The 57671-nt window shown below is 66.4% G+C and carries 52 protein-coding genes (1 of these 52 cut by a window edge); 24 read left to right on the forward strand and 28 right to left on the reverse strand.

Annotated elements, in window-relative coordinates; genetic code table 11:
* Window positions 1-34 precede the first annotated feature (34 nt).
* Both BMW26_RS00850 and BMW26_RS00855 read right to left on the reverse strand, forming a co-directional pair.
* Window positions 35-718, reverse strand: coding sequence for a helix-turn-helix domain-containing protein (locus BMW26_RS00850; RefSeq protein WP_072590476.1), 684 nt, complete (start codon window positions 716-718; stop codon window positions 35-37).
* Window positions 715-2226, reverse strand: coding sequence for an APC family permease (locus BMW26_RS00855; protein ID WP_072590477.1), 1512 nt, complete (start codon window positions 2224-2226; stop codon window positions 715-717). The genes BMW26_RS00850 and BMW26_RS00855 overlap by 4 nt, the downstream gene beginning before the upstream one ends.
* Window positions 2227-2446: 220 nt before the next feature.
* Between BMW26_RS00855 and BMW26_RS00860 the strand changes: the two genes are divergently transcribed.
* From BMW26_RS00860 to BMW26_RS00875, 4 genes are read left to right on the forward strand one after another with little or no spacing between them, the layout of a single operon-like run.
* Entirely contained in the window at window positions 2447-3919 is a 1473-nt protein-coding gene (locus tag BMW26_RS00860; RefSeq protein WP_053098388.1) for an APC family permease, read from the forward strand.
* 59 nt (window positions 3920-3978) lie between these two features.
* On the forward strand, window positions 3979-5118 hold the full coding sequence (locus BMW26_RS00865) for a tyramine oxidase subunit B (protein WP_072590478.1): 1140 nt from the start codon (window positions 3979-3981) through the stop codon (window positions 5116-5118).
* Window positions 5115-6326 carry an N-methyl-L-tryptophan oxidase gene (gene solA, locus BMW26_RS00870; RefSeq protein WP_072590479.1) on the forward strand — a complete coding sequence of 404 codons (1212 nt, stop codon included), beginning with the start codon at window positions 5115-5117 and terminating at the stop codon, window positions 6324-6326. Before BMW26_RS00865 ends, solA begins: the two co-directional genes overlap by 4 nt.
* Before the next feature lie 32 nt (window positions 6327-6358).
* Window positions 6359-6754, forward strand: a complete 396-nt coding sequence (locus BMW26_RS00875) for a Rid family hydrolase (protein ID WP_198032360.1) — start codon at window positions 6359-6361, stop codon at window positions 6752-6754.
* 52 nt (window positions 6755-6806) lie between these two features.
* On the opposite strand, the gene BMW26_RS00880 is transcribed toward BMW26_RS00875, so the two are convergent.
* A complete protein-coding gene (locus tag BMW26_RS00880; protein WP_072590481.1) occupies window positions 6807-7760 on the reverse strand; it encodes a helix-turn-helix transcriptional regulator in 954 nt (317 codons plus the stop codon).
* 100 nt (window positions 7761-7860) lie between these two features.
* On the opposite strand from BMW26_RS00880, the gene BMW26_RS00885 reads away from it, so the two are divergent.
* Window positions 7861-8322: a VOC family protein gene (locus tag BMW26_RS00885; protein ID WP_072590482.1), complete on the forward strand. Its 462-nt coding sequence runs from the start codon at window positions 7861-7863 to the stop codon at window positions 8320-8322.
* Window positions 8323-8428: 106 nt separating this feature from the next.
* On the opposite strand, the gene BMW26_RS18015 is transcribed toward BMW26_RS00885, so the two are convergent.
* Entirely contained in the window at window positions 8429-9922 is a 1494-nt protein-coding gene (locus BMW26_RS18015) for a serine/threonine-protein kinase (RefSeq protein ID WP_072590483.1), read from the reverse strand.
* A 217-nt stretch (window positions 9923-10139) separates the two neighbouring features.
* Here BMW26_RS18015 and BMW26_RS00895 point away from each other — a divergent pair, with 217 nt between their 5' ends.
* The 3 genes from BMW26_RS00895 to BMW26_RS00905 all read left to right on the forward strand — a co-directional run bounded on the left by BMW26_RS00895 (window position 10140) and on the right by BMW26_RS00905 (window position 12487).
* Window positions 10140-10367, forward strand: coding sequence for a DUF2188 domain-containing protein (locus BMW26_RS00895; RefSeq protein ID WP_053098394.1), 228 nt, complete (start codon window positions 10140-10142; stop codon window positions 10365-10367).
* Window positions 10368-10373: 6 nt separating this feature from the next.
* Window positions 10374-11120: a 3-keto-5-aminohexanoate cleavage protein gene (locus BMW26_RS00900; RefSeq protein ID WP_232224516.1), complete on the forward strand. Its 747-nt coding sequence runs from the start codon at window positions 10374-10376 to the stop codon at window positions 11118-11120.
* Window positions 11121-11302: 182 nt separating this feature from the next.
* The gene (locus BMW26_RS00905) at window positions 11303-12487 is read left to right on the forward strand and encodes a MalY/PatB family protein (RefSeq protein ID WP_072590485.1); all 1185 of its coding nucleotides are present in this window, start codon (window positions 11303-11305) and stop codon (window positions 12485-12487) included.
* A gap of 145 nt (window positions 12488-12632) precedes the next feature.
* On the opposite strand, the gene BMW26_RS00910 is transcribed toward BMW26_RS00905, so the two are convergent.
* Window positions 12633-13799, reverse strand: a complete 1167-nt coding sequence (locus BMW26_RS00910; protein WP_072590486.1) for a MalY/PatB family protein — start codon at window positions 13797-13799, stop codon at window positions 12633-12635.
* 496 nt (window positions 13800-14295) lie between these two features.
* On the opposite strand from BMW26_RS00910, the gene gnd reads away from it, so the two are divergent.
* From gnd to BMW26_RS17520, 3 genes are all read left to right on the forward strand, one after another.
* A complete protein-coding gene (gnd, locus tag BMW26_RS00915; protein WP_072590487.1) occupies window positions 14296-15357 on the forward strand; it encodes a phosphogluconate dehydrogenase (NAD(+)-dependent, decarboxylating) in 1062 nt (353 codons plus the stop codon).
* A gap of 197 nt (window positions 15358-15554) precedes the next feature.
* Complete coding sequence (locus BMW26_RS00920) at window positions 15555-16025, forward strand: GNAT family N-acetyltransferase (protein WP_072590488.1); 471 nt, start codon at window positions 15555-15557, stop codon at window positions 16023-16025.
* 47 nt (window positions 16026-16072) lie between these two features.
* Window positions 16073-16237, forward strand: a complete 165-nt coding sequence (locus BMW26_RS17520) for a hypothetical protein (protein ID WP_157534255.1) — start codon at window positions 16073-16075, stop codon at window positions 16235-16237.
* Window positions 16238-16339: 102 nt separating this feature from the next.
* Here the strand turns inward: BMW26_RS17520 and BMW26_RS00925 are convergent, their stop codons facing one another.
* From BMW26_RS00925 to BMW26_RS00940, 3 genes are all read right to left on the reverse strand, one after another.
* Window positions 16340-17305 (reverse strand): G5 domain-containing protein, encoded by a 966-nt coding sequence (locus BMW26_RS00925; protein WP_082297942.1) that lies wholly within the window; start codon window positions 17303-17305, stop codon window positions 16340-16342.
* A gap of 184 nt (window positions 17306-17489) precedes the next feature.
* On the reverse strand, window positions 17490-17873 hold the full coding sequence (locus tag BMW26_RS00935) for a VOC family protein (protein WP_072590489.1): 384 nt from the start codon (window positions 17871-17873) through the stop codon (window positions 17490-17492).
* A gap of 109 nt (window positions 17874-17982) precedes the next feature.
* Complete coding sequence (locus tag BMW26_RS00940) at window positions 17983-18984, reverse strand: Lrp/AsnC family transcriptional regulator (protein WP_072590490.1); 1002 nt, start codon at window positions 18982-18984, stop codon at window positions 17983-17985.
* 116 nt (window positions 18985-19100) lie between these two features.
* Here BMW26_RS00940 and BMW26_RS00945 point away from each other — a divergent pair, with 116 nt between their 5' ends.
* From BMW26_RS00945 to BMW26_RS00965, 5 genes are all read left to right on the forward strand, one after another.
* A complete protein-coding gene (locus tag BMW26_RS00945; RefSeq protein WP_072590491.1) occupies window positions 19101-20597 on the forward strand; it encodes an MFS transporter in 1497 nt (498 codons plus the stop codon).
* Window positions 20594-21838 carry a M20 family metallopeptidase gene (locus BMW26_RS00950; RefSeq protein WP_072590492.1) on the forward strand — a complete coding sequence of 415 codons (1245 nt, stop codon included), beginning with the start codon at window positions 20594-20596 and terminating at the stop codon, window positions 21836-21838. Before BMW26_RS00945 ends, BMW26_RS00950 begins: the two co-directional genes overlap by 4 nt.
* Window positions 21835-23226 carry an L-serine ammonia-lyase gene (locus BMW26_RS00955; RefSeq protein ID WP_072590493.1) on the forward strand — a complete coding sequence of 464 codons (1392 nt, stop codon included), beginning with the start codon at window positions 21835-21837 and terminating at the stop codon, window positions 23224-23226. Before BMW26_RS00950 ends, BMW26_RS00955 begins: the two co-directional genes overlap by 4 nt.
* 399 nt (window positions 23227-23625) lie before the next feature.
* Window positions 23626-25266, forward strand: a complete 1641-nt coding sequence (locus BMW26_RS00960; RefSeq protein ID WP_083569247.1) for an SIR2 family NAD-dependent protein deacylase — start codon at window positions 23626-23628, stop codon at window positions 25264-25266.
* A gap of 132 nt (window positions 25267-25398) precedes the next feature.
* Complete coding sequence (locus BMW26_RS00965) at window positions 25399-25968, forward strand: dihydrofolate reductase family protein (protein ID WP_072590495.1); 570 nt, start codon at window positions 25399-25401, stop codon at window positions 25966-25968.
* Between the two features lie 462 nt (window positions 25969-26430).
* Here BMW26_RS00965 and BMW26_RS00970 read toward each other — a convergent pair whose 3' ends face one another.
* Window positions 26431-26952, reverse strand: a complete 522-nt coding sequence (locus tag BMW26_RS00970; protein ID WP_072590496.1) for a hypothetical protein — start codon at window positions 26950-26952, stop codon at window positions 26431-26433.
* 5 nt (window positions 26953-26957) lie between these two features.
* The gene (locus tag BMW26_RS17525; protein ID WP_157557376.1) at window positions 26958-28070 is read right to left on the reverse strand and encodes a hypothetical protein; all 1113 of its coding nucleotides are present in this window, start codon (window positions 28068-28070) and stop codon (window positions 26958-26960) included.
* A 231-nt stretch (window positions 28071-28301) separates the two neighbouring features.
* Between BMW26_RS17525 and BMW26_RS00980 the strand changes: the two genes are divergently transcribed.
* The 3 genes from BMW26_RS00980 (at window position 28302) to BMW26_RS00990 (ending at window position 29652) form a co-directional block, all read left to right on the forward strand.
* Window positions 28302-28871, forward strand: a complete 570-nt coding sequence (locus tag BMW26_RS00980) for a TetR/AcrR family transcriptional regulator (protein WP_232224517.1) — start codon at window positions 28302-28304, stop codon at window positions 28869-28871.
* A gap of 80 nt (window positions 28872-28951) precedes the next feature.
* On the forward strand, window positions 28952-29362 hold the full coding sequence (locus BMW26_RS00985; RefSeq protein ID WP_072590499.1) for a DUF1428 domain-containing protein: 411 nt from the start codon (window positions 28952-28954) through the stop codon (window positions 29360-29362).
* 95 nt (window positions 29363-29457) lie between these two features.
* Window positions 29458-29652, forward strand: coding sequence for a hypothetical protein (locus BMW26_RS00990; protein WP_072590500.1), 195 nt, complete (start codon window positions 29458-29460; stop codon window positions 29650-29652).
* 133 nt (window positions 29653-29785) lie between these two features.
* Here BMW26_RS00990 and BMW26_RS00995 read toward each other — a convergent pair whose 3' ends face one another.
* From BMW26_RS00995 to BMW26_RS01005, 3 genes are all read right to left on the reverse strand, one after another.
* On the reverse strand, window positions 29786-30097 hold the full coding sequence (locus BMW26_RS00995; RefSeq protein WP_072590501.1) for a hypothetical protein: 312 nt from the start codon (window positions 30095-30097) through the stop codon (window positions 29786-29788).
* Between the two features lie 90 nt (window positions 30098-30187).
* The gene (locus tag BMW26_RS01000) at window positions 30188-31186 is read right to left on the reverse strand and encodes a hypothetical protein (RefSeq protein ID WP_157557377.1); all 999 of its coding nucleotides are present in this window, start codon (window positions 31184-31186) and stop codon (window positions 30188-30190) included.
* 178 nt (window positions 31187-31364) lie between these two features.
* Entirely contained in the window at window positions 31365-32366 is a 1002-nt protein-coding gene (locus BMW26_RS01005) for an SDR family NAD(P)-dependent oxidoreductase (protein ID WP_072590503.1), read from the reverse strand.
* Window positions 32367-32851: 485 nt separating this feature from the next.
* Here BMW26_RS01005 and BMW26_RS01010 point away from each other — a divergent pair, with 485 nt between their 5' ends.
* Entirely contained in the window at window positions 32852-33517 is a 666-nt protein-coding gene (locus BMW26_RS01010) for a hypothetical protein (protein ID WP_198032361.1), read from the forward strand.
* Between the two features lie 117 nt (window positions 33518-33634).
* Here BMW26_RS01010 and BMW26_RS01015 read toward each other — a convergent pair whose 3' ends face one another.
* The 5 genes from BMW26_RS01015 to BMW26_RS01035 form a co-directional block, all read right to left on the reverse strand.
* Window positions 33635-36727 carry a type I restriction endonuclease subunit R gene (locus BMW26_RS01015; RefSeq protein ID WP_072590505.1) on the reverse strand — a complete coding sequence of 1031 codons (3093 nt, stop codon included), beginning with the start codon at window positions 36725-36727 and terminating at the stop codon, window positions 33635-33637.
* A gap of 30 nt (window positions 36728-36757) precedes the next feature.
* Window positions 36758-38020 carry a restriction endonuclease subunit S gene (locus BMW26_RS01020; RefSeq protein WP_072590506.1) on the reverse strand — a complete coding sequence of 421 codons (1263 nt, stop codon included), beginning with the start codon at window positions 38018-38020 and terminating at the stop codon, window positions 36758-36760.
* Between the two features lie 11 nt (window positions 38021-38031).
* Window positions 38032-39975 (reverse strand): type I restriction-modification system subunit M, encoded by a 1944-nt coding sequence (locus BMW26_RS01025; protein ID WP_083569248.1) that lies wholly within the window; start codon window positions 39973-39975, stop codon window positions 38032-38034.
* A gap of 124 nt (window positions 39976-40099) precedes the next feature.
* Window positions 40100-41887: a GmrSD restriction endonuclease domain-containing protein gene (locus BMW26_RS01030; protein WP_072590508.1), complete on the reverse strand. Its 1788-nt coding sequence runs from the start codon at window positions 41885-41887 to the stop codon at window positions 40100-40102.
* A gap of 728 nt (window positions 41888-42615) precedes the next feature.
* The gene (locus BMW26_RS01035) at window positions 42616-43140 is read right to left on the reverse strand and encodes a hypothetical protein (RefSeq protein ID WP_072590509.1); all 525 of its coding nucleotides are present in this window, start codon (window positions 43138-43140) and stop codon (window positions 42616-42618) included.
* A 33-nt stretch (window positions 43141-43173) separates the two neighbouring features.
* Between BMW26_RS01035 and BMW26_RS17530 the strand changes: the two genes are divergently transcribed.
* Entirely contained in the window at window positions 43174-43377 is a 204-nt protein-coding gene (locus BMW26_RS17530; protein ID WP_157557379.1) for a TIGR02391 family protein, read from the forward strand.
* Window positions 43378-43639: 262 nt separating this feature from the next.
* On the opposite strand, the gene BMW26_RS01045 is transcribed toward BMW26_RS17530, so the two are convergent.
* Entirely contained in the window at window positions 43640-44236 is a 597-nt protein-coding gene (locus tag BMW26_RS01045; RefSeq protein WP_072590511.1) for a hypothetical protein, read from the reverse strand.
* Window positions 44237-44263: 27 nt separating this feature from the next.
* Between BMW26_RS01045 and BMW26_RS17705 the strand changes: the two genes are divergently transcribed.
* Entirely contained in the window at window positions 44264-44527 is a 264-nt protein-coding gene (locus BMW26_RS17705; RefSeq protein ID WP_072590512.1) for an HAD hydrolase-like protein, read from the forward strand.
* Window positions 44528-44546: 19 nt separating this feature from the next.
* Here BMW26_RS17705 and BMW26_RS01055 read toward each other — a convergent pair whose 3' ends face one another.
* The 7 genes from BMW26_RS01055 to BMW26_RS01085 all read right to left on the reverse strand — a co-directional run bounded on the left by BMW26_RS01055 (window position 44547) and on the right by BMW26_RS01085 (window position 53622).
* Window positions 44547-45431, reverse strand: a complete 885-nt coding sequence (locus BMW26_RS01055; protein ID WP_072590513.1) for a metallophosphoesterase — start codon at window positions 45429-45431, stop codon at window positions 44547-44549.
* Window positions 45432-45471: 40 nt separating this feature from the next.
* Entirely contained in the window at window positions 45472-46509 is a 1038-nt protein-coding gene (locus BMW26_RS01060; RefSeq protein WP_072590514.1) for a LacI family DNA-binding transcriptional regulator, read from the reverse strand.
* A complete protein-coding gene (locus BMW26_RS01065) occupies window positions 46506-48299 on the reverse strand; it encodes an ABC transporter permease (protein ID WP_232224518.1) in 1794 nt (597 codons plus the stop codon). The genes BMW26_RS01060 and BMW26_RS01065 overlap by 4 nt, the downstream gene beginning before the upstream one ends.
* Window positions 48300-48381: 82 nt before the next feature.
* Window positions 48382-49398: an ABC transporter ATP-binding protein gene (locus BMW26_RS01070; RefSeq protein ID WP_072590515.1), complete on the reverse strand. Its 1017-nt coding sequence runs from the start codon at window positions 49396-49398 to the stop codon at window positions 48382-48384.
* A 47-nt stretch (window positions 49399-49445) separates the two neighbouring features.
* Entirely contained in the window at window positions 49446-50522 is a 1077-nt protein-coding gene (locus tag BMW26_RS01075; protein WP_053098430.1) for an extracellular solute-binding protein, read from the reverse strand.
* A 360-nt stretch (window positions 50523-50882) separates the two neighbouring features.
* Window positions 50883-52589, reverse strand: a complete 1707-nt coding sequence (locus BMW26_RS01080; protein ID WP_157557382.1) for a dipeptide ABC transporter ATP-binding protein — start codon at window positions 52587-52589, stop codon at window positions 50883-50885.
* Between the two features lie 124 nt (window positions 52590-52713).
* Complete coding sequence (locus tag BMW26_RS01085; RefSeq protein ID WP_072590516.1) at window positions 52714-53622, reverse strand: LysR family transcriptional regulator; 909 nt, start codon at window positions 53620-53622, stop codon at window positions 52714-52716.
* 132 nt (window positions 53623-53754) lie between these two features.
* Here BMW26_RS01085 and BMW26_RS01090 point away from each other — a divergent pair, with 132 nt between their 5' ends.
* Window positions 53755-55068 (forward strand): glucarate dehydratase family protein, encoded by a 1314-nt coding sequence (locus BMW26_RS01090; protein ID WP_083569424.1) that lies wholly within the window; start codon window positions 53755-53757, stop codon window positions 55066-55068.
* On the forward strand, window positions 55065-56045 hold the full coding sequence (locus BMW26_RS01095) for a 2-hydroxyacid dehydrogenase (protein WP_232224519.1): 981 nt from the start codon (window positions 55065-55067) through the stop codon (window positions 56043-56045). Before BMW26_RS01090 ends, BMW26_RS01095 begins: the two co-directional genes overlap by 4 nt.
* A 36-nt stretch (window positions 56046-56081) precedes the next feature.
* On the opposite strand, the gene BMW26_RS01100 is transcribed toward BMW26_RS01095, so the two are convergent.
* The gene (locus BMW26_RS01100; protein ID WP_072590517.1) at window positions 56082-56807 is read right to left on the reverse strand and encodes a sulfite exporter TauE/SafE family protein; all 726 of its coding nucleotides are present in this window, start codon (window positions 56805-56807) and stop codon (window positions 56082-56084) included.
* A gap of 7 nt (window positions 56808-56814) precedes the next feature.
* Window positions 56815-57671: the 3' portion of an ABC transporter permease gene (locus BMW26_RS01105; protein WP_053098433.1), read on the reverse strand. The gene runs 109 nt beyond the window's last position; only the last 857 of its 966 coding nucleotides appear in the window; its start codon lies beyond the right edge, outside the window; its stop codon occupies window positions 56815-56817.

Below are 57671 nucleotides of genomic sequence, written 5' to 3' on the forward strand. Positions count from 1 at the left end.
TGCCGTGGCCATCGGCCCGGACGGACTGCGGGGTCTACGTCAGGAGCGGCCCGAGCTCCCGTGCAGCCGCGATGAGGGAGAGCGCGATCGAGTCGGAGCTGTCGATCTGCCGGCGCGGGCCCGAGTAGGAGAGCGCTCCGGCGAGCGTGCCGGAGGCATCGGTGATCGGCGCGACCAGGCAGCCGCGCTGACCGTCGCGGGCGCGGATCACCCCCTGCGAGCGGAGTTCGGAGACCAGGTCACCGGCGGCGGTCTCCCCGCGCACGACCAGGGGCAGCAGGCCGAGGGCGTAGCGGGTGGGCTCCTGCTGCAGGCCCTGCCGATTCGAGAGGGGGAAGTCGGGGTCCTCATCGGCGACGACGACCCGGTCGTCACGATAGAGCACGAGGTGGATGCCGCCCCTCGCGCTCGCCCTGGTGCGCTCGAGCACGTCCCGTGCGGCGCGCGGGATGCGTTCGACGCCGATGCTGCCGGCCAGCAGCGCCACCTTCGTGCCCAGGGCGAATCCGGTGAGATCCGGCGTCCGGACGAGGTACTCGTCCTGCACCAGCAGGTTGAGCAGGCGATAGGTGGTCGCACGCGGCATCCCGAGCCGCTCGGCCAGCTGCCGCGCTGTGACGCCGGCACCCATCGCAGCGACGGCCTCCAGCATCGACAGTGCGCTGTGGATGGCGGCGGGCTGTCGGGCCGTGATCGATACCGCGTCGCCAGCCGTCATCCGTCGGCGTCCCCCGGTTCGCCCCGGTGTGCGCTGCCGCCGCCGGTGCGGGCCACGCCGCCGAGAACGTGGGCGGCGACCGGCTCGTCGTAGCGCCCGACCTCGCCGAGAGGCGAGCGCCGTCGCCACCGGATCAGTACCGCGGCGATCAGGGCGAAGCCGAGGGCGAACCAGACCCCGGGGTTTCCCGCGGCCGCCTCCGCGACGAGATAGACCGTCAGGCATGCCGCAAGCGCCGCCGCCGCGCTGACGGCGGCGATGATGGAACCGACGGTGACCTCCCCGATACGGCGCAAGAACAGGGGAGCGGCGATGCAGACCAGCACGTAGGCGACGATGTAGCCCGCTGCCGAGATCAGCAGGACGGCCTTCATCGCGTCCCACGGTGATACGCCGGCCGCGACGATCACGAGCGGTGCGAGGACGATCGGCGGGACCGCGACGACGACCGCGCCGATCGGGGTGCCGTGGCGCCCGTGCGTGCGGCCGAGTCGGGCGGGGAGGACACCGTCGCGGGCGAGCGCGAACACGATACGGGTGAGAGCGGTCGTCGAGGCGATCGCGCAGGCCAGACCCGAGGTGGCGATGCCGACGTCCGCCACGGCGGCCCATGCGGAGAGGCCGAAACGCGACGCGAGATCGTCGAGGAGCGCGACCGATGCCGTCCCCCCGATCGCGGCGGCTCCTGCGATCTGCGTGTAGGCGGCGATGAGGTAGAACACTCCGGCGACGCCGACGCTCCACACGATGGCGCGAGGGATGTTCTTCAGCGGCGAGCGGGCCTCGACGCCGAGCGTCGCGGAGCTCTCGAACCCCACGAACGCCGTGATCGCGAGAACGGCACCGCCGGCGACGCCGGCCACGGAGATGCCGTCGGCCGAGAAGATCGCCGCCGGTTGGAGCGGCCCGATGTGCACGAGGAGCACGATCATCAGAGACAGGATCAGCGCGACGGAGATGAGTTCGACGACGAGTGCGACCCGGGATGAGAGGCGGATGCCGCGCACGAGGACGATCGTGAGCACCGCTGCTTCGACGACGAGAGCGCCCAGGGCGATCGGCGTCGCGGCGAGCTGAGGCCACAGTCGGGTCACGAGCATGGTCGCATAATGGGCGCCGCCCAGAAGAGCGAAGATCGAGATGAAGGCATACCCGACGAGGATCGCTGCACCGGTCGCGAGTCCGCCCGCCGCGCCGAGTCCGCGCGCCGCGTAGGTGTACAGGGAGCCGCTGGCGGCGAACCGACGAGTGAACTGGTTGATCGTCCGAGCGACCAGGAACGTGATGATCATGGCGAGGGCCATCACGAGCACGGTGGCGCCGCCCGCCAGGTCCGCCACCAGCAGCACCGCCATCGCCGAGGCGGCGGCTGGGGCGACGGCCGCGACCGATTGCGCGAGGATGTCGGCGAAACCCACCGTGTGTCTGTCCAGTCCGTGCAACGGCGAGCGGGCGGCGAACGAGCGCACGGTCTGCGGGCGCTCGATCGCCTCTTCCAGTGCAGACATGGGGCCTCCGCCTGTCTCGTGATGGGAGGAGGCTACGAGCGGCCTGTTGCCGGAGCGCGTCTGCGATGTTTCACGCAGATGTCACCCGAATGAGACGGCCGGAGTTCGGGCGTCCCGTTCGCGGCGAACGCAGACGTCACTCCGGCGAGACGGGTGGGAAATCCCGCCGCGGCAGGGTGGGGGAACCGCTCCACTCCGCTTCTCTCAGAAGGGTTTGCACATGGTCCAGATTCAACCCAGCGCCACCGAGACCTCCCCGAAGAAGGTCCTGTCGGGATCGCTCGGTGCTACCGCGATCGTCTTCATGGTGGTCGCCGCCGCCTCGCCCCTGACTGTCATCGGCGGGTCCGCCCCACTCGGCATCCTGCTCGGCAACGGGGCGGGCTTCCCGGCGCTGTATGCGATCAGCGCCGTCGTTCTCGTGCTCTTCGCCGTCGGCGTCTCCGCGATGGCCAAGCACGTCCCCAACCCCGGGGCGTTCTTCACCTACGTCGGATACGGCCTCGGACGCTCGACCGGTCTCGCGTCCGCCTGGATCGCGATGCTCACGTATACGACGATCCAGGTGTCCGTGTACGGGTACATGGGCTACGTGCTGAGCTTCACTTTCGAGGGGTTCGGCATCACGCTCCCGTGGTGGCTGTACTCGATCGCCGTCGTCGCGCTCGTCGGGTTCCTCGGCTATCGCCACATCGATCTGTCCAGCAAAGTGCTCGGCGTCCTGCTCTGCGCCGAGGTCGGAATCGTCCTCCTTCTCGTAGCGGCGGTCGTGATCTCCGGCGGCCCTGAAGGTCTGAGCCTGGCTCCGTTCGAGCCGAAGAACGTCGCGAGCGGCTCCCCCGGCGTCGGCCTCATGATGGCGATCGCCGCCTTCATCGGGTTCGAGGCGACCGCCGTCTTCCGCAGCGAGGCGCGCGATCCCGACCGCACGATCCCCCGCGCCACCTATATGGCCGTGATCGGCGTCGGCGTGTTCTACACGCTCGCCTCATGGGGCCTCGTCATGGCGTGGGGTCCCTCGAACATCCTGGAGGAGGCCGCGGCCGACCCGGGAACGCTCATCCTCCGCACGATGTCGGCGTACCTCGGCGCCACCGGCGAGATCATCACGAACATCCTCCTCATCACCGCGATGTTCGCCTGCGTGCTGTCGTTCCACAACGTCGTCGCCCGTTACCAGTACTCCATGTCAGGCGCCGGCGTGCTGCCCGACCGGGTGGGCGCCGTGCACCCCCGGCACATGTCTCCGCACGTGTCCTCGCTCGTGCAGAGCATCACCGCGATCGTCCTCGTCGCGCTGTTCGCCGTTCTGCAGCTCGACCCGGTGCTGCAGGTGTTCACCTGGTTCGCCGGGGTCGCGACCGTGGCGATCGCCCTCCTGATGGCGGTCACCTCGATCGCGGTCATCGTCTACTTCGCGAGGACACGCAAGGACCGGAGGATCTGGAACACCGTGATCGCCCCCGTGCTCGGTTTCATCGGCCTGGTGCTCTCCGTGGTCATGATCGTCGTCTACTTCCCGATCATGGTCGGCGATGCGGATGCCACAGGCGCGCCCGTGTTCGGCGCGGTCAGCTGGAGTCTGCTCGGGCTGGTGATCGTCTTCCCCCTCATCGGGTACGCCCAGGCCGCGTGGATCAGAGCCCGCCGGCCCGCGGCATACGTCAAGCTCACCGACGCCATCGCCGGCTGAGGCGCACCATGAGCGCGACCGACACACTCTCCCCCACCCCCTCGACGAGAAGGACCGACATGCCCCTGCCCCACGTGGATTTCCTCTACCTCTCCGAAGCCGACATGATCGCGGCCGGAGTGACCGATATGCACCAGTGCGTCGACACCATGGAGGAGATGTTCGCACTGTTCGCCGCCGGCGACTACCGCATGACCGGTGAGAGCAACGACTCGCACGGCGCGATGATGACGTTCCCTGAGGCGTCGCCGTTCCCGAACATGCCGGTGCCCACTGAGGACCGACGGTTCATGGCGATGCCGGCGTACCTCGGCGGAGACTTCCAGACGACTGGCGTCAAGTGGTACGGATCCAACATCGCCAACCGCGAGAAGGGTCTGCCGCGGTCGATCCTCATGTTCACGCTCAACGACACCGACACCGGGGCGCCACTCGCGTTCATGTCGGCGAACCTGCTGTCGGCATACCGGACCGGCGCCGTGCCGGGGGTCGGTGCGCGGCACTTCGCCCGCAAGGACTCGCGCGTCGCGGGGATCGCCGGGCCCGGCGTCATGGCACGTACGGTGCTCCTGGCCTTCATGGATGCGTGCCCGCTGATCGACACGCTGAAGGTCAAGGGGCGAGGGGCGGAGAGCCTCGCGCGCTTCCAGGAGTGGGTGCGCGAGGAGTTCCCGACGATCACCACGATCGAAGTCGTCGACTCGATCGAAGACGTCGTCCGGGGCAGCGACCTGGTGAGCTTCTGCACCACGGGCACCGGTGCCGGCGGCTCGGAGAGCTACCCCACGATCCAGCGGGAGTGGATCACGCCGGGGGCGTTCTTCGCGATGCCGTCCCTGTGCAACACCGACGACTCGCTGCTGGACAGCGACATCACGAAGGTCGTCGATGCGTACGGGTTGTACGAGACCTGGTACGAGGAGTTCCCGAAGCCGTCGTTCGAGTACATTCCGATGGTCGGGCAGAGGTGGATGGATCTCGTGAAGGCCGGGGAGCTCTCACGTGACGAGCTCGTCGACATCGGCGATGTCGTCTCCGGAAAGCGGCCCGGTCGGCAGAGCGACGACGAGATCGTCATCATGTCGGTCGGCGGGATGCCGGTGGAGGACGTCGCGTGGGGGACGAAGGTGTATCGCAACGCCCTTGAGCGCGGCATCGGCCAGAAGCTGAACCTGTGGACCGAGCCGGCTCTCGCATGAGTGCGGCAGAGGTCATCCGGACCGTCGACGTCGCGGTGGTGGGTGCAGGCTCCATGGGATCGATGGCGCTGTGGCACCTCGCGAGATCGACGGGGATGTCCGTGCTGGGCATCGAGCAGTACGGACCGGCGCACGGCCACGCGGCATTCGCCGGCGAGTCGCGTCTGTTCCGTGCGGCGAACAAGGAGGGCGCGCTCTACACGGCCGCTGCTCTCGAGGCCAGGGCGCTGTGGACCGAGCTGGAGCGTGAGACCGGCCGCCAGCTGCTGCTGAAGACCGGCGTCCTCGCGATCGCGCCGGAGGGTCATCCCTTCCTCGAGTCCACGCAGCGGTCGATCGTGGAGGGCGATCTGCCGCACCGGTTCCTCGATGCCGCAGAGCTCCGCCGGGAGTATCCGCAGTTCACCGTCGAGGACGGCGACATCGGGATCATGGACCTGCTGGGCGGCGGCTTGCGCTCGGAGCTGGCGGTGGCGACCGCGCAGCGGGCCGCGATCAGGCGCGGGGCGGAGATCCTGTACAACACTCCGGTGCTCGGCATCGATGAGCACGAGAGCGGTGTCGTGATCTCGACATCCGAGGGGATCGTCCACGCGCAGAAGGTGATCGTGACGACCGGTGCGTGGACGACGAGGATCGTGCCGGAGGTGCGCGATCTGGTGAGCGCCATCGCCATACCGCTCACGTGGTTCATGCCGGAGGACATCAGCCAGTTCACCCCGGACCGCTTCCCATGCTGGATGCGGGACCTGGACGGCGACCATGCCTTCGGCGTCCCCACACTCGACGGCTACTCGGTCAAGATCGCCCCCACGACCCGCATCGACACGATCGAGGACCCCGACACAGATCCCCGCGATCTGTCGCGTGAGCAACTGCGGAGATGCACGGCGATCGCCACCCGGATGTTCCCCGGCATCCTTCCCGAGGTGGTCCGGTCGTCCATCCACCCGGAATCGGCGACGGCCGATCATGTCCCGATCCTCGACGTCTCCGAGTCGGGCCGGACCATCATCGGAGCCGGATTCTCCGGCAACGGCTTCAAGTTCTCGCCCGCCTACGGGCGAGTGTTGGCGCAACTCGCCGAGAGCGGGTCGAGCGCGCTGCAGCACCCCCTGTTCACGCTCGGTCACCACCGGCGTCGTGCTCAGGCGCGCGCCGACGATCTTGTCCTCGCAGACGACTATCCGGTCCTCCAGGGCCACTGACACGAAAGACGGAACCGTTGATAATCACCAGCGTGAAGAGCGGCAGCAAGTTCGAGACCCTCGCAAGCTATTCGCGGGCCGTCGCGATCGGCGACTGGATCTTCGTCTCGAACACCGCCGGCATCGATTACGAGACCAGGACCCTGCCGGACACGGCGGCAGAGCAGCTGCGTCTCGCGATCGCCACCGTCGCGCGGGCGCTCGCCGCCGTGGATTCATCGCTCTCCGATGTCGTCCGGATCCAGGTCTTCGTTCCGGATGCGTCCGATCAGAACGAGACGATCGAAGTGCTCGGCGAGGAGTTCCGCGGCATCGACCCGGCACTCACCATGACGCGCAGCCCGCTCGCGGGCGAGTACAAGGCCGAGATCGAGGTGACCGCGCACCGCGGGGCGGGGGCGGCGAGGCGCACGCAGATCGATCTGTGAGCACTCGGCGACTCGGAGTGCGGGGTCTCGGATACGGTCAGGCCTGACCCGGTCAGCGGGCCTCGCCCGCGCCGGACAGGCGTCGCGAGAGGGCGGTCGCGGCGTCCGCCAGCGCGGGCGGTCCGACGACGCGGAACGGCGCGTCGAAGCGGGCGATCGACGCGAGGATGCCGACCCACGACCACGATCCGAGGGTCACGCGGCACGAGGTCTCGTCGATCGGCTCGACGGTGCCGTCGCGGCCGATCCAGTGCGCCACCTCGCGGGCGGGCAGATCGAGCACGAGCTCTCCGATGCACGGCCAGTGGTCTGCGGCATCCGATCCCTTCGCCCGAGCTGCGAGGTAGGTCTGGGCGTCGGCGGCGGGCAGCTCGCGTGGCGTGAAAGCGGGGCCGGTCGGGATGCGCGGTGTCATCCGGTCGAGTCGGAAGGTGCGCCAGTCATCGGCCTCGAGGTCCCAGGCGAGCAGGTACCAGCGGCCCTCCCGGGCGACGACCGCGTGGGGCTCGGTGCGCCGCGCCGGGCGGTCATGGTTCTCTCCGTAATCGAAGCGCAGCACGTGGTGGTCTCGCACCGCACCGCTGACGGCTTCGAGCACCGCCGGATCCACGCGCGTCTCGTTCTCGACCCCGGCGAAGCGGATGCCGTCGACCCGGTGCCGCAGGCGCGACGGCATCACCTGGCGCACGGTGGCCAGCGCACGAGCCGCGCCCTCGTCGATGTCGATCCCCGTGGCCGGCACGCTCTGCAGCGCGACGGCGATCGCGACGGCCTGCTCGTCGTCGAAGAGCAGCGGCGGCAGCTCGGAACCGGCGGCGAGGCGGTATCCGCCGTCGGGGCCCTTGATCGCGCTGATGCGGTAGCCGAGCTCGCGCAGTCGGTCGACGTCTCGTCGCACCGTGCGGGGTGTGACGTCGAGGCGGTCGGCGAGCACCTGCCCCGGCCAATCGCGAGCCGTCTGCAGCAGGGACAGCAGGGCGAGCATGCGAGAGGAGCTGCCGGTCATGACTCCATTGTGCTCGGAGTAGAGGACCGAAACTGACCTCTTCTGCTGTGAGTGTTGGTCTCACCGGCATCCGCCGCCCACACAGATCCGAGGAGATCCCATGACCATCGCGACCACCACCCACCTGAACTTCCGCGGCACCGCGCACCAGGCGCTCGACTTCTACCAGTCCGTCTTCGGCGGCGAGGTCACGCGGGCGACCTATGCGGATTTCGGCATGCCGGCGGGAGTTCCCGGTGCCGACAAGATCGTGTTCGGTCAGGTCGAGAACGCCGACGGCTTCCGGCTGATGGCATACGACATCCCCGGCGCCGACGACGCTGACGCCACCGCGGGAACCACCTCGAGGCAGAACGGGACGACCGTCACCGACCGCACGTTCTTCCAGTCGCTGCGCGCCGATTCGCTCGACGAGCTCACCGGGTACTGGGACGCCCTCGCGGACGGCGCCTCGATCGTCGAGCCGCTGGCCGCATCGGCGTGGTCACCCGGATTCGGCATGCTGACCGACCGATTCGGCGTCACCTGGGTGCTCGACGTGCGCGCCGCCTACGCGGGCTGAGGCGGTCGCCGTTCATGACTCAGGAAGATTCGCGCTCGATCGGGCCGGAACCAGCGGTCTCGGCGCGATCGGCCGCGTTCTTCCGGAGTTGCGGACCGCGACGCGCCTAGCCCTTGTCCGGCTTGCCCTTGTCGCCCTTGCCGGAGTTCCCGTTGTTCCCGGAGTTCCCGGAGTTCCCGGAGTTCCCGGAGTTGCCGGAGTTGCCCGAGTTCCCGGAGTTCCCGTTGTTGCTCGGGTCCACGGGCTCTGTGACCACCTCGACGGGCGCTGCGGGGGTGTCGATGGGGGAGGTCTCCGCCGGGGTCGACGCCGTGCGGGCGACGACGCCTGAGGCGGTGCGTCCCAACTCGGATGCCGGTGGCGCGCTGAACGCCGCGATGCCGGTGACGATCGCACCGGCGGCAAGAAGCCCCGCGGCGCCGGCGATCACGCGGGCGCGGGTGCGTGTGCCGGGGCGGGTGCGGTCACGGGTCCGCAAGCGGGGTGCGGGATCCGTGACCTCGGTCGCAGGGATCACAGCGGTCGCTCCGGTCGGCGCGGAACCAGCGTCGAGGGCCGACGACTCCGCGTCGACGCTCGCGGATGAGGCGGCGGATGCGGGACGCGGCTGAATTCCCGCGCCCGCGTCTGGCGCGGCGGCGACGGCATCCGATTCCGCGCCCGCCACCCCCGGTGTCGCGTCGACCGCCGGCTCCGTGCCGGCCGATGCGACGATGGCCGCAGCCGCCGCGGCGACGGCGGTGCCGTTGCTGTTCGCGGCGTAGTCGCGCAGCAGAGCCCGGGCGGCGCGCGCCACCTCGACGGCGGTCGGGCGTTCCTCGGGCTCGAGCCGTGTCATGCGGGTGAGGAGGTCGCGCCACTCGTCGGGAACCGTGTCGGAGATGGTCGGCGGGTTGAGCAGGCGAGCGACCGCCGCCGCGCGCCCGGAAGCGAGGGAGGGGTAGCCGGGGTATCCGCTGAGCGCCTCGAGAGCGACGAGTCCGAGCGAGAAGATGTCGACCGGGGTTCCGGGGTCGGCGTCGCGCAGCTGCTCCGGCGCCATATACGTGAGTGTGCCGAGCACGATCCCCGGCGTCGTGAGGCGGGTGTCCTCGATGGAGCAGGCGATGCCGAAGTCCGCAAGTTTCGCCGCGACCGGGCGGCCTGAGCGGGCGTGCGCGAGCAGCACGTTCGACGGTTTGATGTCGCGATGCACGATGCCAGCCGCGTGCACGGCGGTGAGTCCCTCGGCGAGATCGCGGACGATGCGGGCCACGTCGCGCGGCGTCATCGGGCTTTCGGCCATGCGCGCGCCGAGGGTGGGCCCGTCGACGAACTCCATCACCAGGTACTGCGGACGACCGGGCACGAGCTGCGCGTCGTACAGCGTCACGAGCGACGGGTGGCTCAGCGAGGCGAGCAGCGCCTTCTCGGTATGCGCGCGCTCGATCGAGGCGACCGGACCGTCGCTCTCGTGGATCATCTTGATCGCGACGATGCGTCCGAGGTGGGTGTCCTCGGCGCGGTACACGGTCGCCATGCCGCCTCGTCCGACGCGGTCGTGCAGTACGTACCGTCCGTCGAGCAGTGCCGCCGTCGGCGACATCACTTCCAGCGTCATCACTTGCTCCTTGCAGATGCACCCGGGTCATGCATCGTTCGACATAACCACGGCTGACGGGAGTGCGTCATCGGGGTTGACGTATGGACGAAGAAGTGGATGCGGTCGATGATTCGCGTGCTCTCGCGCCGGGCGAGCGCGTGCGCGGAGGCTGTCAAGGCCCTCCTCGAGCGTCGGCGGCCTCGGGTAGAAAAGAGTCAGATCGAAAGGATGTGGCATGGCCGCAGGTGACATCGAGACGTTCCAGCGAGACGGGATCTGGTTCAACCGCATCGAGGGCGAATCCCGCACTCTGGGGTCCAGCTTCGAGACCGAGGCCGAGGCGGTTCGAGTTGGTCGGGGTGCCGCGACGGCACGTCAGGTCAAGCACACCGTGCGTGTTGAAGAGGGGCCTTCGGGCACGGGCAACCTCTACGACTGGCACCCGCGCGATCTCATGAACTGAGGGCCGGTGACCGGCAACGACAGACACGGGCGGATGCTGTTGCAGGCGTGCCTCAACGGTGCGCGACCCGCAGCGCAGCATCCTGCCCTCACCGCCGACACGACCCTCGCCGGCGCCGACGCCGCGCGTGCCGTCGCGGCGGGTGCCCGCGAGATCCACGTGCACCCGAAGGATGCCGCGGGCGACGACAGTCTGCGTGCCGCCGATGTCGACCGGTGGGTGAGAGCACTGCGCTCGGCGTGCCCTGGCGTGCAGGTCGGGGTGACGACCGGTGCATGGATCGAGCCCGATGTCGGGGAGCGCCTCGCGGCGATCCGCGAATGGAGCGTCGTGCCCGACTTCGCTTCGGTGAACTGGCACGAAGCCGGTGCTGACGAGGTCGCGGCGCTGCTCGTGAGCCGCGGTATCCGCGTGGAGGCGGGCATCTGGGATGCCACCGGACTCGACGCCTGGCAGCGCTCGCCCGTTCACGACGACACGCTGCGGGTGCTGGTCGAGCTGCCTGACGAGGCGGCGGATGTCGTGCGGCGGCACGCCGAGGGGCTGATCGCGCACGTGCGCCTCGACGACCCGGAGATTCCGATCCTGCTGCACGGCGAGCAGCGGTCCGCCTGGCCGGCGTTCACCCTGGCGGTCGAGCTGGGCCTCGATTCGCGCATCGGCCTCGAAGACACCCTGCAGCTGCCCGATGGACGGACGGCACCCGACAACGCGGCCCTGGTGCGAGCGGCTGTGGCTTTCATCAACGCCTGAGTCGGGGTCCGGGGTCGGCTCGCCCTGCAGCCTCATCGTCACCCGCCGTCATGCGACTCGCGACCGATCCGCCGCTTCCTTAGGGTGGAAGCTCCCGCTGAGAAGGAGTACGCGTGTCCGAGATCCAGACCCGCCGCGCCGGTGCCGTTCGATGTCGGCTCGTGGGCTGAGGGACGTCTGCCATGACCGACCACCGCGCGCCCGCTGACCCGCACCCGTTCGACTCCCGCACGAGGCTCGACCTCGACCGGCCCGAAAGCCGCAAGTGGAGCCTGCACCCCGGCCACATCGGCGCGTGGGTGGCGGAGATGGACTTCGGCGTCGCGCCGGTGATCGCCGACGCCATGCACCGGGCGATCGACGAGGAGAACCTCGGATACCTGTCGCCGCCGCTCGCCGCCCGACTCGGCGACGCGACGTCCGAGTGGATGCGCAGCGAATACGGCTGGGCCGTCGATCCGGAACGCGTGCATCCGGTCTCCGACGTGATGGCGGCCCTGAGAGTTGCGGTCGAGGAGTATGCCCCCGCCGGATCGCCCGTGATCGTGCCGACTCCCGCATATATGCCGTTCCTGACATACCTGCCGACCGTCGGGCATCCGGTGATCGAGATCCCCGGCGTCGACATCGACGGACGCTGGCACCACGACCTGCAGCGCATCGACGAGGCGTTCGCCGCCGGTGCCCGTACGCTCGTGCTCTGCAACCCGCACAACCCCACCGGCACGGTCGTGGACCGCTCCGAGCTCGAGGCGCTCGCGGAGATCGTCGAACGCCACGGCGGACGGGTGTTCGCGGACGAGATCCATGCGCCGCTGCGCTTCGACGGGAGACCGTTCATCCCCTATGCGTCGGTGTCCGAGGCGACCGCCGCCCACACGGTCACCGGCACCAGCGCGTCGAAGGCGTGGAACATCCCCGGCCTCAAGACCGCGCAACTGATCACCTCGAACGACGCCGACCAGGAGCTGTACCGCCGCTTCGGGTTCTCGGTGCAGCACGGTGCAGCGACGCTCGGTGTCGTGGCGTCGACGGCGGCATATTGGGAGGGCAAGCCGTGGCTCGACGGCGTGCTCGGGTATCTCTCGGAGTCGCGCCGCCTTGTCGGCGACCTCATCACGGAGCACCTGCCCGGCGCGGTGTATCGCGAGCCTGAGGCGACCTACATCGGATGGATCGACACGACGGCGCTCGAGATCCCCGGCCCGCCGGCCGCGTACTTCCGCGAGGAGGCCGGCGTCGTGCTGACCGAGGGCGCGCTGCTCGGACGGGGATACGAGAACTTCGTGCGGATCGTGTTCGCGACGCCTCGCCCGGTCCTGCGAGAGGCCTTCGCGGCGATGGGGGATGCCGTTCGCGCTCGGTGATGCGTCGTTCGTCGCACCGTGAGGGCAGGTGCGGGGTCAGTTCCGCATCTCCTGGCGGGTGCGTGGTCAAAAACGCACCGGAAACGCTGAGTTCCGATGCGTTATTGACCCCGCACGCGCCGGGGGCCGGCGGGCCGAAGGCGGCTCAACCTCGGTCGCGCAGCGCCGAAGCGATCCGTTCGACCGCTTCGACCAGCACCGGACGGGGCATCGCGAAGACGAAGCGCGTGTACCCGATCGCGGCCACACCGCATGCGGCGCCATCCGTCATCGCGACTCCGGCGTGCTCGCGGAACCACTCGCCGAGATCGCCCGTCAGCCCGGTCTCGCGGAAGTCGAGCAGGGCGATGTAGCTGCCCTCCGGCACGACCATCCGCACGCCGGGGAGCTTCTCGTCGACGAGCTGCGCCAGCGTCCGCCGGTTGCCGTCGAGGTAGTCGACCACGTCGTCGAGCCATTCGCGCCCGCCGGTGTAGGCGGCGATGTTCGCGATGACGCCGAGCGTCGATGTGCCGTGTCCGGCCCAGAATCCCAGGCTCTCCCAGAGCTCGGCGTCGGCGTCGTTCGAGAGGATGATCTGCGCGCACTTGAGGCCCGCGAGGTTCCACGCCTTCGAGGCGGAGGTCGCGGTGAGGGTGTGGGCTGCGGCGGCATCCGACACCGAGGCGTAGGGGATGTGACGGGCCGGAGAGTAGACGACGGGCGCGTGGATCTCATCGGCGAACACGCGTCCGCCGGCATCCGTCACGACCGACGCGATGGCGAGCAGCTCGTCGCGGGTCGCGACTGTGCCGAGCGGATTGTGCGGGTTGCAGAGCACCAGCATCTCGCCGCCGTCGCGGAAGGCCTGGGCGACGGCATCCAGGTCCATGACCCAGCGTCCGTCGACCTCGATGCTCGGTACCTCGATGACCCGACGGTCGCGCATCGGCGGCACCAGCAGGAACGGCATGTATGCAGGAGTCGGCACGATCACGGCCGAACCCGGACTGGTGAAGTGCTCGATCGCCAGCTCGAACGCGGCGATCACATCGGGCACGTGGTGCACGCGCTCGGCGGGGATCTCCCACCCGTACGAGTCGGAGTACCAGCGCGCCGTGGCCGCCGAGAGGTCCTTCGCGAGCTTCTCGGGCAGGTACCCGGTCACGCCGAGGTCGAGGGCATCCTTCACCGCGCTGGTGATAGCGGGGGCGAGGCCGAAGTCCATCTCGGCGACGAACGCGCCGATCGTGTCGGGGAAGGCCGTCCATTTGACGCTGCCCGCAGCGCGCAGGTCGTCTTGCGTGATCTGGTCGAACGCGGGGGAAGTCATGTCTCAATCCTTCCACCCGTCGGCGACACCGGGCTCGCGCGCGGCTCCGGATGCTGGGAGCGGGCACCGTCCCGTGTGCGCAACTGACCCCGCACGGAGTCGAGCCGCGTGCGGGGTCACTTCGGCATCCGAAATCGCCGTTTCGGGTGCGCAACTGACCCCGCACGGAGTCGAGCCACGTGCGGGGTCACTTCGGCATCCGAAATCGCCGTTTCGGGTGCGCAACTGGCCCCGCATGGAGTCGTGCCGCGTGCGGGGTCACTTCGGCATCCGAAATCGCCGTTTCGGGTGCGCAACTGGCCCCGCATGGAGTCGTGCCGCGTGCGGGGTCACTTCGGCATCCGAAATCGCTGTTTCGGGTGCGCAACTGGCCCCGCACGACCCCGCGCACCCCCCGCACGACCCCACGCCACCCCGCAACACCATTGAGCGTCATCAGTACCCGTGCCAGGATTGCCCCGACTCGGCCCACCGGGGCTGAGACGAAGGGATTCTCATGCAGCTGGCGATGATCGGACTCGGCCGGATGGGCGCCAACATCGTGCGCCGCCTCATGCGGGCGGGGCACGAATGCGTGGTCTATGACGTCAACACGGATGCCGTGCAGGCGCTGGTCGCCGAGGGAGCCACCGGCGCCGACAGCATGGCCGACCTGGTGTCGAAGCTCGAGGCGCCGCGGGCCGTGTGGATGATGGTGCCCGCATCGCTCACGGGCATGGTGGCCGATCAGGCGGCGGAGGTGCTCGATGAGGGCGACATCCTGATCGACGGCGGCAACTCGAACTACCGCGACGACGTCCGCCGGGCGAAGGCTTTCCGCGAGCGCGGCATCCACTATGTCGATGTCGGCACGAGCGGTGGGGTGTTCGGACTCGACCGCGGATACTGCCTGATGGTCGGCGGACCCGATGAGGCCGTGCAGCGCATCGAGCCGGTGCTGCGCACGATCGCTCCGGGTGTCGGCGAGATCGAGCGCACGCCGGGCCGCACCGGAGACCTCACCCCCGAGGAGCAGGGCTACCTGCACTGCGGACCGTCGGGTGCGGGGCACTTCGTGAAGATGGTGCACAACGGCATCGAATACGGCATCATGGCGTCGATCGCCGAGGGGCTGAACCTGCTGCACAACGCGGATGCCGGGGTGCGCGAGGCCGAGCACTCGGCGGAGATCGCTCCGCTGGAAGAGCCGGAGTTCTACCAGTTCCCGATCGACACGTCGAAGGTCGCCGAGCTGTGGCGCCGGGGGTCGGTGATCTCGTCGTGGCTGCTCGATCTGACCGCTGCCGCGCTCGCCGAGAATCCGCACCTCGACGGTCTGGCCGGCCGGGTCTCCGATTCGGGCGAGGGCCGCTGGACGGTCAAGGCCGCCGTCGATGTCGGCGTGCCCGTGCCGGTGCTCGCGGCGTCGCTGTTCGAGCGCTTCGCCTCACGCGATGAAGACAAGTTCGCCAACCAGGTGCTGTCGGCGATGCGTCTGCAGTTCGGCGGGCACCAGGAACTGCCGGCCGGAGACGTGCTCGAGGCTGGATCGCGCAAGGCGGATTCCGACAGTGCCTGATCGCGTTCTCGCGGATCATCGAGCGGGGCCGACGCAGGTTCACGTTCACAACTCCGGAAGAAGCGGGTGCGTCCGCCGACTCGGCCCCGGAATCCCGGGGAACCGATGCGTCGGCCCGCTCGCTCCTCCGGAGTTGTGAACCGGCGGAACCGCCGCATCCGCCAGAGACGAAGCCCTCGACCCCAGAAAGGCATCCGATGACCGCCGCCACACGTCGAGCCACCCCGCACGACGCCGCCCGTCTCGCCGAACTCCTGCACGCCTTCAACACGGAGTTCGACACCGAGACTCCGGGGGTCGAGGTGCTCGCCGAGCGGTTGCGCACGCTGCTGGGCGGAACCTCCACTTTCGCAGTGCTCGGCGGTGATCCTGCGGTCGGTCTCGCGCTCGTGACCCTGCGTCCGAATGTGTGGTCGGAGGGGCCGGTCGCGCTGCTCGATGAGATGTACGTCGAGCCCGCGCGCCGCGGTGGTGGTGTCGGCGGCGCGGTCCTCCGGCACATGGTCGAGATCTGCCGGGAACTCGGCGTCGCGGCGATCGAGATCAACGTCGATGAATCGGATGCCGCGGCGATGCGCTTCTACGAACGGCACGGATTCAATGGCGTCGACCCCGATTCCGGCGAGCGGGCGCTCTACTTCTATCGGTCGCTGGAAGTCGGGGACTAGCTGCCGGGACTAGAGGCGCCGCGCACCCCGGTGACTATCCTGACGCCATGGATCCTTTCCTCACCATCGTCCTCTTCTACGTCGCCGGGTTCCTGATCGGCATCCTGATCCTGTGGCTCGTGATCTACACGGCCGTGCGGTCGGCCTTGACGTCTCATCGTCAGGCGCTGGCGGAAGAGGGACGACCGGCGCAGCGCTACTCCGGGCGCTGAGGAATGGTCTCTGTCATGACCCTCTCGGGGTCGGACGCGGCAGGGCTCGACCGCGAGATCCTCGAGGCCTGGGCTGAGGCCTTCGGCCCGGTGGACTAGCGCTCAGTCGCAGGCGATGCCGTCTCCGTCGCGGTCGAGGTCGTAGATGTCCGAGCCGACGACCTGCACGGGGCCCTGCACATATCCGGGTCCGTCTCCGCTGCCGCCGGCGCAATCGACGTCGCTAGAGATCGGGACACACGCTCCCGTGTAGTTCGAGTCGCACCCTCCGCCACCCTGCTGCACGAGCGGCACGGGGGCGGGAGCGGGTGCCGGAGCCGCGACCGGTGCCGGCGCTTTGCTTCCGATCGCCGTGACCTCGTTCACCGGCTGCACGGAGATCGCCTCGCTGACAACCTCGCGCGACACCTCGACGCCGTCGATCAGAGTCAGGCGATAGGTGATCACCTTCACGCCGTTCACGCCCGCGGCGACGAGCGCCGTGGCGCCCTGGTCGAGCTGCGGGTCGTCGACCGTGGTCGCCGTGAACGGCACGGGCACCTCTTCGGTCGCGGTCTCGAACGTCGTCGGCGTGGGAGTGGGCGTCGGCGTCGGCGCCGACGTCGTCACCGCGGCGAAGGTCTGAGGTTCGGATGCCGTCGGGGCGGTGCCGCTGCTGGCACTCGCGATTCCGCCGCCGGTGACGAGCAGAGCGGCCAGGCCGAGGGCGATCACGCCCGACATCCGCGATCGGAGTCCCAGAGCCGGGAGGGGGCGCGCGATCATGACATAGAGAGCGATGCCGACGACGGCGGTGGCGACGAGCAGGATCGCGATCGGCGACAGGCGGGCGAGCACGCCGCCGACGACGAGTGCGGCGACGATGATCCCGGCAGTGCGCCAACCGGTCTTGCGCTTCGCGGGTGCGGGTGCGGGTGCGGATGCCGGCGCGGTGGCGGACGCGATCTGCGTCGTCGCGACAGCCGCCGGGGACGGAGCGGTCGAGGCGGTCCATCGATGGCCGTCCCACCAGCGCAGCTGATGCGGATTCTCCGGATCGGGATGCCAGGCGGCAGGCGGCTGTGACATGAGAGTTCCCCCCGACGATGAGGCGACGAATCGCCGGCGCCCCCAGAGCGCCTCGACCTGTATATCGGTTCAGATCGCCGGGCGGCAACAGCCGAATCTGAAACGTGACAATGGCCTGTCCGGGTAGGGCGCCGAGCAGCAACGGCACACAGGGGTTGGTCGCATCACAGCTCGAGAAGCCGTGTCACGCCGTCGGGCGCTCCCAGCCCACCCAGTCCGGCCGGTCCACGACGCAGAACCGGTTCCCCTCGGGGTCCTCCATGATCACGTAGTCGGCATCGTCCGGCAGGTTGTCCCAGTGCACCTCCCGAGCGCCGAGCTCGGTGAGGCGGTGCACCTCGGCATCCTGATCCTCGGCATAGATGTCGAGGTGGATGCGCGGAGGCAGCACCCGCTCGGAGTGGTGAGCGTCGAGGGCGATGCAGGGAGCGTCGGCATCGCGCGGCTTGAGCACGACCCAGTCATCGGCTGCCGGGTCTCGCTCGACATAGTCGAGGGCCGCCTGCCAGAAGCGGGACTGCGCCGGGAGGTCGTTCACGCGGATCACGATCGACACGATCTTCAACATGCGGGTCAGGTTAAGGCCCGCGGCGGCGCCCGCGGAGGGGATTGACCAGGGCCTGGTGCCCGTGGTGCCGACCTGGCTCGCGAGCCTCTGCAGACCAGGCCAGGTGCGCTCAGATGGTCAGCGGCACGACCTCGCCCGACGCCCTCCCGTCGGCATGCAGCAGGTGCCCGAGGTGCTTCGTCGTCCGCAGCACGACAGACCGGTCGGCGATGCTGACGCCGGGCAGGCGCTCCTCGATGATCGCCTCCATGCGTCCGACGTCCTGCAAGGTGCGCAGCCAGACGGCCATGATCACGTTGTACTCGCCGACCGTGTTCGCGACGAGGCGCACTTCTTCGATCCGCCCGAGCTGTGCGCCGATGCGCGACGCCATCGCCGCCGGCACCCGCAGGAAGTACCACGCGTAGATCGGCCAGGGCGTGTAGCGGCGGGCGACGTCGACGCGGATCGCCAGCCGACCGGATTCGCGCATCTCGGCGATAGCGTCGCGCACGCGCCGCGGAGCCATCCCCAGTCGCGAGGCGAGCTCGGTGATCCCGACGCGGCCGTCGTAGGCGAGCTCGGCGGCGATGGCGTTCCGCTGGTCGACCGACATGCGCACGGATGCCGCGGGCGCGCGTCGTTCCAGGCCTTCGATCTGCGTCACCTCCTGTGTCGTGAGCGCGCGGAGACGCCAACCCCGCGCGTCGCGGACCGTCTCCGACACGAGGTGGGTGCGCATGGAGCGGACGCCGGAGACCCCGCGGATGCGTTCCAGCGTCCACACGGCGAGCGCCTCGGCATCCGGCACCGCGAGCGTGACGAAGATGTCGCGCCCTCCCGCGGTGAGGTCGATCGTGAACGCCTCGGGGTCCTGTCCGAGGGTCTCGGCGACGGCGAGCGTCTCGCCTGGACTGCACTCGATCTCGATCAGCACGAGCGTCGACGGCGCCGCTGAGCCGTATGCCGTGACGTAGACGATCCCCTGGTCGACGAGCCGTGTCCACCGGCGCGAGAGGGTGACCGGGTCGGCGCCGACGATCGGGGCGAGGGCGCTCCAGCTCGCGCGTGGGCTGACCTGCACGGCGTGGATCAGTCGCTGATCGAGGTCGTCCAGTCCGATTTCCTGCATTCGCTACACCTCTGCATCCGATTTCAGGCACCTGACCGCGATCGTACAGCCCCGTTCCTAGAGTCGCTGCAACCCGATCCGCTCTTGCTCCACCCGATCCCTCTCAAGGAGTCCTCATGGCCGTCCCCGCACCGCCTGGCAAGACCATCTCCGGCCGCTCCGCTGTGCGCGGCGCCGTCGGCTTCCTCGTCATCATGGAGCTCGGCTCCGGCATGCTCCAGGGCTGGTACCCGGTTCTCCTCGCCGCGATCGGCGAGGAGTTCGGCGTGGGTGCCGCCCAGCTCAACTGGGTCAGCGCCGCCTACATGCTCGCGACCGTCGTCTGCGTGCCGATCCTCGCCAAACTCGGCGACCGGTTCGGGCATAAGAAGCTGCTGCTGATCTCGACCGCGCTCGTGGCGCTCGGTTCGATCGTCGTCGCGATCGCTCCGAGCTACGAGCTCTTCCTCGTCGGTCGGGCCCTGCAGGCGCCGCTCGCCGCCTTCCTGCCGCTCGAGTTCGCGATCGTGCGCGACCGTGACGAGAAGTCGGCCGGCCGGTCGATCGGCAAGCTCGTCGGTGCGCTGACGTTCGGAGCGGCCCTCGGTGCCCTCGGCTCCGGCCTCCTCTTCGGAGCGCTCGGCGATCTCCGGGCGGTTCTGTGGATGCCCGCCATCTTCCTTCTCATCTGCGTGCCGGTCGTGGCGTTCCTCGTGCCCGAGACCACGGTCCGCGCCGCTGGAAAGACCGACTGGCTCGGCGCCGCGCTGCTCGGCATCGGACTCCTCGCCGCGCTGGGCGGCATCTCGAACGCATCCGCGTGGGGCTGGACGAACCCGATCACCTGGGTCGCGATCCTCGGCGGTGTCGCTCTGCTCGTCGTCTGGGTGATGGTCGAGAAGCGCGTCGCGCATCCGCTCGTCGACATCGCGCTGCTCACGAAGGGCGGCATCGGACTGCCGATCATCATCGCGTTCCTCTTCGGCGCCCAGCTCTTCGGAGGACAGACCGCGTCGAGCGTCTACGTGCTCAGCGATCCGGATGCCGTCGGCTTCGGCCTCGGGTTCAGCGCCGCCATGGTCGGAGTCATCTCGCTGGCCGCAGCGCTCTCGGCCTTCCTCGCGTCGATCGTCGGAGACCGCGTCGCCGGCCGCATCGGCGCGAAGGGCGCGATCGTCCTCGGCGGTGCCCTGGTCGCAGCGAGCTACCTCGCCTTCATCACCGCACCGACCGTCGTCGCGGTGTTCGTCGGGTCGATGGTGATGGGCGGCCTCGGCAACGGCTTGCTCATCTCGGTGCTGCCGACCATCGTCGTGCGCCGCGCCCCCGCCGACTCGGTCGGCATCGCCTCCGCCCTCTACAACACCTCTCGCACCGCGGCCGGAGCCGTGGCGGGTGCCGTGTTCGCTCTGGTGATGGGCAGCTTCCTCATGACTGTCGGCACGGGTGACGCCGCCGTGACCACCACCTCGTTCGACGGATATGTCGCGGTGTGGAGCATCTGCGCGGGCATCGGGGTCGCGATCGCCGTTCTCGCCCTGTTCCTCCGGGTGCCCCGCCCGGTCGCCGAGGCCCCCACCCCTGTCCCCGCCGTCACCACGGCCGACCCCGTTCTCGAAGGAGAAACCGCATGACCCTCGCAGACCCGACCCTCCGCACCCTGCTCGACCTCGCCGACGCGAAGCAGCGCAGCGCGGATGCCGTGCGCGACTGGGAGCAGCGTCTCATCGAGATCAGCCACGAGATCCACGCCGATCCCGAGATCGCGTTCGAGGAGGTGCGCGCGGCGAACCTGGTCGCGGCGGCTCTGCGCGATGCCGGCTTCACCGCCACGGTCGGCGCGTTCGGTGTCGACACGGCCATCGACGCCAGTTTTGGTGACGGGGAGTTCGTGGTCGCGATCTGCGCCGAGTACGACGCTCTTCCCGGCATCGGCCACGCCTGCGGGCACAACGTCATCGCGGCCGCCGGTCTCGGTGCGGCGATCGCGCTCGCGGCCATCGCCGACGACGCCGGACTCACTGTCAAGCTCCTCGGCACGCCTGCCGAGGAGCACGGCGGCGGCAAGGTGCTCATGCTCGAGGGCGGGGCATGGGAAGACGCCACGGTGTCGCTCATGGTGCACGGCGCCCCCGGCATCGATGTGCGCTGCGAGAGCTTCGCGACCCAGGCCGTCGACCGATTCCAGATCACGTATACGGGGCGGCCAGCGCACGCCGCGGCCGCTCCCGACAAGGGAGTGAACGCGCTGGATGCCGCGACCGTGGCGCTCACGGCGATCGGACTCCTCCGTCAACAGCTGCCGGGCACCGTCCGCACGGCCGCCGTGATCACGCAGGGCGGCGAGGTGACGAACATCATCCCCGCGCGCACCGTGCTGCAGGCCGAGGTGCGCTCGTTCGATCTCGACGAGCTGCGTGACGCCAAACGGCGAGTGATGGCCTGTTTCGAAGCGGGAGCGCTCGCCGCGGGTTGCTCGTGGGAGCAGGTGCGCACCGAGCCGCGCTACGACCCGCTGGTGCAGGAGCCGCTGCTCGCCGACGCGTGGAACGACGCGTTGACCGAGCTCGGCCGCGAGCCCATCGCCTTCTCTGGAATGGCCGGCGGATCGACCGACATGGGCAACGTCTCGCAGGTCGTGCCGTCGATCCACCCCGGCATCGCGATCATCGGATCGACGTCGGCTCCGCACACCGAGGGATTCGCGGCGGATGCGGCGACGCCCGCCGCCGACCGCGCGGTCGTCGACGCGGCCATCGGCCTCGCGTGGGCCGCGGCCACGGCAGCGCTCACGCTGGAGTCCCGCTCCGATCTGCTCGGTCGACAGGCCGCGCGGCCGGTCGGTGCGACCACTCACCCGCAGGGCGAGGAGTGACGACGCTCACCTCTGAGACCGGCGCCCGCAGCAGCGTCTATGTCTCGGCGTTCGACCTGTTCTCGATCGGCATCGGCCCCTCCTCGTCGCACACGGTGGGGCCGATGCGTGCCGGGCGCGACTTCGCGCGGCGCGTGCTGGCGCAGCATCCGGAGGGTCCGAGTCGTGTGGAGGTGGTGCTGTACGGGTCACTCGCGGCGACCGGACTCGGGCACGGCACGCCGGATGCTGTCGTTGCCGGTCTCGCGGGTCTGGATCCTGAGACGTGTGATCCGGGATCCGTCCGTGGTGCGTGGTCGGGGCATCCGGCGGGGTCGCCACTGCTGTTCGGTGGCGTCGTGCCTGTGGCGTTCGACAGCTCCGATGTCGTGCTCGATCCGTTCACCCGGCAGCCCGGGCACCCGAACACACTGGTGATCCGAGCGTTCGGTCCTGGCGGGGCGTCGATGGCGGCGGAGACGTACCTCTCGGTGGGCGGCGGATTCATCCAGCGCGTCGGTGACGTTGTCGAGAGCCCGGTCGTGGCTGACGGGATGCCGTCGTTCCGGACTGCGGCGGAGTTGCTCGCACTGTGCGTCGATGGCCTGTCGATCGCCGACGTCGCGCGGGTCGGCGAGGTCGCGGTCCGCGGGGCGGATGCCGTCGACGCGGGTCTCGACGCGATCTGGACCGCCATGCGCGACTGCGTCGAGGCGGGGCTGGGTGCTTCCGGCGTACTGCCGGGTGGTCTCGGTGTGCCGCGGCGGGCGCGGTCGATGCGCGACAGCATCCTCCGGGCAGAGGCTGCGGGGCAGCCGGTCACGTCCGACTGGCTGCAGGCGTTCGCGCTCGCCGTCAATGAGGAGAACGCCGGGGGTGGGCGGGTCGTCACAGCGCCCACGAACGGTGCCGCCGGCATTCTGCCCGCCGTGCTCATGTACTACTCGCGGTTCGTGCCCGGCGCGGATGCTGCGGCTGTGCGGACCTTCTTGCTCACCGCAGCCGCGATCGGATCGCTGATCAAGGCGAACGCGTCGATCTCGGGCGCGGAGGGCGGATGCCAGGCCGAGGTCGGTTCCGCGTGCGCGATGGCGGCCGCCGGACTCTGCGCCGTTCTCGGCGGCACGCCGCAGCAGGTCGAGAACGCGGCCGAGATCGCGATGGAGCATCACCTCGGGCTCACCTGCGACCCGATCGCCGGGCTCGTGCAGATCCCCTGCATCGAGCGCAACGCGGTCGCCGCGTCGACCGCCGTCACGGCTGCCCGCCTCGCCCTGCACGGCGACGGCAGTCATGTGGTGTCGCTGGATGTCGTGATCGAGACGATGCGTCAGACCGGCGCCGACATGAGCGACAAGTACAAGGAGACCAGTCGGGGTGGGTTGGCGGTGAATGTCGTGGAGTGCTGAGGGTTAGGAGCGGAAGGATCTGCTCATGCCGGTTTCTGGAAACTGCCGAAGTCGCTGGCAAACGACGCGTCGATCGATGCGAACGTGAACTCAGGGGTGAGTGCGCATCGAGCGAGGCTCTGGTTCATCTTCCGCTGCCCAGCAGGCGTAAGCAGGTGCGGTCGATCTTGGTGCCAGCCCGAGTCCATGACCGCTACCGTGATGACGATGTCTACTGGGCGACGCGGCGGATGGGCCTCAACGAGCGCAGGTTGGTGAGGATCACGTCGGCTGTGGCGCGGAGCACAGCGGTTCACCGTCGGTCAAGTGCTTCAGTCATGAACATGTTGCAGTCAGGATGCAAGTGGTCAATCGTCTGGGGTACTTCCCTGTCAGGCGCATCAGCACTAGTTTGACCACGTGCCTCGCTACCTTAATTCTCTCCCAGGTCCGCTTCTCGATGACCTCGTCGAGGGCGACTGGCTGCCGATCATTGGTGCGGGATTCTCGCGGAACGCAGAGTATCAAAATGGCGAGGTTCCGGCAGACTGGTCGGAACTCGGGAAAAAACTCGGGCAGAAGGTAGATGGGGCTCCAGCGGACGCTCCTCCGATCGAGTCGATATCTGCGTATGAGCAAGCGTTTGGCCGTGTGGCGCTCATCGATGCCGTCGGGACTCTGATCCGCGCACATCACGCGCACCCAGGTGAGGCGCACCTTGCATTTGCTCGAGTTGGCTTCACGAACGTGCTTACGACCAATTTCGATTTCCTGCTCGAAAAGGCGTACGACCAAATCTTGAAGAGTTGCTTGCCGATCATCGACGAGACACAGCTATCCGCTCCTAACCGCACTTCTGGTCCGCGCGTGATCAAGTTCCACGGGGATCTGCACCACCCGTCGAGGATGGTTTTAACCGAAGATGACTATGATCGGTTCCTCTCAGAGCATCCGCTTCTCGCCACGAGTATTTCGGCGATGATGGTGGATCATACGGGAGTGTTGATCGGGTACAGCCTCGACGACCCCGACACCCGGCAGTTGCTCACACTGCTGAAACTTCGTCTCGGAAGCATGAAGCGGCCGTTGTGGACGATCCAGTTTGACGCGCAGCCGCACACAGTGGCGAGGTTTGAACGCAGAGGGGTGAAAGTCGTCAATCTGAAACTGGCACCAGGGCACACTCGTTCCGAGGCGTTCGCCCTACTCTTCGACGAACTTGCGGAGTATTGGAAGTCAAAGCTCTTTGAGATCAGTGTCAGCTCGGACGATCGAGTTGCTGCCGACCTGCGTCTGCCGGGCGACGATGCTCGTCGGCTCTGCTACTTTGCGATCCCGCCGCGACTAGTGGGGTGGTACCGCGACAACGTGTTTCCCGAGGCTGAGGCTTTTGGTCTGGTGCCAGTTGTGCAACGGGAGGTTTTTAGCGCCCCCGGTACTGCGCCTACCAAGGTCGACGCGCTTGTGGAGCGATCCCTGATAGTCATCGCTGAACTCGACGCCGATTATGAATCGTATGAAGCGTCCTTTGCTCTCGCTACCAAAGGCGCCCGGAACGTTCTTCTGGTTCGCGATGATCGTGAACTAAAAGGGAGGATGGAGCGCGCTCGGTCGCTGTCGGTTCGCCCATCCTTGAGTGAGGCGACGCTCCTCTATCGGCCTTCTCTTGACGGTGATCCGGCGGGGTTTGTAGATGAGATTAGACGATGGCTTACTGATGTCGTGCCTGCCGCTGAGAGCCACCGCGACGAACCGGCGCGTCTTCTGGCTTCTCGCCACTTCGGTCCCGCGCTCATTTCTGCGGTTTCCTTGCTTGAGGTTGCTCTCGGCCGCGCGTTCGTCGGCAAGGGGGAGGATCCCGCCCGCCCGAACTTGCGAAATTTGGTCAAGCATGCGCGCAGGGCTGGTCTGATTGAGTCCGACGAGGAGCTGCACCGCATTGAACAGGCAATCACCAAACGCAACGAGGCTGTCCACCGCGTGGCTATCGTGACATCTCAGCAGGCGCGCGCTGGAATCGAAGCGATCATGCCTGTAGTTCAGCGCGCGGATCGCTGGTGACGCTAGGCCGGAGAGAACCCACAGATAGCGGATATTAGGGGGCGCCCTCAGCGCCCTCACAGTGTGTCAGTACCCAGAGTTCCACTCTCACGTCCGGAACCGCCCACAGTCGCATCGAAGGAGATCGGCGAGATGAGACCACTGCGCTACGCGATCAACGTCACGCTCGACGGCTGCGCCCACCATGAGGCGGGCGTCGCTCCCGACGAGGAGCTGATGGGCTTCTGGACGGCTGAGATGCAGCGAGCGGATGCCGTGATCTACGGCAGAAAGACGTACGAAATGATGGAGTCCGCCTGGCGGCGTCCGGAGTCGGGGGTGTGGCCGGACTGGATGAACGAGTGGGAGATCCCGTTCGCCGAGGCGCTCGACCGTATGCCGAAGCACGTCGTCTCGAGCACGCTGGAGTCCGTCGACTGGAACGCCGAGATCCTGCAGGGTGACCTGGGTGTGGCCGTTAAGCAGCTCAAGCAGCAGCCGGGCGAGAGGCTGTCCGTCGGTGGGGTGACCCTTTCGCTGGCGCTCGCGGAGCTGGGGTTGATCGACGAGTACATCTTCGTCGTGCATCCGATCATCGCCGGGCACGGACCGAGGCTGCTCGAGGGATTGAGCGAGCGCTTGAGTCTCGAGCTCGTGGACCGACGGGAGTTCGGGTCAGGGGCGGTCGCGAACCGCTATCGCCCGGTGCCCCTCGATCGGTGAGCGAGCGAAGCGAGTCCGAACGTGGTGGCTCAGCCGGCATCCGGATGCTGCGTGCCTGGCGACGGCTCCACAGCGCAACGAACCCTGCGTAGGCGCTGAACGTCACGATGTAACCGAGCACGAGGATCCACGACCCGGGTGCGTGCGGGTACAACGAGCTCGGGTAGAGCAGAAGAGGCTGCTTGACGGCCTGAGCAAGCGCCTCGCGTTTGAGCTCGTGGATCGGCACGAGTTCGGGTCAGGAGTGGTGGAGCAGCGGTGCCGACCAGCGCGCCTTCCTTATTCTCCGGGGCAGGGAATACTGCGACGCGGATGCCGAAGCGCGACTGTGTCATTGAACTCACTTGTCCTGAGTTACCTAACCATCACCCGACTGTTCCACGATTAGGCCATCAAAAGCTTGGTTCGAAAGGGGCCCGCGCGAACCTTGGCCTGTTGTCGCGGGCGCACCCCGATGGCCGATCACTCGAAGTCCGACAGATTCTCTCTTGTGTTATCCGCCTCTTCATTGACGAAACCATCCCATAGGAGATTTGCCACAAATATCAGAGACAGAGCAACGTAAGCGAGCGCGGCTGGCCCCGCCGCTCCAAGTGTGACGGCGATCCAGTGCGTAAGTGGCTCCACATCCTCTGTATCCATCAATGCAAGGATGAACACCGCGACGGCAGCTCCCACAGAGACGTGGATGCTCATGAGGATAAGTGCGCCGGCTTCGTTGAGAGCGCGAATGCGAACCGCGTCGACCTTTCGGCCGCGCGTGAGGATCCGTTCTCGCCATGCCGCCACCTGGGCAAACCCAGCCAGCAACGCACCAACTAGCAGCGCTGCTGCCGCGAGCATCATCTCAGCCTCGTTGGCGATCGTCTGAGTGGCTATCAGTGCAGTGGCCACAACGGCCGGGATGCCAAACAACGCGACGCGCGCACCCCAATCGGGCTTCTCGGCACCGTTGGTCGATCGCCGCCGAAGTCCTGAGAGCACGCCTCCTAAGAGTGGGCGGGGGTTGAACCTGTCAAGCATCGTGCCACCTCATGCGGATCGATCTCCTGGATCTCGACGCCCTCTTGATCTGCGATTTTCGCAAGACGCGAGGACACTTCTGAGTAGTGGGTATACGGATCCGGCTTGATGTCAGAGACGGGGTACGTGAAGGCGTCCTTCAGAGTGTCCGCTGTGATGGTCGTGGTTGCCTCAGACGTACTCCGGACGCTGATCGCTGCTGTCTCATAGCGAGCTTGCTCGCCATCGTCGATGAGATCCTGATCCTGAAGTAGATCAGAGACCTCGGACACTGCCTGATGAGCAGTCGTCGTTTCTCCGGCGCGCCAACGCTGAGTCCATCGCCTACCGAGAGTACGGCCGACATCGATGATGTTTTGATCTCGCAACTTGATCTGCAGAACCCGATCGACGTACGCCTTGCCGCCGCGAGCATCCATGCGCTTGCTCTTGAACACCACAGATGCGGAATCAGCGCCGGCGAGGATCTCGTCCAGATACGTATCGTCGGACGCCTGTTTATGGTCAAACATCAGGCGGGTCCTCTTCGGCGCAGCAGCTGGTCGGTTCCCTTTAGCTTTCGATGCGTCCCGAGCTTGTTTGTCGCGTGCCTGAAGCTCGCTACGGTGTTTCGTGCTCTCTTCCCGGAGAATCTTCAGGAGCCGAAGCAGAGGGTCGCGTCGGTGGATGGTCTGCGTAACCACAAAAAAATGGGAGTCGCGCTCAGACGGAAAAAGGAAGGTCACGGCATGTTCAGCTTCGGGTGACCAATTCTCAAGGTTCTTTGCCTTCTTGTTGAGCTTCGTAGCTTTCGAGTGACTTCCCGTCTCACCAATCGAGATACCAACGTGCAGCAAGTGTGCGTTGACGTCCTCCACGGTGTTAACCGTCGCTGTTCGCACCGGCTTTCCCGTCTCGCTCCCATCCGGCCGAGTGGATGGCAGGAACCGAACGGTTCCATTACGTTGCAGGCGCCCAAGCAGGAGTGCGATCTCATGCCGCAGGGGCGAATCGTGTGCTGCGTTCAAGGGCTCGTTGCCCGACTTGCGATTTGGGTACGCCTCGACGATGAAGACCCTGAATCCGTATGTGCGTGCCATTCGGTCAATATATCGGCACAGGCGTCATGGTTCACAATACTGCGGTGGCGTGACGAGCGGCTCGACGCCCCTCTTGATGGTCTTACACCGACCAGGATTGGAGCGGGAGACCAACTCCCTTCGCTCCGACCAACTGGGAGCTCGCGATGGTTGGGTCGCTCCTCGCACGTCGGTTTCGAACGTAGTCGTGGTGCAAGGCAAGTCGCGTCGATCCCTGAGTAGCCTGTTCTAGTGCCCCGTCCCCGAAGTGAAGCCGCGCGCCAGTCCGTGCTCGAGGCAATGCGCACTGCCGTCGTGGCCGGTGAGTACGAGGCAGTGACAATCGAGGGACTCGCGGAGTCTGCGGCAGTCTCCAAACAGACGATCTACCGCTGGTGGCCGTCGAAGGCGGCGATCCTCGGCGAGGCGCTGCTCGAGGGAGAGGTGCCACTCGCGGATGCGACCGTCGCGATGAGCGACGATATCGGGGCCGACCTGCACGCCTGGTTCTCCGCGATGTCCGCCGGCATGGAGAGGCCCGAAGGCGTCGCACTCGCCAGAGCGCTCATCGCGGTGACGGCCACCGATCACGAACTCGGACTCGCGCTCAACGAGCGGCTCGCGGCGCCGATCCGCTCGTGGGTTGCCGAGTGGATCGCGCGCGGACAGTCGGCGGGCGAGATCCGCGCGGACGTGGATGCTGCCGCCATCGCCGACCAGCTCATCGCCATGGCGTCATATGCTGCGCTCATCGGTCAGCCGTTGAGCGTAGAGCGCGTCGAGGAGACGGTGACGCGGCTGCTGCGAGGCATTGCGCGGTAGGAATCGTCCAGCCAGGGTGGAGGGGAACGGCGGCGGATATCCGCGCGATCAACAGGTGAAGCCGAGGACTGGAGCCGAGCATGGTCATCGCTGACATCACCGTCGTTCCGGTGCCGACCGAACACAAAGCCGCCTATCTGGAGTTCTCGAAGCGGATGGCAGACGTGTACCGCCACCACGGTGCGATCAGCGTCGTCGACTACTGGCAGTCGAGTGATTCAGCGGATCAGGCCGACTTTCACGCCGACGGGGCGTCGTATGAAGCAAGCGAGCTCAAGAGCATCGCCGAGCTTGCGGGAGCGATCGCCGGAGAGTCCGTCGTGGTCTCGGTGATCACGTGGCCGTCGCGCGAGGCTCGCGACCGTGGGACGGCTGCCGCCACGCAGGACGCTCGTGTCCTCGAGACGCTCGACGAAGATCCCGTGTTCGACGGAGGTCGCGTGATCGGTGACAGCTTCGAGATCGCGATGAGCGTTCAGCCCGACGAGTAACCGGCGCCGGTTGCTTGGTGCAGTAGGCGAGCATCGCGTCGGTCGCTGCGCGCATCTGGGTCGACGCTGCATCCAGCCCTGTGACGTCTCCGGTGATGGCCTTCTCGCCCTCGGCGACGAACGCGTCGATGCTCGTCGTCCACGAGTCGCGGAGCGTGACGAACTCGTCGGGTCCGTCGACACCGCGGATGTTCTCGGCGACGACCTTGACCTCATCGAGCGCCGCCTGCGCGGCCTCGGGGGTTGGTGAGCTGACGCTCTCGATCACACCCGTCACCTGCACGGCCTGAGCAGCGACCTGACCGCAGGCCGCGAGGGTCGACGCCTGAGAGCATCCGGACAGCAGCAGGATGCCGACGGCCAGCGTCGCGAGCGCGGGGAGCTTCTTCATGCGAGTCACTGTAGGCGGGGGAGATGTGAGGTTCACGCCGAGCCCCAGGCGGGGCCGGCGAAGGTCACCGGCTTGCCCGCGGCTTCTGCGTAGACGATCTCGCGGAACGTCGGTTCGCCGAAGCGCCCGCCCTGGTTCAGGACGACCACTCGATCGGCGAGGTCGATCCTGCGCAGGTGCAGCTCGTCGAGCGCGGCCTTCTGCTCTGCGGTGATCGGGGTGTCGATCTCGGCAGGCATGAGGACGATGACGCCGGCGAGCGTCAAGGACTGGCTCAGGGCTCTCATATCTTCGGCGAACCGCATGGAGCCGCAGATGCAGACAATCTCGGGACGCTCGGGCACGCGCTCAGCCTCTCACCCGGTGTGCAACGGGGCGATGAACGGGGAGCGCCGCCAGGCTACTTTGTCAATTGCTTGTCTCGCGACGTGCACTTAATACAACCCCCGGGGGTGCTTCGAGTGTTGCAGGCAGGCGGGTCCCGTCGCCGAACGTGGGCGTCGGAAGCTCGCCCCTCGATCAACTACCGGACCCGACAGCTTCAACCATTCGCCCCAGTCTTCGTTGAGCATTCCTCGCTGGAATGCGGCAAGCTGCTGACGCTCCGCCGCGAAGTAATTGGCGAAGGCGTCCGCGACGGCCGGCCTCTTACCCTCAAGAACATCAGCGGCTCTGCTGACGTATTCGATCGTGTCCCAGAGTAGATCCTGAACATCGACGAAGGCGCCGTCGATTCTCGCTGCGAGTGTCGCCGGAATATCCTCCGGTCCGATGCTCATCATCGGGCGTTTGGTGCGCCGCACGACGAGCTCGACCCCTGCCGCGAGGGGCGGATTCGGCTTCGCGAAATCGATCCACGATTCGTCGGGGCCAGCGGGGTGATCCTGAACGTGATCGAAGACCATCGGAAACTGGGGGTCTGCGATAAGGAACAGCGACAAGGGGTCGCGGTGCTTGTCGAACCGATGAAGGTCGTTCAGCAGCACCGGTAGCCGAGCGCCAGTGACGAACGGTTGTATCGCGCGCAGTTTCGCGATCCGCTTGGCCCCGAGCGCAACAACGTGCTTGCGCCCCACGAGTGCGTCCCAGGCCTCCTCCGTCGATGCGATGGGGAAGGAAGTCTGAACATCCTCACCCTTCGTCCAGGTCAACGCAGGATCCGCGTGTGAGGCGAGGAACATCGCTCGATCCAGCGTTGCTCGCGCCTGGAAAAGGATGTTGCTCAGCTTGTACTCGAGCTCGACGGGCACGAGTTCGCCGCGGACGCGAACTACGTATATTGCTCGCGTTCGATCGGGGTCGAAGCGCGGCACCGCGAGCACCCGAATTCGCTTGCGGTGGTAATCGGCAGCCTCGTGAAGGTAGTCAAACGACTCCTGCATCAGGATGCCGATTCCTTTGAACAGTCGGCTTGGCTCAGCGGGTTTGCTCACGATGTCATCATGGCGGGGGATTCGTCGTTCGCCTAGGTCTGCCACCACCTCGACTGCAGACTCGCTCGCTACGTCAGCCGTCAGCATGCACGAGCCTGTGCGGCCTGTGCGCAGCGAGCGAGGCTGAGACAGTCGCACGTCGGTTCGCGCCTACCGGCTCGAGGTCAACCTCCACCGCTTACTGCACCGACCATCCACCGTCGGACGCCAGCACGGCACCGTTGATGTTCACGGCGTCGTCCGACAGCAGGAACGTGATCGACGCGGCGAGGTGCTCGGCGGTCGCGACCGTCGGGATCGCCTGCTGGAACGGGGCCAGGCGACCGGAGCCGTACTCCGACATGTTCGGGGGCATCGGAATGCCGGTGGCGACGCCGCCGGGAGCGACCGAGTTCACTCGGATGCCCTTCGGCCCGTACATGAACGCCGCGGACTTCGTGACGCCGATGATGCCGTGCTTGCTGGCCGTGTAGGCGTTGCCCGACGAGTTGCCACGCAGGCCCGCTTCGCTGGAGACGTTGAGGATCGAGCCGCGGCCGGCCTTCTCCATGATCGGCAGCACCGCGCGCATGAGCTTGAACGGGGCGGTGAGGTTGATGGCGATGACGCGGTCCCAGACGGCATCCGAGGTCTCGCCAGCGGGGGAGAAGTCGTCGTTGATGCCGGCGACGTTCGCGAGGGCGTCGATGCGGTCGCCCGCGGCGGCGATGACGGCGTCGATCGCGTCCTGCTTGGTGAGGTCTCCGGCGACGGTGGTGATGTCGGCATCCGGCAGCTCGGCCTTCAGAGCGTCGAGCTTGTCGGCGGCGATGTCGGAGGCGATGACGCGTCCTCCTTCACGGGCGATGCGGGATGCCGTGGCCTTACCGATTCCGGATGCTGCGCCCGTGACGATCACGGTCTTGCCCGCGAAACGTCCGGTGGTGGGCTTCTCCGTCCAGCCCTCGGACTCGTCGGCCTCGGGGATCTCGCCGCCGTTGGCTGCGCGCACTAGGTCATCGACGACCGACTGCGGGAGCGCACCCTGGCTCATCGCGACGAGCTGCTGCAGCGGGAGTCCGAGCACGGGGGTGAGGAGCTCGGGGTCGGCGCCCGTCTGCTCGAAGAGTGCGCGGATGAGTGGCCCGCCGGTCGGGTCGTTCATCCAGTCGCCGATGGTGGAGTGTGCTGTGAGGGCCATGGTCGAGCTCCTTGAGGCTTGGGTTTCGCAACGGTGCGTCTACTTACCAGACTAGCGCTGCAAGCATTGCTTCGCTCCATGCGAAGATGCGGGGGGTTCGCCCTCCGGGGATGCAGTCTTTTTCCCTATGACCAAGACATGCGTTTCCAGTGAGACCGCACAAGCCGCGATCTTGGCTATTTTGATAAAGCTGCGCCTCCCGCATCGTCGTGAAGCCGCGCTTCGGAGGCTCGGAGCGATACGCCTTGCGATAGCGCACACGGTAGCGGCTACCGTTCTCCGATTCGTGTGGGCGATGGCATGAATCGATGGTCGGCACCGAGGGCCCCGGCGCGCGCGGGAACGATCGGCGCGCTGATCGAGCGGCTCGGTGGTGAGCTGGGATGCTGGCATCTATGGACGCATATGCTCAGTACGCCCGATCCAGACGAAGCCGTCCTATGGGACTCAATAACAGGCGCTTGGCCGCCCTGCTTGGGGACTTCGTGTACGAGGCATCAAGCGCAGAAGATGAGTCGCGTCGGTACCTGGAGATGCTGTACGACGCGGGCACGCGAGTTCTCGCCGGCTCAGACCTCAAATCTCTGGAGGCTTTCACCAGCGAGCACAATAGAGACCAACGCAGAGCCGAGGGCATCAAGGAGAAGTACGTCGCGTGGGACCGTGTCGATGGTCTCTCCCAGAAAATTATCCACACCCTCTCGCAAACTGGCGTCCGCACAGAACCCGATTTCGCCGAGAACTCGGCCGCGCTGGATCGGATGTTCCTCACGACGAAAGCCCTACGCGTTTTCCGGAATCAGGTTGCCCACCGCACTCCGAGTGATGGAGGCGGGCAACTGCACTTCTACCGCGAGAACGACGGTTCTGTCACCCCGCGCGACATCTGGGGCTGGACCGAGGTAGCCGCTAGCTACTGGTCCAACTTGGCGTCGATCATGAACGCACTAACCATGGCGACGGGAGTTGCCACAGTCCCGGCGGCGGTGACCAGGGATTCCCGTCCGCTGCAGTGGCCGCCAGCCAGTATTTCTGTCCATGGCCTGAGGGTGATCGAACGAAGCGGCATTCCGGTGCCAGGTCAGAGACTCAGAGACGCCCAAGCGGAGTGGGCCGGACTGACGCGCCGGTGGAAGCGTCAACGTCGCTGACCCTCACCTGCGACTGCTGACGGTTCGATGACACGTCAACGAGTGAACCGAACCGTCAGCAGTCCCGTGAGATAACCACTGTGCTAGCTGCGTCTGTTCTTCATAGCGGTGTGGCGCTCATAACGACGATGCCCCAGCAGCTCTTTCCGCTTCGCCGCGGGTCTTCTCATATAGCCCCATCGACAACAGCACTTGCACAACCGCGGCAAAGTCGCTCTTCTGCAGGAGAGCCTTCATCGCCTTGCTGTGCCCCGCGGCCGATGCGTACATCACATCCTCCAGTTCGGCGGCGATCGTCGGCGATGTCTGGAAGTCGACAGGACCGTTCGCCATCGCCTCCGCCTGAATGCGTGGGTTGTCAACGACATGGCGCAGAATTGTTTCCGCCGCGCTGACGCCATTGATCTCATCCACGTCAGTCCCAGCAAAGAGGCCATTGATCTTGTCGATCACGTCCTGCAGAAGTCCGTACTTCGCCTCGCGCGGCTGAGCCGAGCCGGCCGCGGTGATGCCGCTCAGCTCGCCGGGCTTACCGGAGGTGAGACCGAGGTTCTTTGCGTCGAGCTTGCGCAGCCGGTAGTGAGTTAGCACGATATCGTCGGTGTTGACTGCGGCGGGGTCCGCGTCCTCGCGTTCGATCACCCGGCGGTACACCCGCAGGAAGATCGCCCACTTCTCGATGTCGGTGTCGCCGTAGTCCATGATCTGCGACAGGAAGTCGTAGGAGCGCACGAAGGCGAAAACCGTGCCCCGGAACTCTTCGAGGCGCGCCTTCTCAAGGTCGTCCACGGCATCGACGGCAAGGCGCCACCGATCCCAGAAGACGTCGCGTGAGGCTTTGACCTGCGAGTACAGCTTGTTGTGGCTGGTCTTGTTCAGCCACGCGTCCACCACGGCGTCAACGTCGTGCGGGTCGATGATGTGCGTGCTGCGGAGTTTGCCGAGCATGTCGTGGATGATGTTCGGGTCGGACGGTCGTGTCAGCTCAGCGTCTTCGTAGTAGTCCTGGAACGCCGCGAGGATGACATCAGGGTCATTGACGAAGTCGAGAGCGTAGGTGTTCTCCTTGCCGGGAATGACGCGGTTAAGCCGCGACAGTGTCTGCACTGCCGTGATCCCGGACAGCTTCTTATCGACGTACATCCCGACGAGTAACGGCTGATCGAATCCGGTCTGGAACTTGTTGGCAACGATCATCACCTGAAACTCGTCACCGGCGAACGCTTTCTCGAGTGACCGTCCCTTGAGCCCCGGGTTGAGCGTGGCTTCGGTGAACTCGTCGGCGCCGGATTCCAGATCGGTGACGCTGCCCGAGAATGCGACGAGCGCGCCGAGCTGACCGTCGAGCTCGTGCTCCTTCAGGTAAGTGTCGATGGCGAGCTTGTAGCGCACGGCTTCCTTGCGGGACCCGGTCACGACCATCGCCTTCGCCCGCCCGCCTAGTTCACTGCGCACGTTCGTGCGGAAGTGCTCGACGATGATCGCGACCTTCTGAGAGATGTTGGTTGGGTGTAGACGCACCCAGCGCATCACTTCGCTGCTCGCCTTGGAGGTGTCGACCTCGACATTCACACTCGTCGCGGTGTCTTTGTGGGCGAGGCTGAAAGCGAGGTCGTAGGGAAGGTAGTTCTTTAGGACGTCGAGGATGAAGCCCTCCTCGATCGCCTGCTTCATCGAGTAGAGATCGAAGGCTCGCTTGGTGCCGGTCTCGTCTTCGCGTCCGAAGAGCTCGACGGTCTTGCCCTTGGGTGTGGCGGTGAAGGCGAGGAACGAGATCGCCCCAATCCCGACCTTGCGGGCCATGATGTCTGCCAGGACGTCCTCCGCATCAGGGGCTGTCCCATCCTCCGGCTCGGCGCCCGCCGTGAGAACCTGCTTGAGTGAAGCGGCAGCTTCGCCGCTCTGGGAAGAGTGAGCTTCATCCGCGATAACGGCGTAGTGCCGCCCCGCCAGCCCGGTGTTCTCTTCGATGACTTTGAGGGCATGGGGGAACGTCTGCAACGTCACGCCGATGATCTGCTTGCCCGCGAGTAGCGCCTGCGCGAGCTGAGCAGACTTGGATGCATCGCCGCCACTCGTGATGGGCTGGAAGACCCCTGCGGTCGTTTCGAGCTGCTCCACCGCGCGGCGAAGCTGACCGTCGAGTACCTGCCGGTCGGAGACGACGATCACCCCGTCGAAAGCCTTGTCTCCGTTGGGCGAGTGGAGTTGGGCCATCCGATGTGCCGCCCAGGCGATGGAATCCGTCTTGCCCGAGCCGGCAGAGTGCTGGATCAGGTAGTTGTGCCCCGGGCCCTCCTCCAGGACCGTGTGTTCCAGCTTCGAGACTGCCCGCCACTGGTGGTAGCGCGGGAAGCGGAGAGATCTGTCGTAGGTTCTCTTGCCGTCGATCGGATCAGTCTTCTCTTCAAAGCGGTAGTGCAGGAAACGGCCGAGGAGATCAAGCCAGGTGTCGCGTTCAAGGATCTCCTGCCAGAAGTAGGCGGTCGGGCTAGTGCCGGGGATCGCTTCGTTGCCTGCACCGTTGTTCTTTCCCCTGTTGAACGGCAGGAACCGTGTGTTGGGGCCGTCGAGCTTGGTGGTCATGTGGACTTCTTCGTTGGTGACGACGAAGTGGACTAGGACGCCGCGCCCGAAGGTGAGCAGCGGTTCGGCCTCCGGCTTGCGATCGTTTGCGTACTGCTTGAGGCCGGCCGCGAGGTTTTGCGTGAGGTTCGTCTTGAGCTCGATGGTCGAGACCGGGATGCCGTTGACGAACAGCACCAGGTCAATGCGGTTCTGGTTCTTGGCGGAATAAGTGACCTGGCGCATTACGCGGATTCGGTTCGCGGCGAAGCGGGCGAGTGTCGTGGGGTTTAGTGAGATTGCAGGGCGGGCTTGGAAGAGCGAAAACTTTGCGTTGAGGACGCCGATCGGCGCCTTCAACGTATTGAGCGTTCCGCCGCCATTCATCGGGTCGTTGGTTTGCGCGGCAACGATGCGATCGAGGATCTGCTTGCGACCGAGGTCGTGCGCGGCCGGCGTGGCGCCAGGCTTGAGGAGCTTGTCCACCTGATCGGGCTGGGTCGCCTCCAGCCAGGCGAAGACATCGGCGGGGAAGAGTGCACGGTCGCGGTCGTAGCCGTCATCGTTCGGGGAGTACTCCCAGCCGTGCGCTCCGAGGTATTCGCAGATTTCGGTCTCAAACGCGTCTTCGTGCTGAATTCCCAAAGTGGTATCCCCCAGTCGGTGTCGTGCGAGTTACGCGGCGCCGCGTATGTCGATCTTGCCAGTCACCGCCGCTGAGATGAGCGCAGCGCGGCGCTCGCGGGAGAGGGCAATTGATTCGCGAGCGTCGGCGATGGCCGCGTCGAGTTCGGCGGTCTCGCGTTGGAGGTACTCGGCTATTTTCACCTGTTCAGTCAGCGGCGGAATAGGAATGGTCATGGACTTGAGGGCCGACATTGGCAGGTTGTTGGCCAGACCCTCCGCGCCGCTGATCGCGCCGAGAACTTGGGTGCGGTACGGGGCTGAGTTCAAGAACAGTTCAAGGAAGTCGGGCGCGAGTGAATCGGCGGGAGATAAGCGGAAGGTCTTGTCGGACAGGATGAGGTTGTAGGAAAGCGAACGCACGCGGGCGGCAGAACCTACGAGCTTTGGGCTGCCGCTTGCGCGATTCACGATGACATCGCCAAGGCGGACTCGGATTGAGTCGTCGAAGCCGAAGCTCGTACTAAGCCGCTTATGGTCTAGCTCGTTGAACGTACCGCCATTGACACAACCGGCGCGAAGCACGCCAATAGAGTGCGCGTCTGCCAGGCCGCCTTCCGCCTGCGGGCTCACCCCCTGGACGAACTCGCTTACGACTCTGCGCATGGCGGCGGGCTTCCAATGCGATGGAATGTCGCCCAATGCGGAACTTCCGCTGTCCTTCATGGAAGCGGAGGTGTCGAGGCCCTTGGTAACGGCGTAGCTAATTGTTGCGCCGCGCCGCTCGGTGAGCAGCCCGATGAGTACTTCCTGATCCGCGATGAACGCGTCGATCTCCGCCGCCTCCCGGTCGAGGTATGCGACGGTCCCTATCTGTTCTCTCTTCGGTGGCATGTCGACCTTGATCGAGCCGAGCTCCCGCCGTCCGATACGGGGCGTCCGAACGTTTGAGCCTTCGGTGGAACCAATACCTCGCACGAGTCGACTCATCTCGCCCACAAACCATGGAGTCTTGATGAGATGCACTAGGAAGTCAGGGGATACATCCGGTCGGGGGCGCATGACAAGGTAGTCCGGACTGACGAGCCCTGCGAACCGGGAAACACCGACGGCACCCTTGTAAGCACTCATCCGGTTCAGAATGACGTCGCCCGGGATGCACGTTTTGTATATCCGCAGGTCGTCTGCGCGGGGGGCGCTGTCGTCGATCTCGGCACGTGGAATTACGCCGCGGTACTGAGACACGGAGAGGAGGGGGAGGCTTTCCCACGCGTCGCCAGCCCGCGCATCGACCTCGTCGAACGTTGCCCACATGGGTAGCAGAGTCACGCCTTGACCGCCTCAAGGCGCGCGCGAATACGGCCCAGCACCGCTTCGAGGTCCGCGTCGATCTCCGCGAGAGACCGCGGCGGGACATACTCGTAGAAGTGGCGCGTGAAGGGGATTTCGCAGCCTTCCCTGGTCTTTGACTCGTCGATCCACGCGTCCGGCGCGAACGGCTTCACCTCACGCTCGAAGTAGGCGTGAATATCCTCCGCCCACGGCACATTTTCGGTGTCACGCAGGGTCGGATCTGGTTCGGGCCGCTTCTTCGAATCGAGCACAATCGGCGCGTTCTTGTCGCGTTGGGAAAGGCCGGCTAGAAGCGCCCTAAGCTGCGGCGCAGTGAGGCTGACGGCGCCCTGATTCAGAAGCGCGTTCAGTTTCGTGCGAAAGTCGCGGAGGTCGGTGCTCTGCGCGATCCCTGGGGCGGCGAGGTCAACAAACGCGCCCCACTCCACCTTCGACAACGTCTTCGCCTGCCGGGCAGCGGCGAACCGCGCGGGCGTAAGCGCCCAGTTCAGGCGGACAGGTCGTTCGACGGTGATCGTTCGGTAGAAGAAATCCTCCGCGTCGAACGTCTTCGACCGGGCATGGTCGGCACCGTCCTCGTAGAGCTCCACGATGGCGGCGATGTCATCGGACGCCAGCTCGTTGCGCTTGGATCCGAGCCCCTTGCGCATCTTCCGGAACATCTTCGATCCGTCGATGAGCTGAACTCTTCCCACTCGTTCCGCGCTCTTCTTCGTGGAAAGCACCCAGACATACGTAGCGATACCGGTGTTGTAGAACATGTCCGTCGGCAGAGCGATGATCGCTTCTAGGAGGTCGCGCTCAAGCACCCACTTGCGAATGTTCGACTCCCCGGAACCGGCGCCACCAGTGAAGAGCGGGCTTCCGTTGAGGACGATGGCCGCGCGACCACCGCCGTCCTGGGCGCTGCGCATCTTCGAGATGAGGTGCAAGAGGAAGAGCATTGAGCCATCGGAAACGCGGGGAAGGCCCGCGCCAAAACGGCCCGCAAAGCCGCGCTGGGAGTATTCTTCCGTGACAGCCTTCTGCTGCTTCTTCCAGTCCACCCCGAAGGGTGGGTTGGACAGGCCGTAGCTGAACGTCGCCCCCGCGTGCCCGTCGTTCAGGAGGGTGTCGCCAAAGAAGATGGCATCCACCGACTGGCCCTTCACGGTCATGTCGGCCTTACAGATGGCGTACGACTGCGGGTTGATCTCTTGCCCCGCGAGGGTGAGCGTGGCGCTGGGGTTCGCGCTGCGGATGTGATCCTCGGCCACCGACAGCATTCCGCCAGTTCCCGCGGTTGGGTCATAGACCGAGCGCACGACGTTCGCCTTCGCGAGTGTTTCGGACTCGGGTGCCAGGAGGATGTCGACCATCAGCTCGATCACATCCCGCGGGGTGAAGTGCTCACCAGCCGTCTCGTTCGAAGCCTCCGCGAACTTGCGGATCAGCTCCTCGAAGATGTGCCCCATCTCTTCGTTTGGGACAGCGGTAGGAGACAGGTCGACCTCAGCGAAGCGCTGCGTGACGAGGAAGAGGAGGTTGTGCTCGTCGAGTTCGGCGATGCGGTCGGCGATCTTGTACTTGTCGAAGATATCCTTCACGTTCTCCGAAAAGCCGGTCACGTAGTTCGAGAGGTTCGCGGCGAGGTTCTCCGAGTCGCCGAGGGCCGTCTTCAGATCGAACATCGACTCGTTCCAGAACGAGTATGTGTGCCCTGCCTTGTTCTTCAGCAGGGATGCGCGCACCGGGATGTCGTCGGCCTTCGCCTGCTCGACCGCAGCGAAAACGGCCTGCTTGGTCGGTGCGAGCACCGCGTCGAGGCGACGGAGCACCGTGAACGGCAAGATGATGTCGCCGTACTGGTGCGCTTTGAAGCTCCCGCGGAGAAGGTCAGCGATCGACCAGATGAAGGTCGCGTGGTTGTTGCTCACAGTGGTCTTGCTCTCCTCGATGGATCTGTGTTGAAGTCTAGATCGCGCCGTCCGTGGCCCAGGTAATTTCTGTTCCGGGTCAGGATGTGGGACGCCTCGGGAAGTCGGTGCCGAACGGACCTTCCTATAGTGAGGCGTAGTAGTCCCGGATATACCGTGCCATCAGTGTGCGCCGCTCGGCCAGGAACGTGGCGTAAGACGTCGCCGTCGTTGAAGTGAGGCTCGTCGGAACCGCGTTCATCGCGAAGTTCGCCTCAAGCTCTTCCAGCGAAGTGATCTCACCGAGCCGAAGCTCACCGGAGGTGAGCTGTGCGTCCACGAGCCCCATATACTCAGACGGAGCTCGATCCTTGATTGCGATATTGATCGGGGTCTCGGTCAGCGCGTAGTTCGCGATCTGGTTGTAGTCACCGCGGTCGTTGATGCCGCTCTTGATCAGATAGTTCTTCGGCACGACGTGATGAATGTCGCCAACCTCTTCGATCATGCTCGAGATCGTCACGTTCTTTGAGAGGAAGCCCTTCGCGCCGGTGTGGGCCTGAGCCGCCAGGAAGGTGAGGAAGTACGGGCTGCGCACGCTCGACGACTTCATGTCCATCGGCAGAGCCACGTCCCAGAAGTTTGACGCGAGCTGCGAGGCCTCGATATCCTCCAGAGCGCGACGCGCGCCGACGTCGTCGATCCTTTTGATATCCGCTTCGAACGCCGTCTCGAAGCTCCCCGTGTACCGTCCGGTGAGGATCGACATCACGAACCACTTACGGACTACGTACTTGATGTCTGCTTCGTTCGGTGCGCCTTCCGAACGCAGCTTCAGATACAGCGCGTAGGCGAAGTTCAACGCGTTCTTCGAGCTGATCAATCGGGGTGCGATGAACCCGGCAGAGCGAATGGTAAGCGTGAACTGTTGGAAGTTCCGCTGGTTGACGATCTCGAGGAGAACCCGCTCGAGGCGCTCGAACGATTCGATGGCGAGCTGTTCGTCGAAGGAGCGCGTCTCGAAGTCTCGGCCGGAGAGCACGCTCACCAGCGCCGCGACCTTGCCGCGGCCGAACTCTTTAATCCCAGCGACGCGGATAACGTCGGTGTAGCTCGGATCGTAAAGGTCGGACGAGTCATTCTTGAGCCAACTGATCGCTTTCAGGTACGGGGATGCCGCGAACTCCGAATCGTTCGTTGCGATGTCGTCGTACACATGGGGCGCAACCGATAGATGGCAGAAATAGTCGATGAGCTTGCGAAGGTTCGCACCGAACTGACCGTGGCTAGCGATCTTGCTCATAGCGAAATCGGCGCTGCTGAGGGGAACGCCCTTGGAGTTGATGCGGATGAAGATCTCCGTGACGGTCTCGATGTCGAGATCCTCGGCCAGCGTGATGATCCCGACCTGCGCCTGCTTGATGGAAGTAAGGCGCTCGAGTGACCGCTGTGCGGTTTCAGCATCCACCCCGGGGTTGGCGTCGAGGTAGGCCTTGGTCGCCGAGAAGTTCGGTGCGTTCACGAACTCCGCGACGTCGGAAATCCATGCCGGGTCTCGATCAACGACCGGAGTGTGCGTCGCGAACTTCTCCGTCGCCGGGTTGAATGCGATCTTGATGCGCTTCTTCCGATACGACTTATCAACAACCTGCTGCCCCACGAGCGCAGCTGTCATTGCTGTGATGCGCTGCTGTCCGTCGATCAGGATCTGTCTGAACGCTGACTTCGATCCGTCTTTCAATCCGACATCTGCGCTCTGCCACGTGATGAGATACCCGATGGGGAAGCCGTTGTAGAGCGAATCAAGTAGGTCGCGAACCTTCGTCGAGTCCCAGACGAACGGCCGCTGCATCTCAGGAATCGCGACCTGACCGGACTTTACCCATGTGAGGAGAGTATCGACGGGCTGCTGGTGGACAGAGTACTTGGCCATGCTCTACCTAGTCTTCACGAGTGAGTGCAGGGGGCGATGGTGAACTTCCGGTGTCATGCCTCGATCGTGGCAGATGCTCGCGATGATGGCCGCCAACGCCACGTGCGTTCGCCGCCCGGGATTGTCGACGGAAAGTCGCCGGGCCCGCCGCCGGAGAGTGCTTATCCGCGCCCTCGGCGCCGGCGCGCGGCGGCCCCGACGCCCTCCGCGCCGATACGGCGAGCCGCAACCATGCCATCGCCGCTCACCTTGCCGATGCCGTCGCGTGTCCGCCACCGCCGCTGCCCAGCATCGAGACTCCCATCGTCTGCTGCGTAGCGACTTGCGCCATGATCCCTGCGACATCTGCGAGCATCGCGAGCGTAGTGACCATTGACCCTGGCACTCTTGAGCAACGGACGGTTCTTCGTGAACTGCCCGAGCGGGGCGCGGAGAATCGCGCAATGAGTCCCAGTGGACGAGCTCGTCACCTTGGGTGATCTCTGCGCGGCCGCCACGGCTCCTCGGTCAGCTTCATCCAACGAGCGGAGTTTGCGTTGACCTCGGTGCCGCTCTCAGAGCGGGCGCACCGCTACGGAAAGCGGTGCCGAGTTCCCATAGACCGCGCCTGAGTGCCCGCAGGGAACCACCGCACAGCGGTAGCCGGCCTTTTTATGCAGCGGCCGAGAGGGAGCCGCGACCGTGGGCCAGTGGCACGCGCAAGCGCTGCCCGAACGCCGGCGGGATCATCACGCGCGCGTCACGAGCCGGCTCGACTCGTAACGCCGCTTCGTCATGAGAGCTCGCATAGCGCCGCTAATGGGGGCCTCGATGAAGAAATCACCGAAGGCCTCATCGAGGAGGTCAAACACGGCATCGACGAGCCTGGTCCGGCGTTCCCATGGGTGCAGCCAGATCCATGTAAGGACCCATCCCTCGCTAGCGCGCTGGAGTCCAACCGCACCGGCGATGATGGGAACTGTTGTAGTAATGCGCATCGATCGCACGAGGTACACGAGACGATCTTCGTTCTCATCTCCGGCTGTGTATGGGGGGAAGTCCAAGTGCGTTTCACGATGGAAGTATCGGGCAAGGCTCTCCGCGACTTCACGTCGTTGTGGCGAGTTGACCGGGTAGAGCATCCAGCTGATTCCGTATGCGGTATCGGAGATCCGGTGGTAGTGGATGACATCCCGTTCAAGGAAGTGTTCAGTCTCCGTAACGACCTCTTCCTCGGTTGGTAGGTCGTTCTTGTCGACGGGCTGTTCAATCACGAGGCGATCTTAGCTCTGTCGGAGCTATCCGCCGTGGCAGCGCACGAAGAGGTCGCGATGCGCCTGCATGCTGACCTTCATCCCGCGCTGTCCGAAGCTCGACCGAGCTTCGAACGAGGCAGCTACCAGGCCGCCATATTCGACGCCACGCACCAAGTAGAGATTCGCGTGCGCGACCTGGCCCATCTCGGCCCGGACACCTACGGTGTCACGCTGATGCACACGGCCCAATCCTGAGAACGGTCCAATAGCCACCGGGGAAGGCGCCGCAGAGAGGAAGGCTCCTGCCGCGCTCCTCGCTGGCTCGATCGGAGCATTCAAGAACGCCTCTGGACGACGAGTCGTGCACTTCGACGACCCCAGCGAAGCCGCCAATATCATCCACCTCGACGACCTTCTCTTCCGCATCGCAGAGCGCTCAGCCGGCGAGGCTCTATGAGTGGTATCGGCCTCGCTAATGTTGGTGGTCCCGTGGCGTGCTGATCGGTCTACGACGCCACTAGGGCTTATCGGAGGGACGGTGTCGTGAGGTGTCGTCTATCTGCTCGACGACGAATCGGACAGCCGACGCCTCAAACTCGCTGAGACCCTTTTCGTAAGTCTGAAAGTAGTGGAACACGGCGTTCACGTGCGCCGAGGTGATGCGGTCAGCGCCCGTACGGCCGTCGAGCAGCGCTTCAAAGATAGGAGACATCACGGTCGTCACCGATTCCGCTGAGTTCTTGAGTTCAACAACTTGCGAACGTAGATCGTCGTCGCCGACGAACATACGAATCTTGGTGCTCATCTGTACGTGACCAAGCCGCGCCTCGTTGTACTCCTCTAGGAGAGCTCGGGGAGGATCGTCTGACACGGTGGCACCGCCCTTCACCGCAGTAATGGCACTCATCGTGCTCGTGATACCGAGATGCGACCATCGTTCTCCTGTCTGGATGAACTCGAAGAACATCTCCCGCGCCGCCGATCGGGTATCTCGCAACGCTTTGGTGCGCTCGATCGTTGCCGCGTGTCGATTGGTGAGGGCGACACCTCCCAGGGCGCCGATGATCCCGGACGCCGGAGCGATAAGCCCTCCAAGAAACTCCCACAGATCCACACGCCTATCCTGTCAGCTCAGTCGGGGATGAGCCTCGAGGCGATCCCTGTCGAGCCCACGTCGACAAAACTCGGCTCCAACTTCGAGGCGGTCTTCGACTCCGCCGAGATCGGATGGACGAAGCCCAACGCACGCGCGTTCCAGCACGTCCTCGATTCGCTGCAGCTCGCACCGCGCGAGGTGTTCTTCACCGACGACTCCGCCAGGAAGCTCATCGGCGCAGAAACCCTCGGCATTCCGATCCATCACTTCACGGTAGTTACCGCACTCCGCGACGCCCTGACGCAGTGAACGTACTGGCCTGAACCGGCTACACCCGCTCCCGCCAAGAAATCCCCCGCCCAGCAATCCGCCGCCCGGCCTCATCTGCCGCAACCGGCTCCCCGACATCCGCCCCGACCTCGAGCCCGACGACCGAGTGCACGATCGTCCCGTCGTACACGTGCACGAGGTTGTACCCCTGCGCAGCATCCTGCCCACGCGTAGCTCCAACCGGCTGCGCGAGATCCTGCCCGTACGCACTCGACGACGCGGCCGCCACGGGAATCCCGGCGAAGGTCCCGAAGGACGGGTGATGCACGTGTCCCGACAGGATCCCCCGCACATCCGAACCACGCAACACCTCAGCAAGGGAAGCCTGCTCACGCAGCTCGACCGTCACCGCGAGGTCGAGCACCGTGGGCAGCGGCGGGTGATGGATCAACAGCAGCGAACCCTCCGGCGCAGGCGCCGACAGTTCCGCAGACAGCCACTCCAACTGCGCCTCATCGACCCGACCCCAGTGCTGCCCGGGAACCGTCGAGTCCAGCACGATCACCCGCATCCCGCCGAACCAGCGCACCTCGACCACGGCATCTGAAGAGCCCCCGGGCAACCCCAGCTCCGCCCGCATCGCCCCGCGCTCGTCGTGGTTGCCCATGGCCCACACGACCTCACACCCCAACGCCTCAACCGCCGGCTCCACCAGCTCCCGCAACCGCCGATACGACGACGCATCTCCCCGATCCGCGAGATCCCCCGTGAACAACAGCGCATCAGGCTTCAAGCCAGAAGACACCAACCGCGACAGCACCGAAGCCAGGTTCGCATCGGCATCCGCCCCACTGCCATACAGCGGCGCGCGTTCACCGGGAAGGTGCGTATCGGAGATGTGCACGAAGGTGTGCGATGGGCGAGAGTGCTCGGTGAGGATCATTTCTCTTCCAGTGAGACGACGAACAAGTACAAGACAGAAGTCAGACGGCGGCGGCAGTCGACCCGGGCACGAGAGTTCCGACGAACGGCTGCCGCACGGTCTCCGCAGAATCCGACTCAGCCCCCGATCCCGAGAGCAACCGCTGCATCGTCTCTACAGCCGCGGCGGCAACGGCCTCGACGGGAATCCGCAGCGTCGTGAGCCCCAGCAGGTCGGCACCGGGAAGGATGCCGTCGCACCCCGTCACGCTCACGTCGCCGGGCACAGACAACCCCGCAGCACGCAACGCCCGCATGACCGCGAGCTGCCGATAGTCCGACGCACACATCACAGCCGTCGCCCCAGCTCGCACGGCATCCAGCGCCTCATCCACTCCATCGGTCGGCGCAGCGCCCGCCGACACCCGAGTCACCGACGCCCCGCCGGCGACCAACGTCGATTCCATCGCCGAAGCCCGCAGATGCTCAGCGAACGACACATCCTCCGCTCCGGAGAGCACCACCACCCGCCGATGCCCCAGGGACAAGACATGCGACGCCAAGAGACGCCCGTGCTCCGGATCGTCGTAGTGCGCGGTGTGAATCCCCTCGGCCGTCTCGACCCGCCCCGCGCGCACGATCGGCACCTGGTCGGCGAACGGCTCGAGCTGCGCGGCCGTGATGCCACCGGTCGCGACGATCAGTCCGGCGACGCGCATGCCGAGCAGCCGGTGCAGCGCGTTGACCTGCTCGGCTCCCTGCTCGTCGGCGCCGATCGTCACGGTCACGAGGTCGAGCCCACGCCTGTGCGCCTCATCCTGCAACCGCGAGAACAGCAGACCGTAGGCCGGGTTGCTCGCATCGCGCAGCATCAGTCCGACGGTTCCGGTGCGCCCGGCGGCGAGCTCGGCGGCCATCGTGTTGCGCACGTATCCGAGGCGCTCGGCCTCGGCGAGGATCCGCTCCTGGGTCTCGGGAGCGAAGCGGCCCTCGCCCTTGAGTGCCCTCGTCGCGGTGGCACGGGAGACCCCGGCGGCCGCCGCGACATCGCTGACCGTGACACGCAGCCCCGGAGCATCCGAAGGCGATGCACCACTCACGCGCGCGCCTTCTTGGCCTTGCGGGGCGCTCCGGCGCGCGAACCTCGTCCATACACGAGATACATGGTGACACCCATGATGATCATGAGCAGAACTGTGTAGACGAACGTGATCGGCATCGCGTCGAGATTGTTCTCGCCGCGCGTGCTCTCTTGAATCGCCACACCGAGCGGCTTGAACAGCGGGTGGTAGAGGAAGATCGCCGCGTCGTAGTCGTCGAGCAGGCTGTTGAAGTTCAGTGCCGTGATCGCCGCGGCCGTCGGCAGCACCAGCGGCACCAGCACCTTGCGGAACGTCGTCAGCGACTTCGCACCGAGGATCCGCGAGGCGTCTTCGAGCGAATCGGGCACCGACGCGAACCCGGCCTTGAGCAGGCGCAGCGTGAACGGGATCTTCACGCAGATGTAGGCGATGAGCAGCAGGATCGGCGTGCCGGTGAGCACGAAGCCGCCCACGATCGCCCGCGGTTCGTCGAACGCGGTCACCAGGGCGAGCGCGATCAGCACGATCGGCAGGATCCACGGGATGTGCAGCATGTACTCGATCGCGGTGGTCAGCAGGTTGCGGTGCTTCTGCAGCATCCGTGCCACGAACAGCAGACCGCCGACCACGACGATCGACGCCACGGCGCTGTAGACGACGCTGACGATGAACGGACGGATCGCCTCGGCGCTCGAGAACACGGTGACGTAGTTGTCGAGCGTGAAGCTGTCGAGCGTGATGGATCCGGCGAGGATGCTGCGCGCATCGACGAACGAGAAGATCACGATCAGCACGACCGGGATCAGGTAGATCACCCACAGGAGGTACGCGATGACGTGCACGACGACGTTCGCGAACGGGGTGCGGATCTTCTGCTTCTGGATCGGCGTCGCCACCTTCGCGACCGAGAAGTACACACCCGACTTCTCGAAGCGGTTCATGATCGCGAGCAGGATGATCGTCGCGATGCCGAGCACGATCGCCAGCAGGGCCGCGATGTCACGCGTGATGGGGCTGCGCGAGAGGTCGATGATCAGCGGCGCGACCGTCTGGAAGTCGGGCCCGCCGAGCACGAGCGGAGCCGTCAGCGCCCCGAGCCCGATGAGGAATGTGAGCACCGTGACGGCGAACAGCATCGGCTTCATCACCGGCAGCACGATGCGGCGGAGGATCGTCCAGGTCGACGCCCCCATGAGCTTCGCCGCCTCGATCGACGCGTAGTCGACTTTGCCGAGCGATGACGAGAGGAACAGCATGTGGTTGGTGGTGGTCGCGAACGTCATCACGAAGACGACCGCGAAGTATCCCGAGAACCAGTCGCGGTCCATGTCGGGCCACCAGTTGACCATCATGTTCGTGAAGAACCCGAACCGGCCGTAGATGAAGTTGTAACCGGCGGCCAGCACGATGCCGCCGTAGATCAGGGTCGTGGCATAGCCGAGCCAGAGGATCTTCGCTCCGCGCACCTGGAAGTACTTCGTCACCAGCACGATGAACACACCGACCACGTTGACCGTGATCGACAGCGTGACCGCGAGCAGGAAGCTGTTGCCGAGCGTCTTCAGCGCACGCTCGCTGCCGAACAGCTTCTCGACGGCACGGATGCTGAACTGCCCGTCGGGGAAGAACGTGACCCCGAGCAGGGCGGCGTTGGGAAGCACGAGGAACGCCGCGGCGAACCAGATCACGATGATGCCCGTGATCCAGGCGAGGGGCGAGCGGAGCATCGCCTTCACGCTGCCGGGGCGCCCTCTCTTGTTGAGCCGCGGTCCCGCCGTCTGACCCTCGACGACAGCTTCGGTCGTCAAGGAGCCGGCTTCTCCGGTCACGGCCGCTGAGGGCGGGACCGCGGGGTGTGAGGGGTTCTGGGGGTTCCGAGCATCCGACATGTCACGCCGCCGGATACTGCAGGATCCAGCGCGGGTCCACGTCGACGCGCACCGCGTCGCCGGGGTTCCACTGGCGCGCGCTCGCCGCAGCGGGAACGCTGACGCGCAGCGCAGCATCCTCTGCCGTCACCGTGTAGACGCTGTGGCTGCCGTGGTACGTGCGGTCGACGATCGTGCCATCGAGCGACGCGGATGCCGTCGAGCTGTCGCCCGCCTCGGCGAGGTGCAGCTTCTCGGGCCGCACGTAGCTCTCGGCCGTGGCATCCAGCCCGCCACCGAGGCTCGTGATCTGCGCCGGACTGAGGCGGTTGTTCTCGCCGATGAACCGGCAGACGAACGGCGTCGCGCTGCGGTCGTAGATCTCCTCGGGGGTGCCGACCTGCTGCAGCGTGCCGGCGTCGAGCACGGCGATGCGGTCGCTGAGGGTCAGTGCCTCTTCCTGATCGTGCGTCACGTAGACCGTGGTCACACCGACCTCGTGCTGCAGGTCTTTCAGCTGCTCGCGCAGCTGCACGCGCAGCTTGGCGTCGAGGTTCGACAGCGGCTCATCGAGCAGCAGGATGCTGGGGGTCAGCGCGAGCGCGCGGGCGATCGCCACACGCTGCTGCTGCCCGCCCGAGAGCTCCGAGACGTTCTTCTCGAGCTGCGACGGCGCGAGGCCCGTGCGGTCGGCGATCTCGTCGACGCGGCGGCGCTGCTCGGCCTTCGACGTCTTCTGGATCGACAACCCGAACGCGATGTTCTCGCGCACGTTCATGCTGGGGAAGAGAGCGTAGTTCTGGAACACCATCCCGACGCCGCGCTTCTCACTGGGCACGCGAGTGACGTCACGGCCGTTGATGTGGATGCGACCGCCCGTCGGCTCGACGAACCCGGCGAGTGTGCGGAGGGCGGTGGTCTTGCCGCATCCGGACGGACCCAGGAGGGTGAAGAACTCACCCTCCTGGATCTCCAGATCGAGGTGCGAGACCGCGCGGTGATCGCCGAACGCGACCTCGACATCTTCGAAACGGATCATGGTGTCTTTCCGACTAGTGCGAGAGGGGGTGGTGGTGTCGGGCTCGATCAGCCGATGTACTCGAGCGTGACCTTCTCGACCCAGGCACCGAGGTTCTCGCTCACGAAGCCGAAGTCGATGTCCTGACGGTCGAGGGTGCCCATGAGTTCGACGACCTCGGGGTTGGCCTGCTCGACCGCACCCTCGTTGACGGGCATCGAGTTGAACTCGGCCGCGAACTCGCCCTGCACCTCGGCGCTGCCGAACCAGTCGATGAACTCCTGGGCCTTCTCCTCATTGCCGGTGCCGTTGATCTGCGCGATCTGCTCGGTGACATACGGCACGCCGTAGTCGGGCACGATCATGCCGGTCTTCGTGCCGTACTCCTCGTCGCGCGCCGCGATGCCGCTCGAGGGCAGCACGCCGTAGTCGATCTCGCCACGCGTGATGCGGGCGTAGAGGTCGGTGCCCTCGACGGCCGGCGATCCATTGGCGTAGTAGGACTTCACGAGATCCCAGCCCTCGTCGCTGACGCCGAGGTCGCCGTCCTCGTCGAGGTGACGCGACAGGATGCTGGCGAGCACGAGCTGCGGGGTGGCCTGGCCGAGCGCCGGGTTGACCTCGTAGCGGCCCGCGTACTCCTCGTCGGTCCAGAGGTCCTCCTCGTCGGAGGGGGCGTCGGTGATGGTGTTCTCGTCATAGACCGTGACGATGGCCTGCTCGACGAGCGGCCAGAACGCTCCGTCAGCGGGGTCGCCCGCATCGGCCGGAACCTCGCCGCTCCACTCGGGCTCGTAGGCGGTGATCGCCTCTTCGGCCTTGAGCTGCTCGAAGAACATGTTGTTCAGACCGAACACCACGTCGCCGACGGGGTTGTTCTTCTCGGCGATGATGCGGTTGGTGAGGTCGGCGCCGCCGAGACCCACGATCTCGATGTCGATGCCGGCATCCGCGGCCTTCTCGGTGATCCACTCGCCACGGCCGTCGCTGTTCGAGTTCGTGTAGACGATGAGGGTCGCATCCGACCCGCCGTCGCTCGAACCGCCGTCGGACTCGGTGCTGCCGCCTGCGCAGCCGGTCAGGGTCACGGCCGCCACCGCAGCGATTCCCAGGAGAGACCAGCGCTTCTTTCGGATGTCGACCATGGTCGCCTTTCTCGTCATCGAGGTGTGTCTGATCCGACCTTACCGCGATGTTGTGGTTTACGTACAACGATCTGTCTGATTCTTAGCCGCGTTCGCGCGACCGCACTCAAGATAAGCCTCCGAGGTGAACGCACGGGGAGTGCGAGGTGAACTGTCGACGCTGTGCCTCGCCCGACGCCCGACGCCTGACGCCTGACGCCTGTGCGGTGGGTGGTCAGTAATGCACCTGAAGTGGCCGCGAGGGGTGCGAAAGTGGCCACTCACGCGAGGGGCGTGCGGTGGGTGGTCAGTAATGCACCTGAAATGGCCGTGAGGGATGCGAAAGTGACCACTCACGCGCGGTCGAACCGAGGGCGAGCGTCAGGCGGAGAACGCCGGAACGGCCTCGATCAGCATCCGGGTGTACTCCTCCTGCGGGCTCGTGAAGATCTGCGCGGCATCGCCGCACTCCACGAGCTTGCCGTGCTTGAGCACGGCGACGCGGTCGGCGGTCTCGGCGACGACACCGAGGTCGTGCGTGATGAAGAGGTAGCTCAGTTCGCGCTCGCGCTGCAGTTCGTCGAGCAGCGCGAGGATCTGCGCCTGCACCGACACGTCGAGCGCCGAGACGGCCTCGTCGAGCACGAGGAACTCCGGGTCGAGCGCGAGGGCACGGGCGATGGCCACGCGCTGCCGCTGACCGCCCGACAGCTCGTCGGGGAACCGACCCAGCATCCCGTCGGGAAGGGCGACCTGCTCCGACAGCTCGACGGCGCGCTTCGACCTCGACGACCGATCGCCCTCGCCGAACGACAGCAGCGGCTCGGTGATGAGCTGCTCGATCGTCATGCGCGGATTCAGGGAGTCGAACGGGCTCTGGTAGACCATCTGGAACCGCCGCCGCAGCTGACGCAGCTTCTCGCCCTTCAGGTGCGTGATGTCCTCGCCGGCGAAGGAGATCGACCCAGAGGTCGGCTCCTCCAGCCGCAGCACGAGTCGCGCGAGCGTGCTCTTGCCCGACCCCGACTCGCCCACGACGGCGAGTGTCTCGCCGCGGCGCACCTCGAGTGAGACGGCGTCGACGGCGGTCAGCGAGCGGCGCTCGCCCTCGCCCTTGGGCAGCGGGAAGACCTTGGTGAGCTCGGAGACCCGGACGATCGGCTCGCCGCCGAACTCGATGCGTGCCTGGGTGGATGCCGTCCGCCGCTCATGCGCGCTCAGCCGCGGTGCGGCGGCGATGAGCTTGCGGGTGTATTCGTGCGTCGGCGCGGTCATCACCCGCGCCGCCGGACCGGAGTCCACGATCTCGCCCTGCTTCATGACGACGACCCGGTCGGCCCGCTCGGCCGCCATGCCCAGGTCGTGGGTGATGAGCAGGATCGCGGTGCCCAGCTCCTGCGTGAGGTTCGCGAGGTGGTCGAGGATCTGCTTCTGCACGGTGACGTCGAGGGCGCTCGTCGGCTCGTCGGCGATGATCAGGCTCGGCTGCGCGGCCAGCGCTCCCGCGATCAGCGCGCGCTGCTTCATGCCGCCCGAGAACTGGTGCGGATACTGCTTCGCCCGCTCGGCCGGATACGTCAGTCCTGCCATCTCGAGCAGTTCGACGGCACGATCATGCGCGTCGTGCTTGGTCGCGAGTCCGTGCACGAGCAGCGGCTCCGCCACCTGCACGCCCACGCGCCGCACCGGGTTGAGAGAGAGTGCGGGGTCCTGGGGGACCAGTCCGATCAGACGGCCCCGGATGCTGCGCCAGCGGCGTTCGCTCAGCGGGATCAGGTCTTCGCCGTCGAATTCGATGCGCCCGCCGGTGACCTCGGCGTTCGGCGCGAGGAGATTCATGATCGACTGCGCGACCGTGCTCTTGCCGGATCCGGATTCGCCGACGATCGCGACCACTTCTCCGCGGCCCACGCTGAGGTTCACCCCGCGCACCGCATCGACCTCGCGGTCGCCGATCCGATAGGCGACGCGCAGATCCTCGACGCGCAGAATGTCGTCACGCGCGGCGGGTCGGCCGCCGGGTGTCGGGTTCACGGCCTCACCGAGTCGGGCGGACTCATCGGCGGTCGCGGCGATGTCCTTCGGCATGCGTCCTCCTCGTCGAGCACGGGTCGTGTCATCAGCACTGATCATCTTCTCGTTCACGCTAGGCGTGGGGATTCATCCCGATCAAGCACTACATCGGCATTGGGCAATGCGCCCACTGCATAGATCAGCCGTCGTGATCCACGTCGTCGATCAGATTCAGCAGACGCTCGACGAGGGGATTGTGCGACTCGGAGTTCCACGCGATGTCGAGCTCGACGCTGTTCACCCGCGACGACGGATCGGCCTCGCTGATCGGCAGCAGCGTCACGGTGTCGGGAGAGATCCGCTCGGCGGACTGCGGCACGAGCGTGAACCCGATGCCGGCGCTGACCATCGCCAGCAGGGCGGGCACCTGCCCGGCGTACTGCACGATGTGCGGGTGCACCCCGCTCGCCACGAACATCGACAGCAGCAGGTCGTGGAAGTAGCGCGCGCCGCTCGGGGAGTACATGAGCAGCGACTCGTCCTTGAGGTCGATGAGCTTCACGGGCTCGGCGCGCTGCGCCAGTGCCGAGTCGCTGGGCAGCGCCACCGCCAGCCGCTCGCGGTAGACCGCACGGCTGCTGATCTGCGGTCGGGCGAGCAGTGGCCGCATCAGGCCGATGTCGACCGTGCCCTTCTCGAGCTCCTCCACCTGGTCGAGCGAGACGAGTTCGCGCAGCAGCAGGGTGACGCCGGGCAGCTCGGCCGACGCGCGACGCAGCAGATCGGGCACGACGGCCTGCCCGGCCATCGCGGTGTAGGCGATCGTGACGGTTCCGGCGGCGCCCTCGCCGACCGAGCGCACGTCCGAGACCGCCTTCGCCGCGAGGTCGATCAGGCGCCGCGCGTTGGGGAGCAGCGCGCGCCCGGCCTGAGTCAGCGCGACGCGACGGCTGGTGCGATCGAAGAGCCTCGTCGACAGCTCGCGCTCGAGCTGCTGGATCTGCCGACTGAGCGGCGGCTGCGTCATCTTGAGCCGGGTCGCGGCCGCACCGAAGTGTAGTTCCTCCGCGACGGCGATGAAGCATTCGAGCTGTACCAGCGAGATCATCGATCCACTCCCGACATCAATCAGTGCGAGTTTTGGTTTGTCCGCGCATCTGTCCCCACCATAGTGTCGGAGAAACTCGATGACGCGGAATCCGTCGAAGCGGAGTCCCGGAGTCTCACCAACGGAGGCGTGATGTCCGAAGAGTTCCTGCTGTCTGTCCCGGCTGCCACGCGGTTGTCCGAGAACGCGGTGCGGTCCGTCCGCATCACACCGGTCGCATTCCACGACCCACCCCTGCTCAACACCGTCGGCGTGCACGAGCCGCTCGCGCTGCGCGCCATCGTGCAGGTGACCACCGAATCGGGCGTCGTCGGACTCGGCGAGACCTACGGCGACAGCGCGCACCTGCAGCGATTGCGGGTCGCCGCCGACGCCGTGCTTGGCTGCGACGTGTTCGCCACGAACGACCTGCGAGCGCGGGTCGAGCGCAGTGTGGCCGGCGACGGCGTGCAGGGCGGACACGGCATGTCGGGCATGGTCACCGGCACGAGCACCGGCGACCGTGTGCTCTCGCCGTTCGACGTGGCCGCCATCGACATCCGCGGCAAGCTGCTCGGCATGCCCGCCAGCGAGCTGCTGGGCGGACGGGTGCGGGATGCGGTGCCGTTCAGCGGCTACCTCTTCTACAAGTGGGCAGGCCACCCGGGCGGATCCGACGACGAATGGGGCGAGGCGCTGACGCCGGACGGCATCGTCAGACAGGCGCGTCGCATCGTCGACGCCTACGGATTCACAGCGCTCAAGCTCAAGGCCGGTGTCTTCGCGCCCGACGACGAGATCGCCGCGATCCTCGCGCTGCGCGAGGAGTTCCCCGACCACCCCCTGCGCATCGATCCGAACGGCGCCTGGACCGTCGAGACCTCGCTGCGGGTCGCCGATGCGCTGAAGGACGTGCTCGAATACCTCGAAGACCCCACCCCGGGTCTCGAGGGCATGGCCGAGGTGCGCCGCCACACCGACCTGCCGCTCGCCACCAACATGTGCGTCGTCGCGTTCTCGCACATCGCAGATGCCGTGCGCCTCGGCGCGATCGACATCGTGCTCTCCGACCACCACTTCTGGGGAGGTCTCGAACGATCCCGGCTGCTCGCCGGCTTCGCCGAGACGCTCGGGTGGGGGCTTTCCATGCACTCGAACTCGCACCTCGGCATCAGCCTCGCCGCGATGACCCACCTCGCCGGTGCCACCCCCGGCGTCGGCTACGCGTGCGACACGCACTGGCCGTGGAAGCGCGAGGACGAAGACGTCATCGCCCCCGGCGCCCTGACCTTCAGGGACGGATCGCTGGCGGTGCCGACCGCGCCCGGACTCGGCGTCGAGCTCGACCCGGAGGCGCTCGCGCGGCTGCACAGGCAGTACCTCGACGGCGGCATCCGGGAGCGCGACGACACCGGCTACATGCAGCGGGTCGACCCCGGATACGTGCTCGAGAGCCCCCGCTGGTGAACGCGCCGCTGCGCATCGCGGTCACCGATCCGATCATGTCGGCGTTCGCCGACGATCTGCGCCGCACCGCGCGCCCGCACGAGTGGGTGTTCGCCGACCTCGACGTGCCCGGTTCGACACGAGCCGCGATCGAGGGCGCCGACGTGGTGATCTGCTCGCGGCTCACGGTCGCAGAGATGGCCGGCGCCGATCACGTGCGACTCGTGCATGCGACGGGTGCGGGAGTCGACAGGGTGGAAGGCGGTGCCGTGCCCGAGGGTGTGCCGCTGTGCAACACCGGTCATCACGGCGCTGCGATCGCCGAGCACGTGCTCATGACCGCACTCATGCTGCGCCGTCGCGCGATCGACGCCGATGCCGAGATGCGTCGGGGGGAGTGGCGGACGATCGCGACGGCCGGCGCCCCGTACCACCGCTCTCTCGCTGGCAGCACCCTCGGACTGGTCGGCTACGGCGAGATCGGCCGCTCCGTCGCCCGCCTCGCGAAGGCCTTCGGCATGCGCGTGGTCGCGATGCGCCGGCATCCTGATGCGGGCGGCCCCGGAACCGAGCTGCTCGATCAGGTGTACGGCGAGGATCAGTTGCATCCGCTGCTGCGGGAGAGCGATGTCGTCGTCATCACCGCGCCCCTCACCGAGAGCACGCGAGGGATGATCGATGCGGACGCGCTCGCGCAGCTGAACGCCGACGCTCTGGTCATCAACGTCGCCCGCGGGGCGCTCATCGACGAGGACGCACTGTTCTCGGCCCTCAGTGAGGGACGCATCGGGGGAGCGGCGATCGACGTGTGGTGGGAGGCGCCGCAGGGCGCGCAGGCTCCCCCCGTCGTGCAGAGGTTCGCCACGCTCGATCGGGTCGTGCTCACCCCGCACCACTCCGGCCATGCCCGCGAGGTCTTCACGGCGCGGGCCGCCGACATCGCCCGCAACATCGACCTGCTCGACGCGGGCCTCCCGCTCGAGCGTCAGGTGCGCTGAGGCGGCTGGCCGTGGGCGGGTCGCTCCGGCATCCGCTCAGCCGAGCTCGAACAGGCGGGTGACGATCAGCGTCACCGCACCGAGAGCGGATGCTCCGAGAGCGATCGCGCGCGTGCGCCGGCGGTTGAGGAACCTGTTCACGAACCGCGACAGCACCACCCCCGCGACCGCGAACGGCGCCATCCAGGCCGCCGTGGCGAGCGCGTGCGTCGGCACCGCGCCCCACAGGAACAGCGCGACGAGCGACAGCGATGATCCGACGAGGAAGAACGCCGACATCGTGCCGCGCAGCCGCGGCCCGTCGGAGCCCTGCCAGATGATCGCCATCGGCGCCCCTCCGACCGACGTGGTCGTGCCCATGACGCCAGACAGCGCCCCGGCCACCGCCTGCGTCGTCCTCGTCACTCTCGGGCGCCAGCCCCGCAGCGAGACGACGACTCCGAGCAGCACGACGACCGCGACCGCCCAGGAGAGCGCGGTCGTCGACATCACGGTGACGAGACCCGCGCCGACGACGGTCCCGGGCACCCGCCCCGCCAACGCCCAGCCGGCCCCGCGCAGATCGAGCGCCGCGCGATCCATCACCGCCACGATCAGCGTCACGACCATGGCCAGCATGATCACGAGCACCGGCAGCAGCGTCGTGTCGATCAGGGCGATGAACGGTGCGGCCAGCATCCCCATTCCGAAGCCGATCGAGCCCTGCAGGCAGCCGGCGACGAGGATGACGGCCCCCAGCATCATGAACTCGAGCGGCGTCACCGCGGACTCAGCGACGCGGGGCGATCGAGCCGATCACACGACGGCGCTTCTTGCTCTGCAGACGCCAGCGCTGACCGGGATCGGTCGCGAGACGCAGCCACGCGGCCAGGACGTTCGCGCACACCGTGGTGATGACGATCGCGAGACCGGGGAGCACCGACTGCCACCACGCCTCGGCGAGGTACTGGCGTCCCTGCGAGACCATGAGGCCCCAGCTGACATCGGGCGGTTGGATGCCGATGCCGAGGAAGCTCAGCGACGACTCGGCCAGCATCACGTAGCAGAACTCCAGCGTCGCCAGCGTGACCAGCGTGGGCAGGACGTTCGGGACGATGTGCCGGAAGACGATGGCCTTGTTCGTGGCTCCGAAGTTCGTCGCGGCGTCGACGAACATCCTCGAGCGCAGCTCGGCGGCATCCGCTCGCGCCGTGCGCAGGTACAGAGGGATGCGGGTGATCGCGAGCACGAGCACGATGTTGGCCGCACTCGGGTTGAACACGTACAGGATCACCACGGCGAGCAGCAGCGAGGGGAAGCTCATGATGACGTCGGCGATGCGCATCGACACCGACTCGCGCCATCCGCGGTGGAATCCGGCCCACATGCCCCAGATCGAGCCGACGACCGCCGAGACGACCACGGCGGCCGCCGCGACACCGAGCGTGGTTCCCGCGGCGGTGATGATGCGGGCGAGCAGGCTGCGACCCAGCGAGTCGCTGCCGAGGACGTACTCCCAGCCGAGCTGGAAGCTGAACGGCGGCATGTTGCGTGCGCCGAGGTCCTGTCGCTGCGCCATCTCGCCGAACAGCGGCGGACCGATGATCGCGGTGAGCACGATGAACGACAGCACGATGGCGGCGGCGG

The organism is Microbacterium sp. 1.5R (assembly GCF_001889265.1).
Lineage (GTDB): Bacteria > Actinomycetota > Actinomycetes > Actinomycetales > Microbacteriaceae > Microbacterium.

What these genes read in the sequence shown, in the direction of transcription:
- BMW26_RS00850 (WP_072590476.1), bottom strand. Translation starts at nt 718, where the DNA reads ATGACGGCTGGCGACGCGGTATCGATCACGGCCCGACAGCCCGCCGCC.
- BMW26_RS00855 (WP_072590477.1), bottom strand. Translation starts at nt 2,226, where the DNA reads ATGTCTGCACTGGAAGAGGCGATCGAGCGCCCGCAGACCGTGCGCTCG.
- BMW26_RS00860 (WP_053098388.1), top strand. Translation starts at nt 2,447, where the DNA reads ATGGTCCAGATTCAACCCAGCGCCACCGAGACCTCCCCGAAGAAGGTC.
- BMW26_RS00865 (WP_072590478.1), top strand. Translation starts at nt 3,979, where the DNA reads ATGCCCCTGCCCCACGTGGATTTCCTCTACCTCTCCGAAGCCGACATG.
- solA (WP_072590479.1), top strand. Translation starts at nt 5,115, where the DNA reads ATGAGTGCGGCAGAGGTCATCCGGACCGTCGACGTCGCGGTGGTGGGT.
- BMW26_RS00880 (WP_072590481.1), bottom strand. Translation starts at nt 7,760, where the DNA reads ATGACCGGCAGCTCCTCTCGCATGCTCGCCCTGCTGTCCCTGCTGCAG.
- BMW26_RS00885 (WP_072590482.1), top strand. Translation starts at nt 7,861, where the DNA reads ATGACCATCGCGACCACCACCCACCTGAACTTCCGCGGCACCGCGCAC.
- BMW26_RS18015 (WP_072590483.1), bottom strand. Translation starts at nt 9,922, where the DNA reads ATGACGCTGGAAGTGATGTCGCCGACGGCGGCACTGCTCGACGGACGG.
- BMW26_RS00895 (WP_053098394.1), top strand. Translation starts at nt 10,140, where the DNA reads ATGGCCGCAGGTGACATCGAGACGTTCCAGCGAGACGGGATCTGGTTC.
- BMW26_RS00905 (WP_072590485.1), top strand. Translation starts at nt 11,303, where the DNA reads ATGACCGACCACCGCGCGCCCGCTGACCCGCACCCGTTCGACTCCCGC.
- BMW26_RS00910 (WP_072590486.1), bottom strand. Translation starts at nt 13,799, where the DNA reads ATGACTTCCCCCGCGTTCGACCAGATCACGCAAGACGACCTGCGCGCT.
- gnd (WP_072590487.1), top strand. Translation starts at nt 14,296, where the DNA reads ATGCAGCTGGCGATGATCGGACTCGGCCGGATGGGCGCCAACATCGTG.
- BMW26_RS00920 (WP_072590488.1), top strand. Translation starts at nt 15,555, where the DNA reads ATGACCGCCGCCACACGTCGAGCCACCCCGCACGACGCCGCCCGTCTC.
- BMW26_RS17520 (WP_157534255.1), top strand. Translation starts at nt 16,073, where the DNA reads ATGGATCCTTTCCTCACCATCGTCCTCTTCTACGTCGCCGGGTTCCTG.
- BMW26_RS00925 (WP_082297942.1), bottom strand. Translation starts at nt 17,305, where the DNA reads ATGTCACAGCCGCCTGCCGCCTGGCATCCCGATCCGGAGAATCCGCAT.
- BMW26_RS00935 (WP_072590489.1), bottom strand. Translation starts at nt 17,873, where the DNA reads ATGTTGAAGATCGTGTCGATCGTGATCCGCGTGAACGACCTCCCGGCG.
- BMW26_RS00940 (WP_072590490.1), bottom strand. Translation starts at nt 18,984, where the DNA reads ATGCAGGAAATCGGACTGGACGACCTCGATCAGCGACTGATCCACGCC.
- BMW26_RS00945 (WP_072590491.1), top strand. Translation starts at nt 19,101, where the DNA reads ATGGCCGTCCCCGCACCGCCTGGCAAGACCATCTCCGGCCGCTCCGCT.
- BMW26_RS00950 (WP_072590492.1), top strand. Translation starts at nt 20,594, where the DNA reads ATGACCCTCGCAGACCCGACCCTCCGCACCCTGCTCGACCTCGCCGAC.
- BMW26_RS00965 (WP_072590495.1), top strand. Translation starts at nt 25,399, where the DNA reads ATGAGACCACTGCGCTACGCGATCAACGTCACGCTCGACGGCTGCGCC.
- BMW26_RS17525 (WP_157557376.1), bottom strand. Translation starts at nt 28,070, where the DNA reads ATGGCACGCACATACGGATTCAGGGTCTTCATCGTCGAGGCGTACCCA.
- BMW26_RS00985 (WP_072590499.1), top strand. Translation starts at nt 28,952, where the DNA reads ATGGTCATCGCTGACATCACCGTCGTTCCGGTGCCGACCGAACACAAA.
- BMW26_RS00990 (WP_072590500.1), top strand. Translation starts at nt 29,458, where the DNA reads ATGGCCTTCTCGCCCTCGGCGACGAACGCGTCGATGCTCGTCGTCCAC.
- BMW26_RS01005 (WP_072590503.1), bottom strand. Translation starts at nt 32,366, where the DNA reads ATGGCCCTCACAGCACACTCCACCATCGGCGACTGGATGAACGACCCG.
- BMW26_RS01020 (WP_072590506.1), bottom strand. Translation starts at nt 38,020, where the DNA reads ATGTGGGCAACGTTCGACGAGGTCGATGCGCGGGCTGGCGACGCGTGG.
- BMW26_RS01030 (WP_072590508.1), bottom strand. Translation starts at nt 41,887, where the DNA reads ATGGCCAAGTACTCTGTCCACCAGCAGCCCGTCGATACTCTCCTCACA.
- BMW26_RS17705 (WP_072590512.1), top strand. Translation starts at nt 44,264, where the DNA reads ATGAGCCTCGAGGCGATCCCTGTCGAGCCCACGTCGACAAAACTCGGC.
- BMW26_RS01055 (WP_072590513.1), bottom strand. Translation starts at nt 45,431, where the DNA reads ATGATCCTCACCGAGCACTCTCGCCCATCGCACACCTTCGTGCACATC.
- BMW26_RS01070 (WP_072590515.1), bottom strand. Translation starts at nt 49,398, where the DNA reads ATGATCCGTTTCGAAGATGTCGAGGTCGCGTTCGGCGATCACCGCGCG.
- BMW26_RS01075 (WP_053098430.1), bottom strand. Translation starts at nt 50,522, where the DNA reads ATGGTCGACATCCGAAAGAAGCGCTGGTCTCTCCTGGGAATCGCTGCG.
- BMW26_RS01080 (WP_157557382.1), bottom strand. Translation starts at nt 52,589, where the DNA reads ATGCCGAAGGACATCGCCGCGACCGCCGATGAGTCCGCCCGACTCGGT.
- BMW26_RS01085 (WP_072590516.1), bottom strand. Translation starts at nt 53,622, where the DNA reads ATGATCTCGCTGGTACAGCTCGAATGCTTCATCGCCGTCGCGGAGGAA.
- BMW26_RS01090 (WP_083569424.1), top strand. Translation starts at nt 53,755, where the DNA reads ATGTCCGAAGAGTTCCTGCTGTCTGTCCCGGCTGCCACGCGGTTGTCC.